Here is a 56,298-nt window from a genome sequence, read left to right as displayed (position 1 = left end):
ATCAGCCGCGCTCGGCGGCAAGGGTGGCGGCGGACGTCCTGACATGGCCCAGGCCGGTGGTCCGGATGGTGAGAAGGCGGCCGAAGCCATCGAGGCCGTGGCCGTTGCACTGGCCGGGTAACCGTCAAAGACAGAAACTAGAAGGGCGCCACTTCGGCGCCCTTTTTTGTTCGATGTCCTCAAATTGTTAGAAAACGTCGGCATCGCTCTGAATTCTCTATTCTTTCGTCGCACCGCGGATGTTGTCGAGCGCAAGTTCGATGGACGCAAACGTTGCGACACGTGGCTCGTGCACGTCGTGGCTCGCCAGCATGCGCCGGACTTGGTGCGAGGCGCCGGTAACGATGAAGCGCACGCCGGTCCGTTCGGCCTTTCGGACGGTGCCTTCGATCACGTTAGCCGCGGTTGAATCCATGAAAGGCACGTCGCTGCAATCAAGAATGAAGTTGCGGCGCTGGTCGGCAATCCGGTCCAGCACCGAGCCAACAGTTGCCGCGGAGCCGAAGAAGAAGACGCCGGAAATGTGATAGATCACCGTATCCGGGTCGTCGGCGGCAACGGGATGTTCCTCGGCGCCATTTTCTTCCGCGCTGGATCCTGGGCGCTTCGCTTTGCCGATGGCGATGCTCTTGGCCATACGGTCGATGAAGAGAACGGCTCCAAGCGCGAAGCCGACGACGATACCTTCGGTCAGATCGCGAAAGACGACGATGGCAAAGGTGGCGAGCAGCACCACGGCATCGCCGCCTGATGATCGCAACAACGCCATGAAGGCCGGCTTCTCGACCATGTTCCAGGCGACGACCGCAAGCATGCCGGCAAGGGCTGCAAGCGGGATATAGCTTGCAAGTGGAGCAGCCACGAGCATGAAAGCGAGAAGGAAAGCCGCGTGCAGCATGCCCGACACCGGACTGGTGCCGCCGGCCCGCACATTCGTCGCCGTGCGTGCGATGGTGCCGGTGACGCAGATGCCGCCGAAGAGTGCCGAGCCGATGTTGGCAATGCCCTGGCCGATCAGTTCGACGCTGGAGCGATGACGCCGGCCGGTCATGCCGTCGGCAACGACGGCGGAAAGCAGGGATTCGATGGCTCCGAGCAGCGCGAACGAAACTGCATCCGGGAAGACCGCAGCGACCCGGTCGAAGGATAACGGCGGCAGCGCCGGCCTCGGCAGGCCGCCGGGGATGCCGCCAAAGCGGGTGCCGATCGTTTCGGTCGGCAGGTGTAACAGGGCGACGGCGACAGACGCGACGGCGATCGCGATCAGCATGCCCGGCCAATGCGGCCTCAGCTTGCGCAGGGCGAAGATAACAGCAATCGTCAGTGCCGCGGTCGCCACGGTCGCCGGGTTGATCGTGTCGATCGCGGCAGCGAGGGCGGTGATCTTGTCGAGGAAGGGGCCGGGCTCATTGCCCTCAAGCGTGATCCCGAGAAAATCGCGCAGCTGGCTTGCGAAGATGATCACCGCGATGCCGGCGGTAAAGCCAACGGTGACGGGATAAGGAATGAACTTGATGTATTTGCCGAGCCGCAAATAGCCGGCAGCAATCAGCATCACCCCGGCCATCATCGTCGCCAGCAGGAGACCGTCGACGCCGTGGCGATTGACCGTGGCAGCGACCAGCACGATGAAGGCGCCAGCCGGACCGCCGATCTGGGAGCGGCTGCCGCCGAGGAAGGAGACAAGAAAGCCGCCGACAATGGCGGTATAGAGGCCGCGATCAGGCGTGACGCCCGATGCGATGGCGATCGCCATCGACAGGGGCAAGGCAACGATTGCGACAGTGAGGCCGGCGATCGCGTCGGCGCGCAGGCGGGCGCCGTCATATCCTTCAGTGAAAACGCTCACGATCTTCGGAACAAGAGTATCGGTCATCGGCTGGGCCTTCGGCCAGAAGAGTTCCGTATCCGGTGGATTCCGGGCGGAGCCTGCAAGACGGCAATAACATAGAGCTAGCTTGAGTCGCGGCGCTTGCAAAATTGTGGCGGTACGCCGGAGAAGTCCGCAGGATTTGTCAAATTGATCTATGGTCTACCGATCCGTGAGCAAAGCGCGAAAGGGTAGACATGGACGATCGGGTAGCGTGGGCGACCTATGAACGGCGCCTGCACAGGGTCAGCGACTACATTTATGGCCATCTCGACGGCGATCTCGACCTCGATCGTCTCTCCGAGATCGCCTGTCTGTCGCCGCACCACTGGCACCGCATCTATCGTGCGGTCCATGGCGAGACGCTGGCCGCAACCGTGAAGCGGCTGCGACTGCAGCGGGCCTCGGCCGATCTCGCCCAGTCCGATCTTCCTGTCGAAGAGATCGCGCAGCGCTCTGGCTACCCCAATCTCCAATCCTTCAACCGCACCTTCAAGGGAGCTTACGGGCTGCCGCCGGCGCGCTACCGGAAGGAGGGCAGCCATGTCGCCTTTGAAACCGCGTCAACGGAAGGAATCCCTGATATGTATGAAGTCACCCTCAAGGAGGTCGAGGCCTTCGACCTCGTCGGCGTCGCCCATAGCGGCTCCTACATGGAGATCGGGCGGGCGTTCGAGACGCTCTACGGAACCTTGTTCTCGCGCCAACTGTTCCGGCCGGACATGGAAATGATCGGCATCTACCTCGACGACCCCGAACTGGTGCCGACCGACAAGCTGCGCTCCTTCGCCTGCGTCAGCGCTCGCGAACAGATGCCGGTGGAGACGCCCCTGACACAGCAGCACCTTGACGGCGGCCGCTACGCCGTGCTGCGCCACAAGGGTCCCTATGCGGATATGCCGAACGCGTACCAATGGCTCTACGGCACCTGGCTGCCACAGTCAGGTCGTGAGATCCGCGACAGCCTGATGTTCGAGAAATATCTCAACAATCCCCGCGAAGTGGCGCCGACGGAGCTGTTGAGCGAAATCTATCTGCCGCTGAAGTGAGGCTTGCAAGACGTCGGTGGTCGGTTGCGATCGGCGAAGTGGAACACCTCTGAACGGCCGACAAGGTTTCAAGCCTTGTCGGCCTTTTCCTGATGGCGCCTGCCGATCCAGGCGCAGACATCCGGCCACACAAACAAGAAGGGCCGGTTGAGCCGACCTCTCCTCGTCCGCCATTTTGCAGTGCCGGTACATCCGTGGCCAGCAATCGCATGCTATCGAGCCGTCGGCTTTCGCCCCTCACGGCCCGCAAGGCTTGATCAACTTGCTCATATTGATGCCGGTAACGCGAAAACCTGCGACATCGTAGACGTGTTTGGCACGTCGATTGTTCTCGGCGACACGCAGCTTTATCTGCTTGAAGCCTTTGGCTGTAAGCTCGGTTTCGAGTGCATTGAGGGCCTGCTTGGCGAAACCTTGCCCCTGCTGGCTGGCAAGGATGTGGAAATCGCTGATGAAGACCGAATGGCCGGCGAGGTCTGGTCTATACCAGAGGTAGCCTATGAGGCTGGAATCGGTCTCATTGATCACACAGAGCAGCACGTTGCCCGGCGTCTTCACGCCCTGCGGCAGATCTTGCGCGATTTCACGTCTTGCCTGCACCAGCGCGTCAGCATCGGAAAAACCGTAGTTGGCCGAAATTTCAATGGCGTAGTCCGGAATGAAATAGTCGAGATAGGCCGGGTATTCGCTATCAAGCATCGGTCTGAATGAGATCATCGGTCGTTCCCGTAAGGGCTTGCCGCCGCGGAGATCAGCTGAGCGACGGTACTGGTAAAGACGGTGCTGGTAAAAAAGAAACCCGGCGCATGGCCGGGTTCCGTGTTTTTCGACGTGTCTGGCGCCGATCAGGCAGCCATGGCCTTCTGCAGGTTCTCGTCGATCTTGTCGAGGAAGCCGGTGGTCGAGAGCCAGGGCTGATCGGGACCGATGAGCAGCGCCAGGTCCTTGGTCATGAAGCCGGATTCGACGGTGTCGACGCAAACCTTCTCGAGCGTGTCGGCGAACTTCGCAAGTTCGGCATTGCCGTCGAGCTTGGCGCGGTGGGCGAGGCCACGGGTCCAGGCGAAGATCGAGGCGATCGAGTTGGTCGAGGTTTCCTCGCCCTTCTGGTGCTGGCGGTAGTGGCGGGTAACCGTGCCGTGGGCAGCTTCGGCTTCGACCGTCTTGCCATCCGGCGTCATCAGAACCGAGGTCATCAGGCCGAGCGAGCCGAAGCCCTGGGCGACGATGTCCGACTGCACGTCGCCGTCGTAGTTCTTGCACGCCCAGACGTAACCGCCGGACCACTTCAGAGCGGAGGCGACCATGTCGTCGATCAGGCGGTGTTCGTACCAGATCTTCAGTTCCTTGAACTTCTCGGCGAATTCTTCCTCGAAGACCTTCTGGAAGATGTCCTTGAAGCGGCCGTCATAGACCTTGAGGATGGTGTTCTTGGTCGAGAGGTAGACCGGAACCTTGCGCTGGATGCCGTAGTTGAACGAAGCACGCGCGAATTCGGTGATCGAATCGTCGAGGTTGTACATGCCCATGGCAACGCCGGCCGACGGCGCGTCGAAGACGTCGTATTCGATTTCCTTGCCGTCTTCACCGACGAACTTCATCGTCAGCTTGCCCTTGCCCGGGAACTTGAAGTCGGTGGCGCGGTACTGGTCGCCGAAGGCATGACGGCCGACGATGATCGGCTTGGTCCAGCCCGGAACCAGGCGCGGAACGTTCTTGCAGATGATCGGCTCGCGGAAGATGACGCCGCCGAGGATGTTGCGGATCGTGCCGTTCGGCGACTTCCACATCTTCTTCAGCTTGAATTCCTCGACGCGGGCTTCATCCGGCGTGATCGTGGCGCACTTGACGCCGACGCCGTGCTTCTTGATCGCGTTGGCGGCATCGACCGTCACCTGGTCTTCGGTCGCATCGCGGTTTTCGACGCTGAGGTCGTAATATTCCAGATCGATGTCGAGGTAGGGATGGATCAGCTTGTCCTTGATGAACTGCCAGATGATGCGGGTCATCTCGTCGCCGTCGAGCTCGACGACCGGATTGGCGACCTTGATCTTTGCCATGAATATGCCTCGTAGCTTATGCGGGACAGCGGGAGCGATGTCCCTTCCTCTCTGAAAATCCTGTGCCCTATAGCACTCAGAACCGGCAAGGCAAAGCATGCTTGGCTGAAACTTTGGACGGAGGTTGAAAGTGGCCTCGCACAAGGCTTCGGCACGCCTTTCCGGCTGGGCTTTCAGCGCGCCGGCCTTGCAAAGATCGCGCCTGCCGCTATGCAGAAAGAACCCCGCGAAGCGACGCGCACGTGAGGCGAACGCAGACAGATAAAGGCATCCGATGGCATTTCGTTCCCGTATGCGCGATTGGCTTCTTGCCAACGATCCGGCCTTCTCCCGCCTGCGGCAGGCCTCCCGCATCACCGCGACGATCGTCGTTTCCATTCTGCTCCTGATGGCGTTTCACTATCTCGTGGCGCCGCTGCCGCCGGCCGCCTTCGGCCTCGCTGCGTCGCTGTCGATCGAAGGCGGTCTCGCCGTTCGCGACACGACGGTGGCAGGCCAGCGCCTGACGCGCATTATCGCCGTCGCCGTCGGTGTTTCGATGGTCGGGCTTGCATCGGTTCTCGAGAATCATCGCTACGTCTCGGACGTCGTTTTCCTGCTGATCATATTTCTCGCCGTCTATGGCCGATCCTTCGGGCCGCGCGGCTTTGCCGTCGGCATGTTCGCGTTCATGTCCTATTTCACCGGCGCCTATCTCCGGCCGACGCTCGACCAGCTGCCGGCGCTGTTCTTCGGGGCGGCGGTCTCCGCCACGGTCGCGCATCTCGTTCGCACACGGCTGCTGCCGGACGATCGCTACCAGGACCTGCTGCGGGCAACGGCCAGCGTGCAGCGCCGCGTCGACCAGATGCTGCTGCAACTGGCGGAGATCGCCCGCAAGCCGGTTCTCTCCGAGGTCGACCGGCGTCGGCTGCACACGGCGGAGGAGCGATTGAAGGAAGCGGTGCTGATGGCCGAAAGCTTCATTCCGACCGAGAACCGGCGGCCGGAACCGGAGCCGGGCCTCGCCTCGGCCGATGTCGTCGTCAATCTTTTCGACCTGCATCTCGCGGCCGAAAGCGTGATTGTGGTGAGCTTCCAGTCGATGCCGCCGCCGGCACTGGTCGAGGCGATGCTAGCGCGGGACGGCGAGCGGATCGACGAGGAGATCGCGCGCCTTGGCGATGCGGCACCACGGCGTGCGGAAACGGTGAAGGCGCTGCTCTGGCTTCGCAATGTCAGGCAGAGGCTTGCCCGCAGCCTTGCAAAGCTGACGCCGGCCGACCTCGAAGAGCCGCAGGCACACATGAGTGGCGGACCAAGCCGCTGGAAGCCATCGCTTACTGACCCGGCGCTGAAGGCAGCGATCCAGATCACGCTTGCTTCCGGCATCGCCATGGTCTTCGGGCTGATGCTGTCACGCGAGCGCTGGTTCTGGGCGGTGCTCGCGGCGTTTCTGGTCTTCACCAACACACGTTCGCGTGGCGATACGGCCGTCAAGGCGCTGCAGCGCTCGGCAGGCACGCTCTTCGGTATCGTGGTGGGCATCGTCGTCGGCACGCTCGTTGGCGGCAACATCTATCTCGTGCTGCCGCTCAGCGCCCTCTGCGTCTTTCTCGCCTTCTATTTCCTCGCCATTTCCTACGCGACGATGACCTTCTTCATCTCCGTCGTGCTGTCGCTGGTCTACAGCCTCATGGGCGTGCTGACGCCGCATCTCCTTCAGCTTCGTCTCGAGGAAACCATGATCGGCTCGATCGCCGGTGCGGCCGTCGCCTTCGTCGTTTTTCCGACGCGCACCCGCACCACGCTCGATGCAGCTGTCGCGACCTGGTGCGACGAACTGATCGGCCTGTTGCAGGCTGCGCGGGACGGCACCTCCGGCATGGTTCTCGTTGCCCGCTCTCAGGCGCTCGACCGTGCCTATCGCGAGCTCGCGGCGGCGGCAAAGCCGCTGGGGCTTCCGTGGCAGCTGGTGACGCGCCCCGGCCATGTGCGTCAGGCGCTGGCGATCTTCATGGCCTGCACCTATTGGGCAAGGGTCTTCGCGCGGCGCGTCGGCACGGATGCGGAGCTGGAGGGGACCGATTTCAAAGAGGACATCGACGCCAATCTCGAACTCGTCCAGTCGGTGCGCGACAAGGCGTCCGCCTATTTCTACGAGGTCGGCCGGATCGGTGCGCCGGTCGATCGGCACCTGCCGATCTCGAAGGACGATGCGGAGCTTGGTCTCGAGATGATTGGGGTCTCTCTCAACCGGCTTCATTTGTAGTGGACTTTAATTTCCGCGGTATTTGTGCAAGGGAAGCGCCGAACGACAGGCGAAGGCACGGGAAAATGGCAGGTACGAACAGCGAGCGCGAACTTCTGGTGGAAGGACCGGCGATCATCCTCGCCTATCCGCAGCTCGGCGAAAACATCGGCATGGTCGCGCGGGCAATGGCGAATTTCGGCCTGGCAGAGCTTCGGCTCGTCAATCCGCGCGACGGCTGGCCGAGCGAAAAGGCGCGCTCTGCCGCAAGCCGTGCCGACCACGTGATCGACGCTGCCAAGCTCTATAGTTCGGTCGAAGAGGCGATCGCCGACCTCAACTTCGTCTATGCGACGACCGCTCGCGACCGCGACGGCTACAAGCCGGTCCGCTCTCCGATTGTCGCAGCGCGCACGCTGCGCCAGCGCTTCCAGGGCGGCGAGAAGACCGGCATCCTGTTCGGGCGCGAGCGCACCGGGCTTACCAACGAGGAAGTGGCGCTTGCCGACGAAATCGTGACCTTTCCGGTCAACCCGGCCTTCGCGTCGCTCAATCTCGCTCAGGCCGTGCTCTTGATGTCCTATGAATGGCTGAAGACCGGCATGGAATCGGAGGACCAGACCTCGTTCCAGGCGATCGAGCAGCGGCCGGCGACCAAGGAACATCTGCAGGGGCTCTTCGAGCATGTCGAGGAAGCGCTCGACGCGCGCAACTATTTCCGCTCCGCCGACAAAAAGCCGAAATTGGTCGAAAACCTACGCGCTGTTCTGACCAGACCATCCTTTACCGAATCCGAAATCCAGGTGCTGCGCGGCGTCATTTCTTCGCTCGACCGGTTCACGCGGGAAAACCCGCGGGGCTCCGGCGCTCCAGGTGATCACAGCAGGGGCGAGCACAACAGGAAAGCGCGAGACAAAGGTGACAGCGAGTGAACTGAAACCCATCCTCGTCTTCGACAGCGGCATCGGCGGCTTGACCGTGCTGCGCGAGGCGAGGGTGCTGATGCCCGAGCGGCATTTCATCTATGTGGCCGACGACGCCGGCTTTCCCTATGGTGGCTGGGAAGAGGCGGCGCTGAAGGCGCGCGTGATCGAGCTTTTCGGCCGGCTGCTTTCCGAGCATGATCCGGAAATCTGCGTGATCGCTTGCAACACCGCCTTTACGCTTGTCGGCGCAGATCTGCGCGCGGCCTATCCTCAGATGACCTTCGTCGGCACAGTTCCGGCGATCAAGCCGGCAGCCGAGCGCACACGTTCCGGTCTTGTGTCTGTTCTGGCGACGCCGGGCACCGTCAAGCGCGCCTATACCCGCGATCTCATCCAGTCCTTCGCCAGCCAGTGCCACGTGCGCCTCGTCGGCTCGGAAAATCTTGCCAAGATGGCGGAGGCCTACATCCGCGGCGAGAAGCTTGATGATGACGAGGTGCTCTCGGAAATCGCGCCGTGTTTCGTCGAGATGGACGGCAGGAAGACCGATATCGTCGTTCTCGCCTGCACACATTACCCCTTCATGGCCAATGTCTTCCGCAGGCTCGCGCCCTGGCCGGTCGATTGGCTGGACCCGGCCGAGGCGATTGCGCGACGTGCGCGCTCGCTCGTGCCGCAACCGAACGGCTTCGAGCCGCTCAACGGACAGGATCCGGCAATTTTCACGTCGGGAAAGCCGGATTTCGCGACGCGGCGGCTGATGCAGGGCTTCGGCCTGACGGTCACGCCAAATGCCACCGTCGATGTCCGGGTAGGGCAGGTCGCAACGACCGGTTAGAAAAGAATCGCCAACAGGATCGCGATCAACGAAACCAAGCCGCATAGAAGCAGGAAGTTCTTGTGGCGGACGGAGGCGGCCTGCGCCTTTGACAGGACGGGCTGGCCGTCCTCATAGGCATCGCGCATGCGCTGATCGAGGTTGTTCATCTGCAGTTGCTGCTCTGACTCGCTGCTACGCATCTTTGCCCCTGATCCTTGTTGCGTTCCAAACATATGGGCTCGCGCGGCAGCTGGCGAAAGGGCGATAACGGCGTCGGCCCAACTTTATGTTGTGGTTGGTGGATGGCGTGCCCGCGAGAGGCAAGCGCGTATTCTCTGTGGGTTTCCTCAGCCGCCGGCGCGATTTCCGGAAAAACCGTGCTAGGTGTCGCCCGATCGGCGGTCTCCGCATGGTCGCGAATCATCTAAAGCATTCCAGAGAAGTGCGCAGCCATTTGCGCCCGGAATTGCATGAAACCAACACATTGAGCGGTGCGACAAGCGGAACGCTCTTGCACGAAGAGGTGGAAATGAAGGTCGGCATCGACATGGGAGCGACGTCCGAAGGGACATCGGCCTCGCTCGATATCGAGGAGCTTCTGGCCACCCGTCTCCTGGTGCAGGGTAATTCCGGTTCGGGCAAGTCGCACCTGTTGCGTCGGCTGCTGGAGCAGTCGGCACCCTGGGTGCAGCAGTGCATCATCGATCCCGAGGGCGATTTCGTCACGCTCGCCGACAAGTTCGGCCATGTGGTCGTCGAGGGCGAGCGGACCGATGCGGAGCTGATTGGCATCGCCAACCGCATTCGCCAGCACCGCGTCTCCTGCGTGCTCTCGCTCGAAGGCCTCGATATCGAGCAGCAGATGCGCAACGCCGGCGTGTTCCTCAACGCCATGTTCGATGCCGACCGCGAGTTCTGGTATCCGGTGCTCGTCGTGGTCGACGAAGCACAGATGTTTGCGCCGTCCGTTGCCGGCGACGTCACCGAAGAGGTGCGCAAGATTTCGCTCGGCGCCATGACCAACCTGATGTGCCGCGGCCGCAAGCGCGGACTTGCCGGCGTGATTGCCACGCAGCGTCTGGCGAAACTTGCCAAGAACGTGGCGGCCGAAGCCTCCAACTTCCTGATGGGTCGTACCTTCCTCGACATCGACATGCTGCGTGCGGCCGATCTGCTCGGCATGGACCGGCGCACGGCGGAAATGTTCCGTGACCTGAAGCGCGGCTCCTTCGTCGCACTCGGCCCGGCGCTGTCGCGCAGACCGCTGAAGGTGACGATCGGCACGGTCGAGACATCGGCCCGTTCGACGAGCCCGAAGCTCATGCCGCTGCCGGAGGCGCCGCAGGACGTCGAGGATTTGATCTTCACGCCGGACCCGGACGAGTTGACCCGGCCGATCATGCGCCGCGCGGTCGCGCCGCCGCGCCCGACAACGGACATCCTCGCCGAACTATCACGCCCGCGGCCGGAAGCAGCAGCGCCAATCGAGGCGAGGCCGGTTCAGCCGGAGATGACCGCTGACGAGAAAGAAAGCCTGCTCGACAGCGTCTTCGCGGAAATCCTCACCAATCCGGAGGCGGCCTTCCGTCCCGATGCAGAACTGTTCCAGGACTTCCTGGTCCGTTGCCGCATTCGCCGCCTGCCGTCAGGTGCAGCACTTTCCCTCAGTGCCTTCCGCCGCAAGATGGCGGTTGCCCGTTCCGGTGTCGACGCCGAGACGGCGGCGACCGAGACCTGGGCGCAGGCCTTGCAGCTTGCCGATCGTGTGACCGAGGATCTTCAGGCCGTGTTCCTGATGATGGCGCAAGCAGCCGTCCGCCGCCTGCCGTGTCCTTCGGACGCGATGATTGCGCGCGCCTATGGCACGCATTCGGCCCGTCGTGCGCGCCGCCTGCTCGGATATTTCGAGGAACACGGGCTGATCGTCATCCATGCGGACTTTTCCGGCAAACGCATCGTGGCCTTTCCGGACCTTGGCAGCGAAACCGCGCCGGGGGATGCGAACGGACCGGATATGGGCAACACGCCGGCCACCGCGGCCGAGTAAGCCACCTCCATTCCCGTGCCTTTGGGGTACTGACACAGCCAAAAGCGCACGAACGCTAGAGCCAGGCCTGAACCACCCGATCCGACGCGTGGATGCAGGTCATTTGCAGCCGGCCGGTGCCAGTGTTGACGAAACGATGCGGCGTCTCAGGATCGACGACGATGATGTCGCCGGCCTTGCCCATGATCTTTTGCTCACCGACAGTGAACTCCGCTTCGCCGGAATGCACGATCCAGGTCTCCGGATAGGGATGGATGTGAAGGGCGGGCCCCTGGCCGGGCTCGGCATCCATCAGGAACAGCGAGATGGGTGCGCCGTATTGCCCGCCTTCAAACAGGATGGTTCGGTTGGGGCTCTGCTTCTGCTCTGCACGCGGAATGACATGAAACATGCTGGCCTCCATCTCCGGTCGGGTTGGCTTCCCGTTGCGGATGAATTATCTTCACGAGAAGATATTATCCGAAACTATCTTCTCGTCAAGATATATTGATGAAATGAGGTGAGCAATGCAGAATGAGAACGAGGCGAGGGATCACGTCGACCGGCTGCAGGCGCAGTGGGCGGCAGAACTGCCCGACCTCAATACCGAGCCGATGACCATCCTTGGGCGCGCCTACCGCCTTTCCAACCTTGTGCGCCCGTCGATCGAGGAGACGTTCGCCTCCTTCGGCCTCGACCGCGGCGAGTTCGATGTGATCTCGACGCTTAGGCGTTCAGGTTCGCCTTATCGCCTGACGCCGACCGACCTTTATACATTGCTGATGATCTCGTCGGGCGGGCTCACGCACCGGCTCGATCGACTGCAAAAGGCTGGGCTAATCGTGCGCGAGCGCTCGGCCTCCGATGGCCGAAGCAGCGTCGTCGGACTGACCGAGAAAGGAATAGCGCTTGCGGAAACGGCGATTCGCGCGGATATGACCAGCGAGGCGCAGTACCTCGAAGGGCTGAGCAAGGAGGATCGCGCCGCATTGGCGGCGCTCCTCAGGAAACTGCTCGTCTCGCTGGAACGGGCCGAAGCCGTTGATCCGGCTTGAACGGATGCCGGTTTGTCACAATTTCGTTGACAATAGGGGCCGGACGCACTAAAGCCGCCCCAACGCCGGGCAGAAATGTCCGGTGTTTCATTTGACATGTCCCGTGGCTTCTCCGTCAGCGTGATCGTGAGAAACCTGTCAGAATCCCGAAAATGGGTTCAGAGGAGGGCGTGTTTCCTTGATCCGGTTTGGAAACAGGCCGGTGTAACTGTTTGAAAGGAAATGCGATGAGCAAGCGCGAATCGTCCAAGTACAAAATTGACCGCCGTATGGGCGAAAACATCTGGGGCCGTCCGAAGTCCCCGGTAAACCGCCGCGAATACGGCCCGGGCCAGCACGGCCAGCGCCGCAAGTCCAAGCTCTCGGACTTCGGTGTACAGCTGCGCGCCAAGCAGAAGCTCAAGGGCTACTACGGCGACATCCGCGAGAAGCAGTTCCGCGCGATCTTCGCTGAAGCTTCCCGCCGCAAGGGCGACACCCCGGAAAACCTGATCGGCCTGCTCGAGTCGCGTCTCGATGCGATCGTCTACCGCGCCAAGTTCGTTCCGACGGTCTTCGCTGCCCGTCAGTTCGTCAACCACGGCCACGTCAAGGTCAACGGCGTCCGCGTCAACATCGGTTCCTACCGTTGCAAGCCGGGCGACGTTATCGAAGTCAAGGAAAAGTCCAAGCAGCTCGTAACCGTTCTGGAATCGGTTTCGCTCGCTGAGCGCGACGTTCCGGACTACATCGAAGCCGACCACAACAAGATGGTTGCGACCTTCGTCCGCGTCCCGGGCCTCTCTGACGTTCCGTACCCGGTCGTCATGGAACCGCACCTGGTCGTCGAATTCTATTCGCGTTAATCCGGGGCTCACGCCTTGTGACGTTTCGAAAACCGCCCGGAAACGGGCGGTTTTTTTGTCGGTAGCGATTACCGTGGCGCTGCCGTCCATGGCGCGATTTCATCCCTTCGACAGGCGATGAGTGAGAGGGAAGCCGATGCCTGAGCAGAACGCTCCGCAAGACTTGCAAGCGATCATCGAGGACATCCATCGGGAACTGAGCCCGCGGTTCGGCCAGGGCAAGGTTGCCGACTACATCCCACAGCTCGCGCGCGTCGACGCCAAGCATTTCGGCATGGCGATCGTGACGACCGACGGCAAGCTCTACCGGGTCGGCGATGCCGAAGTGCCGTTTTCGATCCAGAGCGTCTCCAAGGTGTTCACGCTGACGCTGGCACTCGGCAAACATGGCGAGAACATCTGGCACCGTGTCGGCCGCGAGCCATCCGGTTCGGCCTTCAACTCCATCGTCCAGCTCGAGCAGGAAGGCGGCAAGCCGCGCAATCCCTTCATCAACGCCGGCGCCATCACCATCAGCGACCTGATCCTCGCCGGCCATACGCCGCGGGAACTGATCGGCGAAATCGTGCAGTTCATTCGCTATCTTGCCGACGACGACGAGATCGTCATCGACCACGAGGTGGCACGTTCGGAGACGGCCACCGGCTACAGGAACTTCGCGCTTGCCAATTTCATGCGCTCCTTCGGCAAGCTCGACCATCCGGTGGAGCATGTACTCGGCGTCTATTTCCACCATTGCGCCCTGGCTATGACCTGCAGCCAGCTGGCCAAGGCCGGCCTGTTTCTGGCCGCTGGCGGCAGCAATCCGCTGACGGGCCATAACGTCGTCTCGCGCCAGCGGGCGCGGCGCATCAACGCGCTGATGCTGACCTGCGGCCACTATGACGGCTCGGGCGATTTTGCCTACCGCGTCGGCTTGCCGGGCAAGAGCGGCGTGGGTGGCGGCATTCTGGCGGTGGCGCCGGGCAAGGCGTCCGTTGCCGTCTGGTCTCCTGGTCTCAACGAAAACGGCAACTCGTTGCTCGGCTCGCTGGCGCTTGAGATGCTGGCAGCGCGCACCGGCTGGTCGGTCTTCGGGTCCTAGGACCTTCTGCGTCATCAACCAGCACAATCCGGCCGATTTCCCTTGATCTTGACGGCCGGAGCGGGCAAGTGCAGGCCAAGATTTGCCGGGCGCGGGTTGCGCCCGTGCCTGCCGCACAGGATCCCCGCCATGGACCTTTCGCTTAACGTGTCGCAAGACCAGGCCGAAACCACTTTCGATGAGGGCGAGATCGACGCCGGCACGCATCCGCTGTTCAGCCGCATGCCGTCCTCCGTCTCGTTCAACAAGCTGCGCAAGCGCCTGCTGCGCCAGACGCGGCAGGCGCTCGACGACTTCGGCATGCTGAAGGGCGCGAAGCGCTGGCTGATCGGCCTTTCCGGCGGCAAGGACAGCTACAGCCTGTTGGCGCTGCTGATGGACCTGCAATGGCGCGGATTGCTGCCGGTAGAACTGATCGCCTGCAATCTCGACCAGGGCCAACCGAACTTCCCGAAGCATATCCTGCCGGAATATCTTCAATCGATCGGCGTCAAGCACCGCATCGAGTATCGCGACACCTATTCGATCGTGAAGGAAAAGGTACCGACGGGGGCGACCTACTGTTCGCTCTGTTCGCGGCTGCGCCGCGGCAACCTCTATCGCATTGCGCGCGAAGAGGGGTGCGACGCACTGGTGCTCGGCCACCACCGCGAGGATATTCTCGAAACCTTCTTCATGAACTTCTTCCATGGTGGCCGGCTCGCCTCGATGCCGGCAAAGCTGCTGAACGACGAAGGCGATCTGATGTTGCTTCGCCCGCTCGCCTATGCGGCCGAGGACGATCTTTCCAAGTTTGCCTCCGCGATGGAGTTTCCGATCATCCCTTGCGACCTTTGCGGCTCGCAGGATGGTCTCGAGCGCAATGCGATGAAGGCGATGCTGGCCGATATCGAGCGGCGCATGCCCGGCCGCAAGGACACGATGCTGCGCGCGCTCGGTCACGTGAACCCGTCGCATCTGCTCGATCCCAAGCTGTTCGATTTCCTGTCCCTCACACCGGAGCCCAAAGAATGAGCCATTCCGTTGACATCGCCGGCCTTGCCAACCTCCTGCAGGAAGCGGCGGTCAAAGAGATCCTGCCGCGGTTCCGCAATCTTGATGCAGGCGATGTCCGGATGAAGTCCGAAGCGATCGATCTCGTGACCGAAGGCGACGAGGCGGCCGAACGGCTGATCAAGTCACGTATCGAAGAGGTGGCACCGGGCGCTCTGTTCGTCGGCGAAGAATCGGTAGCGGCCGATCCGACCCTTCTCGACAAGCTCAACGAGACCGATCTCGCCGTCGTCGTCGACCCGATCGACGGCACCTTCAACTTCGCCGCTGGCCTGCCGCTCTTCGGCGTGATGGCGAGCGTGGTCTCCAAGGGTGAGACGGTCGCTGGCATCATCTACGATCCGCTCGGCAACGACTGGGTGATCGCGGAGAAGGGCTCGGGCGCCTGGATGTGCCGCCCTGACGGCTCGCAGGAGCGTATGTCGGTGACGGCGGGCGTGCCGCTGGAAACCATGGTCGGCGGTGCCTCGACTGGCTTTTACCAGCAGGAAGCACGGCGCGAAGTCATGGCCAATATGGCCAAGGTGCGTATGGCCACCAGCTACCGCTGTGCGGCGCACGAGTATCGCATCTTCGCGGCTGGGCATCTGCACTTCCTGATGTACCAGAAGTTGATGCCCTGGGATCACTTGGCGGGAACGCTGATTTCGCAGGAAGCCGGTGCCTATGCGGCCCGCTTCGACGGTTCGCCCTATCTGCCTGCCCATCTCAACGGCGGCCTGCTGCTCGCGACCGACAAGGAGAGCTGGGAGACGCTTCGCCGCGAGGTCTTCACGGTCTAAGCCGTTTGAAGCCGACTGCAAATGAAAAGCCCGCCCGGATCGCTCCGGGCGGGTTTTGTTTTTGCCATGCGGCTGCCAATCACATATGGCCGCCACCGTGATCCATGGTGACGTCCTTGTCGCCAGGATGGGTGAAGAGCTTCCCCTTCTCGGCCCAGAGCGTCGCCAGAACCGTCAGAATGCCGAAGAGGGCAAAGCCGCCAAAGAGCGGCTGCAGCGTACCGTTGAAGAGCTGGCCGACGGTGCCGCCGATCAAGGCGCCACCGGTGGTCGAGACAAAGCCGGTGATCGCCGTCGCCGTGCCGGCAAGGTGCCCCATCGGCTCAAGGCTGATCGCGGTGAAGTTCGTCGCGATCACCGCAAAGAACATCAGGAGCACCGAGAACATCAGGTAGCTGACGACGAAGGCCGGCGTGCCGGAGAGCGACATCACGAAGCCGACGACCGAAAGCAGCGTGAACAGGATCATCGAGACGTGCGAGATCCGGCGCATGCCGAAGCTGCGGACGAAGAAGCCGTTGGCGAAGTTCGCGACCGCGATGCCGCCGGCCGTGCCGGCAAAGGCGATCGGCAGCCAGTCACCGAGGCCATAGACCTCGCCGAAGATCTGCTGAACCGTGACGATGTAGGCGCAGATGACCGCGGTGAAGAGCGTCATGCCGATCATGTAGCCGCAGGTGATGCGGTTGGTGAGAACGGTCTTGAAGCCCGAGGCAACCGCCCCGACGGAGAGCGGCATGCGCTCCTCGCGCGGCAGGGACTCCTTCATGCGGGAAAAGGCCCAGACGAACAGGATCGCGCCGATGACGCCGATCAGGATGAAGATCCAGTGCCAGTTGGCATAAAGGATCACGAGCTGGCCGATCGAGGGTGCAACGATCGGAACGATCATGAAGACGATCATGACATAGGACATGACGCGCGCCATCTCGCGGCCGCCGAAGCAATCGCGCACGATCGCCATGGTGGTGATGCGGATCGCGGCCGCGCCGATGCCCTGAATGAAACGCAGGATGAGCAGCGTCTCGAAGCTCTGGGTGAGAGCGGCGGCGAACATCGACACGGTAAAGAAGGCGAGGCCGCCGAGCAGCACGCGGCGTCGGCCGAAGGCATCGGAGAGGCTGCCGAAGAAGATCTGCGAAATGCCGAAGCCGAGGAAGAAGACGCCGATCACCAACTGGCTATCATTGGTGTTGGCGACGTTCAGAGACTGGCCGATCGCCGGCAACGCCGGCAACATGCTGTCGATGGCGATGGCGACACTCGCCGTCATGACGGCGATGGTGATGATGAACTCGACGATGCCCATGTTGAGGCGCTGAGCCCCGGAAACCCCGTCGATATGTTCGGATTGATTGGTGATGGTGGTCATTGGGTGAGCCCGTAAATTCTTCAAAAATGAGGACTGGCCGGTTCTGGGATCAACCGGCCGGCTGATGGTGCGGTTTGAAGAGCTTGCCGCGTTCGGCAATCAGAACGAAAACGAGACCGATTGCGGCGACAGTGAAGTAGCCAGTGGCGAGCGGCGTGGCTGTGCCGTCGAAGGACTGGCCGATGAAGGCTCCGATCACGCTGCCGCCGATCGTCTGCATGAAGCCGAGTACGGACGACGCTGTACCGGCAACGTGGCCGAGCGGCTCCATGGCCATGGCGTTGAAGTTCGGCGCGATCAGCCCGAACTGGAACATCGTGGCGCAGTAGAGGACCACGAAGACCGGGAAGGGCAGCGGCGCATAGAGCGAGGCCGACATCCAGACGAAGCTCGCCAGCGTGAAGCCGATGAGTGCCGCATGGGATAGCGGCCGCATGCCGAAGCGGCGGACGAGGCGGGAATTGGTGAAGGAAGCGACCGCCATCATACTGGCAAAGGCGGCGAAGACAAGCGGAAACCACACGCCGAGGTCGTAGACGCCGACGAGCACCTGCTGCGCCGAGTTGATGAAGCCGAACAGTGCACCAAGGATCACCGAGGTCGCGAGCGTGTAAAGCAGCGACACCCGGTTCGTCAGCACGATGCGGAAACCGCTGAGGATGACCGCCGGCGTGAAGGCGCGGCGATGGGCCGGATCGAGCGTCTCTCCGAGTTTCGACACGACGATTGCAATGTTCATCACGGCATAGAGTGCGACGACGACAAAGATCATGTGCCAATCGGCAAGGCTGATGATGAGCTGGCCGATCGAAGGCGCCACAACTGGCACGATCATGAACACCATCATGACCAGAGACATGACCTCAGCCATCTGTCGGCCGCCATAGACGTCGCGGACGATCGAAATGGTGATGACGCGCGTCGCCGCAGCACCGGCGCCCTGCACGAAGCGCAGCGCCAGCATGAGGCCGAAGCTCGGTACGATCGCGATCGCCAGCGCGCAGAGCGCATAGAGGGCAAGGCCGGCAATCAGCGGTGGCTTACGCCCGAAGCGATCCGAAAGCGGGCCGAAGAACAGCTGTGCCACCCCCATGCCGAGCAGATAGGCGGTGATGATGTACTGCCGCTCATTTTCAGAGGCGACGCCGAGGCTGGCTCCGATCTGCTGCAGACCTGGCAACATGATGTCAATCGAGATGGCGTTGGTTGCCATCAGCATGGCCATCAGCGCGATGAACTGGAATTTCGTGACCCCGGGCCGGGCGTCTTCGTTGGTCGTGCTGGTCATTTGCAAAAAGTCCTAGCGGCGCACCGGGCGCAAGCGAAACAGGTTGGTCCGGAGCAAATCCGGAAAAGAAGGGTGTCGGCTGACGCCATGCCAGCAGACATATCGAAATTGAGCGGGGGCAGCCGGGGCGATTGGAAACCAACCGCATGGACCGGGCCGGCATGAAGCGTAGGAAGCGTCGAGCGGCAGGGACCGGACTTTCCGGGCGCCAAGGGGCGAGGCGAGACCCTCTACAGGCAGCTTATGCCGAACGATCGCAACCGATTCATGACAGGCCGGACATCCGGCCCTTCGCTCCCCGAAGGAAGCACGCTCTGAACGTATCTTGGCGGCACCTGCGCGAATCGCACGCGCAAGTCCTTCTGAAGGACAACGAAAATTAGGCGATGCGGAATTACGGCCAGAATCAAAAAAGGCGGTTGCCCGCCTTCTCCGAAAGATCGGGACGAGGCGTCCTTAGATCAGGCGGCGGCGCCCTTGACGGCAACGCCCTGCGCCTCAAGGTGAGACTGCAGTTCTCCGGCCTGGAACATTTCACGCACGATGTCGCAACCGCCGACGAATTCGCCCTTGACGTAGAGCTGCGGGATCGTCGGCCAGTTGGAGTAATCCTTGATGCCCTGGCGCAGGTCAGCATCGGCGAGCACGTTGACGCCCTTGTAGTCGACACCGATGTAGTCGAGAATCTGGACAACCTGACCGGAGAAGCCGCACTGCGGGAACTGCGGCGTACCCTTCATGAAGAGCACCACATCGTTTGTCTTGACTTCGTTGTCGATGAATTCGTGAATTCCGCTCATCTCGTCTTCCTTCCTGCGCCGGCTTCAAGGGCCGGATATCGATTGGGTTCTAGATAGCATGCATATTGGTGATTTTCACCACCCAATCGCAACAAATATTGATGGGCCTCAAGATGTGGTTTTATTACCACTACAGCGCCGCGCGTCTTCTCAGGCGCGCAAAGGTCGCTGTAGCACTTTGATTTTCTGCATGTTTTCGTCCATAAATCCGCGACGAGTTAAGGAAACATGCAGTCAAGCGGTGCGGCGCCGGGTCTTGCTGCGCGCCGCAGCCGTTTTGCGACGGCTGACCTGCTTCTTGGCCGGCTTGCGAATGGCCGCTTCGAGGATATCCGCGAGGATGCCGCCGCCGGACGAAGTCGTCCGCGTCCGGCGCTTTGTCCGCTTGGTCGAGGTTCGCTTGACGCCGGTCTTCTTGAGGATTTCCTTCAATGCACTGTCAACGACGCCGCTGACGAGTTCCTTGATCAGGTCAGCCATTCCGGCTTACTCCGGCGCGCTCGTCTGCAGGGCGAGGGCGTGTAGAACACCGCCCATGTTGCCCTTGAGTGCGTTGTAGACCATCTGGTGCTGCTGCACGCGGGTCTTGCCACGAAACGCCTCGGCCACGACTTCGGCGGCATAGTGGTCGCCGTCACCGGCCAGATCGCGGATCGTGACCTTGGCACCGGGAATCCCTGCCTTGATCATGTCTTCGATGTCGCCTGGTGTCATGGGCATGATACGCCAACTCCCTTTTTATTCTGCAACGTCAGCAGCCTGCCGACGCCATCCATGAAATTAGGGAACCACGATTCAGGGGCGGAACGCAATTGCTGAATTGGGTGAGGGCGGCCAGTTGCTGGCGCCGGTACGATCAGATGATCACGCTTGATCGCGTCCCCAGATGACACCTTTCGAGGCATGCGAAGAGCCAGACGGGAGCCGCCGATCAGCGGCTCCCGTCGTCGTTTCTCAGTTCTCGGGAGCGAGATCGCCCTGCATGAATTCCGGGAACCAGCCTTCGTGGGTCGAGCGCAGCTCAGCGACCGAAACCGCCCTGGCATCGCCGAGCTTGACGGCATCGCCAGCGGTCTTGCCGATGACGGGCAGGGCAACGCCTGCGGCCTTAGCGCGGGCGGTAACCGCGTCGAGTGCGCCAGCGGCAACAGTTACGACGTAGCGGCCCTGATCTTCGCCATAGAAGGTCGCGATCGGGTCGTGACCGGCGACGGCATCAACCGTGGCGCCAATGCCCGAGGCCATCGCCATTTCGGCGACCGCAAGCGCCAGGCCACCCGACGAGCAATCGTGAACGGCCGTCACGAGGCCATCGATGATGAGGCTGCGGACGAAATCGCCGACCTTGCGTTCATGCGCCAGATCGACATGCGGCGCCGGACCGTCGGTACGGCCGTGAACGTCTCGCATGTAGACCGACTGGGCGATGTGGGCGCCCAGGCCAACAGGTGCACCGGCAAGCAGGATAGTTTCGCCTTCCGCAGCAAAGCGGATGCGCGCCATCTTCGACCAGTCCTTGATCAGGCCCACGCCGCCGATGGTCGGGGTCGGCAGGATCGCCTGGCCATTGGTCTCGTTGTAGAGCGAGACGTTGCCGGAAACGATCGGAAAGTCGAGCGCGGTGCATGCTTCGCCGATGCCCTTGATGGCATGGACCAGCTGGCTCATGATTTCCGGGCGTTCCGGGTTGCCGAAGTTGAGGTTGTCGGTGGCTGCCAGCGGCAGCGCGCCGGTTGCCGTCAGGTTGCGCCAGCATTCGGCGACCGCCTGCTTGCCGCCTTCGAACGGATCGGCTTCGACGTAACGCGGCGTTACGTCGGAGGAGAAGGCCAGCGCCTTGGAGACGTGACCCTCGACGCGCACGACGCCAGCGTCACCGCCCGGAAGCTGCAGCGAGTTGCCCTGGATCAGGGTGTCGTACTGTTCGTAGACCCAGCGGCGCGAGGAGTTGTTGGCCGAACCGACGAGCTTCACGAGTGCGTCGGCGACGTCAGCAGCCGGGATGTCGTTGGTTGCCAGCGGAGTCGAGGTCTTGGCAGGGGTCCAGGGACGATCATATTCCGGCGCTTCGTCGCCCAATTCCTTGATCGGCAGGTTCGCCACTTCTTCGCCCTGGTGCAGGATGCGGAAGCGCAGATCGTCTGTGGTCTTGCCGACGATCGCGAAATCGAGGCCCCACTTGACGAAGATCGCCTTGGCGACTTCTTCCTTGGCGGGCTCGAGCACCATGAGCATGCGCTCCTGGCTTTCCGACAGCATCATCTCGTAAGCGGTCATGCGTTCTTCGCGAACGGGAACGCTATCAAGGTTGAGCTCGATGCCGAGGTCGCCCTTGGCGCCCATTTCGACGGCCGAGCAGGTGAGGCCTGCCGCACCCATGTCCTGGATGGCGATGACCGCACCCGTCTGCATCAGCTCGAGGCAGGCTTCCAGCAGGCATTTTTCGGTGAAGGGATCGCCGACCTGCACGGTCGGGCGCTTCTCTTCGATCGACTCGTCGAACTCGGCCGAGGCCATGGTCGCGCCGCCGACGCCATCGCGGCCGGTCTTGGCGCCGAGATAGACGACGGGGAGACCTACGCCTTCGGCCTTGGAGTAGAAGATCGCATCGCTCTTGGCGAGACCGGCAGCAAAGGCGTTGACGAGGATGTTGCCGTTGTAGCGGGCATCGAACTCGACTTCGCCGCCGACGGTCGGAACACCGAAGGAATTGCCGTAGCCGCCGACGCCGGCAACGACGCCGGAGACGAGGTGGCGGGTCTTCGGATGGTCCGGCGCGCCGAAGCGCAGCGCATTCATCGCCGCAACCGGACGGGCGCCCATGGTGAAGACGTCACGCAGGATGCCGCCGACACCGGTCGCCGCGCCCTGGTAGGGTTCGATATAGGACGGGTGGTTATGGCTCTCCATCTTGAAGACGACGCAATCGCCATCATCGATATCCACCACACCGGCATTTTCACCCGGACCCTGGATGACGCGCGGGCCTTTGGTCGGCAGCGTGCGCAGCCACTTCTTCGAAGACTTGTAGGAGCAGTGCTCGTTCCACATCGCCGAAAAGATGCCGAGCTCCGTGAAGGTTGGCTCGCGCCCGATCAGGCTCAGGATGCGCTCGTATTCGTCGGGCTTCAGCCCGTGCGATGCGATGAGGTCCGGGGTGATGGGGCGGGTGTTCGAAATCGTCATCGTCGACCGTCAAATCCTTCGGGCGGCGCGCAATCCACTTAAGAGGAATATGGCGCGTGCGAACCGCAACAGACACAGGGAGCGCTTTGCGGCTTCTTTAGCCTATGCTGCGGCGCGGCGCGACAGAAAAATACCGGCGATCAACAGCGGTTGACGCCCGTATAAAGCTTTGCAGAAGGCAGTGCGGCGACCAGCGTCAGAACTTGTAGCCGAGCGCAAGGCCGGCGCGTGTCAGGCCGTTGTTCGGACCGTCGCACAGATTGGCATGCGAAGCATGTTCCACGGTCGCCGAGACGTTCCAGTGCTCGTCAAGGCGGACGCCGGCAGCAGCGTATTCGCGGAAGAGGACGCGGCAGCCGAGTTGGGGACCGGAACCATTGGGTTCATCGAGGTCGCCGTCATGAATCGTGCCGCCGGCGCCGAATTCGACAAACAGGCGCTGAGTCATGTCGAAGGTCCAGCTCAAACCGCCATAGGCCTGATTGACCCCGTTAGACGACGTCGCAACCGCTGCGCCGGCATAGACCCGGGGCGCAGCAGTTTTTCGCCGAGGTCGGTCGCCCCATCGGCGTCGAACGGGTCGAAATACACGGTGAATGACGGAAAGACCCCGTCTTCCTGCTTATCGCCGGCGGCGATCGACGTCGTCACGCCGAAGCGCATTTCGTCGAAAACACCGTCCGCGGCAAGAGCCGGTGCGGCGGCGGTCAACGTGGTGGTGGCGAGAAGAAGATATGCGATGCGATGCGACAAGGCGGGGCTGAACGGTAGCGGCATGCGGAATCCTTAGAGGCGAATCATGTGCGCAAACTGCTAAAGTAGTATGTTGCTCAACCTTGCCCGAAAGTCACCCCGTGGATTTCTATAGTCACTCAAAACTGTCGTAGCCCGCCCGCCCGCTGTCGAGCAGCCGCTTCAGCGCCTGAAAACCTGCTCTTACCTGGGCTCGGTCCGGCGGCGAGGAAAAACCGATGCGAATGCGATGGAAAACGCGGTCGGTTCGTCCGGCCTTGAACTCGTCCTCGTCGTCGACAAGCACACCCTCCTGCAAAGCCGCCTGCTTGAAGGTACCTGAAAGCCAGGGGTCGGGCAGCTTCATCCAAAGGAACGGAATACAGGGGTGCGAGGTGAACTCGATGCCTTCGAAAATTTCGCGGGCCATCGCCTCGCGGGCGCGCACCTCTTCAATGCCCTTGCTGCGCAGGATTGCAGCCGAACCGGAAAGCACGAGGCGCGCGCAGAGCTCAGCGAGAATGAACGGCAAGCCGCCGCTCACCATTTTGTGGGCAATGCGAATACGCTGGCTGAAATGCGGAGGGCAGGCGACCCAGCCGCCACGGACACCGGCAGCGACCGACTTCGAAAGACCGCCAACCAGGAAGGTGCGTTCCGGCGCAAGCTCGGCCAAGAGCGGCGTCTGATCACCGGTCATGGCGCCATAGAGATCGTCCTCTACAAGCCAGACACCGTATTTGCGGGCGATGTCGGCGATCGCCTGGCGGCGCGCAAGCGGCATGACGGCAACCGTCGGGTTTTGTGCGCTGGGCATCAGGAACGCGAGCTTCGGATGCTGCTGCGCGCAGACGCGCTCGAAATCCTCGGGGATCATGCCAAACTCGTCGCTTTCGACCAGCGTCGTCCGGCGACCGACCAGGCCGGCGCTGCGGCTCACCTGCGAATAGGTGAGCGTCTCGAAGGCGATACGGTCGCCAGGCGCGGTAACCGCAGTGATGACGGCAACCACACCCGCATGGGCACCGAGCGTCGGCACGATGTTTTCCGGCTTCGGGCGGAAGCCGCCGCGCGCCAGCCATAGGCAACCCGCCTCGAACCAATGGTCCGGGAAGTTGCGGGCGTAGCTTGCGATGTCCGCATGGTGGTCGTGACTGATCTCGCCAAGCACCTCGCTCAAGACCGTGCCCTGGCCGATATCGGGCGCCGCTGTGCTGTCGAACCTCAACTTGCCGGCAGGCGCCACAAGCGGCCGGGTGCCGGCGAGCGAAGTCGTCAGCGGATCCGCCTGCTCCGGCGGACGGCTTTCGGGATGATCTAGTACATAGGTGCCGCGACCGACTTCACCGCTCACAAGTCCGCGTTCGCGGACGATGTTATAGGCGCGTCCAATCGTGCCGATTGTCACGCCGATGTCGTAGGCGAGGTTGCGCTGCGGTGGCAATTTGGCGCCGACGGGCAGGGCGCCGTTGCCAATTGCCTGTTCGATCTGGTCAGCAATTCGCGCATAGAGCGGACCGTGACCCTGCTGAATGTCTGGGAGCCAATTTGTCATAGTGACAATTCTTTAGATTACAGCGCGAAATATGTCAATTATCACCAAGACAACGATAGCAATCGCTGCATTGGGGTTATCAATGAGTACAATAGATACAATTTGTTTGTCCCGCCCGGAAGCGAAATCCGTTGAGCGCACCAGCACATTGTTTGGTGGCGACTATTCGGAGGAACGCGAAAGCGTGCTGAGGCGCCTATGGGGGCTCTATTGCGAACTGGCGGCGAAGCGACGCGGTCGCATGGCGCTCGGGGAAATGAGCGATTGGCAGCTTAGGGACATCGGTGTTTCCGAGAGGGACGCGCGCCAGGAATCGACTGTCCCGTTCTGGCGCTAGCCTTTCGGGCAAGAACCACTCAAGAACAATACAAAAGGGCCGGCGCATCGCTGAGGTGCACCGGCCCTTGGATCAATTCGCCAATTCGACTGAGGTCTACTTGCAGCCCTGTCCGCCGGCAGCCCAGCGCTTGATATCGGCGGCCATGCGCGTGCCGACGGGTTCGCTCATTAACGGTCCGAAGGCCTGCAGGCGTGCCGGGTTGCCCTCAGCCTGAACGACGGCGAGCGGGCGTGCTTCCGGCGATTTGCGCGGCACGATCAGTATGCGCGGGCGGCCGGAGAAGGAATTAAGCTCCGGCGCCAGGCGATAGGACTTGAACTCGGAATCGCCCGATTTGAACCAGCAGCCGTTGGCGCCAAGCGCCACGCGCTCCATGGTCGGCAGTGCCGCCGTGTTCGGGCTCGGCGCCGGCGGCTTCGGCGATTGGCACGAAGCGAGAAGGGCCAGGCCAAACGTTGCGCAGGCAAGGCCGGCCAGGCGTGCAGGGACAAATGAAGGCATCGACGGTCTCGCTCGCATTTGGGGGATGGGTCGGATGCCTTCTATCAGCCGGATGGTTAAGCGGCGATTACTTCGAGCGCAGACGCAAAGAGGCCGCGGCCGTCGGAGCCGCCATGCGCCGCTTCGATCAGGTTTTCCGGATGCGGCATCATACCGAGCACGTTACCCTCGGCATTCATCACGCCGGCGATATCGTTCATCGAACCGTTCGGGTTGGTGCCTTCGGCATAGCGGAACACCACCTGGCCATTGCCTTCGATCGTCTTCAGCGTCTCGGCATCGGCGAAGTAGTTGCCGTCGTGGTGGGCGACCGGCGAGCGGATGATCTGGCCCTTCGAGTAGGCGCGGGTGAAGTCGGTGTCGGCATTGACCACTTCGAGCTTGATCTCGCGGCAGACGAACTTCAGCGAGGCATTGCGCATCAGCGCGCCCGGCAGGAGGCCGGCCTCGACGAGGATCTGGAAGCCGTTGCAGACGCCGAGAACCTTGACGCCCTTTTCCGCCTTGGCCTTGATCGCCTGCATGACCGGCATGCGCGCTGCGATCGCGCCACAGCGCAGATAGTCGCCATAGGAGAAGCCGCCCGGGATGACGATCAGATCGACATCGGGGATATCCGTTTCCGTCTGCCAGACGGTGACCGGAGCCTTGCCGGAAATCTTGGTGAGGGCCGCGATCATGTCGCGGTCGCGGTTGAGGCCCGGAAGCTGAACGACGGCTGACTTCATATCTCTGTCTCCGTTAGCGGCGAGATCAAATCTTGATGCCCCACCCCGACGAGCCAGGCATCTCCCGATCGCAGCACCGCTCCGTTGGGCGTTCGTGCTGCTTCGGCGTTTCTTAACGTCTGGATCCGCGCCCGAAGGCACGGACCGATCTTCATGCCTGATCGATCAGGCGAACGAGATGCTGTAGTTCTCGATCACCGTGTTGGCGAGCAGCTTTTCGCACATCGCCTTGAGGTCTTCTTCGGCCTTGGCCTTGTCTGTGGATTCGATCTGCAGATCGAAAACCTTGCCCTGACGGACCTGGCCGATGCCGTCGAAGCCGAGTGCGCCGAGCGCACCTTCGATTGCCTTGCCCTGCGGGTCGAGAACGCCGTTCTTCAGCGTCACGGTTACACGTGCCTTGATCACTTTGATTTTCCCCGAAAGTTATTTCACCAGAACCGGACCGGTGCCGCGCACGGGTTCGTTCTCGTTCATGATGCCAAGACGGCGGGCGACTTCCTGGTAGGCCTCGACGAGGCCGCCAAGGTCGCGGCGGAAGCGGTCCTTGTCGAGCTTCTCGCGGGTCTCGATGTCCCAGAGACGGCAGCTATCCGGCGAGATCTCGTCGGCGAGCACGATGCGCATCATGTCGCCCTCGAACAGACGGCCGCACTCGATCTTGAAGTCGACGAGCTGGATGCCGACGCCCAGGAACAGGCCCGAAAGGAAGTCGTTGATGCGGATGGCGAGCGCCATGATGTCGTCGAGTTCCTGGGGGCTTGCCCAGCCGAAGGCGGTGATGTGCTCTTCGGAGACCATCGGGTCTTCCAGTGCATCGGCCTTGTAGTAGAACTCGATGATCGAACGGGGGAGAACGGTGCCTTCCTCGATGCCGAGGCGCTTGGACAGCGAGCCGGCGGCAACGTTGCGCACGACGATCTCGAGGGGGATGATCTCGACTTCCTTGATCAACTGCTCGCGCATGTTAAGCCGGCGGATGAAGTGCGTGGGGATGCCGATCTTGTTGAGATGCGTGAAGATGTACTCGGAAATACGGTTGTTCAGCACGCCTTTGCCGTCGATGACGTCATGCTTTTTCTTGTTGAAGGCGGTCGCGTCGTCCTTGAAGAACTGGATGAGCGTGCCCGGCTCCGGACCCTCATAGAGGATCTTGGCCTTGCCCTCGTAGATACGGCGGCGACGATTCATGGATTCTGTCTCTGTGGTTGTTGGCGCTCTTGGGTCGCGCGCGTGGAATATCTCTCGGGGTCCATAACTGAAAAGAACGGATTTCACAATCGGCGTATCTTCCCGTCCCCTGATTTGCATAGGGCGCCCGCGCGTCTCTACCTGGACGCGTCAAGGTCGCCGTGTCACTTTGGGTGCTGCGACGTTTGTAGTCCTTGAATCGAAGGCGATTTCAGGAACCATACGGAGGGTAACATGAAAGTCATCAAACCGGAAAACTACGCATTGCAGTTTGACCTCCGTTTTGGTTTATGGCGATAACTGTTTCCGGCATGGAATTTTCAGGGAGATCGATTGATGACGACGATGCAGGATCGCGAAAAGGCCTTCGAGGCGAAGTTTGCGCTGGACGAAGAGCTGAAGTTCAAGGCTGAAGCGCGCCGCAACAAGCTTGTCGGTCTCTGGGCTGCCGGTCTGCTCGGCAAGGCCGACGCCGACGCCTACGCCAACGAAGTGGTGGTTGCCGACTTCGAAGAGGCCGGCCACGAAGACGTCGTCCGTAAGATCAAGGCCGACTTTGACGCTGCAGGCGTTGCCCAGACGGAAGATCAGATCCGCTTGCGGATGCTCGAGCTTCTCGGCGAAGCCGTCCAGCAGATCCAGAACAAGTAAGCCTTCAGGCACCAATGCCGACCGTTCACGCCCGGCCATGAAGCCGGGCGTTTTTATTTGTCCTCCGTGCCGAAGACCGGCTTCCATCCGCGCCGCAGGCGCCGTTCAAGCTCCAGACGATCCATCGGGCGGGCCAGCGCGTAGCCCTGCAGCACATCGCAGCCGAGATCGCGCAGCATCGCCGCATGCTCCCAGGTCTCGACGCCTTCGCCGACGACCTCGATGTTGAGCGAATGGCCGATGTCGATGATCGCGCGGACCAGCTTAGCCTGTTTCGGGCTCTCCGTGATCGGTCCGACCAGCGCCCGGTCGATCTTCAGCCGCGCCGGATTGAGATTGAGCAGGCCGATGATCGAGGCGTGCCCGGTGCCGAAGTCGTCGATCTCCACCTCGATCCCAAGCGCGCCGAGGGCCGAGATGGTTTCGGCGATTTCATCTTCCGGATCGTCGAGGAAGATGGATTCGAGCAATTCGAACGAGAGGACGCCAGGGGCGATCTGCAGATCACGCAGGTCGGTGATCAGGCCGGGATCACGCAGGCGCGGCGACGACATGTTGACCGAGATCTTGGGAATGGCGAGGCCGGACTGCCGCCAGGACTGAAAGTCGGCATAGGCGAGCTCCACGACCTTTCGGTCGATGGCCGGCAGGACATTGATCTCCTCCGCGACCTTCAGGAAATGGAAGGGGGCGAGCACCCCGCGCTCAGGATGGTTCCAGCGGACCAGAGCCTCGACACCGGTTATCTCGAGCGAACGCGCATCGAACTGCGGCTGATAGTAAACCGTGAACTGCCCTTCCTCGATCGCCTGGCGAATATCGTCGCCGATCCGTTTGGCCGTCAGAATTTGTGTCTGGATCTGTTCAGAAAAGGCTTCGACCCGGTCCCGGCCGAGGCTCTTTGCCCGGTAGAGCGCGATGTCGGCATTCATCAACAACTGCTTCGCATCGAAATCGTCATGCCCTTTCCAGGCAATGCCGATGCTCGCGCCCAGGCGGCAGAGCTGGCCCTCGTAGGGAATGGGGCGACGGAAGGCGTGCACGATGCGCTCGGCAAGCTCGGAGAGCTGCGGCAGGTTGCGACCGCGGCGGCAGAGAATGACGAATTCGTCGCCGCCGATACGGGCAATGAAATCGTCATGTCGAGCGTGCGCGCGAAGGATGGCAGCGGCATGGGTCAGCATGGCATCACCAGCCTGGTGCCCAAGCGTGTCGTTGATCTGTTTGAAACGATCGAGGTCGATATGCAGGATGGCGTTGACCGCGACGTTTTCCGCCAGCATCTGGTCAAGGTAGCGCCGGTTGGGCAGATCCGTCAGGTAGTCGTGCAGGGCGTTGTATTCGATCCTTATCCGCGCCAGCTCGAGCTCGCGGTTGCGCGCTTCGGCGGAAGCCTGGGCCTGGCGCAAGTCCTCCTGCAATGCGATGTCTTCGGTGACGTCCCAGTTCGCCCCGATGAGCTTTCGCGTCCCGAGATGATCGATATAGGTCGCCGCATTGGAGCGGATATGCCGGATCGTGCCGTCCGGGCGCACGATCCGAAAGGCATTGCTATAGGGCTTGCCGGAAGCGATGCCTTCGTTGGTCCGAGCGATGACCTTGTCGCGGTCGTCGGGATGCAGGGTGTTTTCCCAGGATTCGGAGCTCGGCGGCCCATCACTTGGGTCGAGGCCGTAGATCTCGAACATGCGCTCGTCCCAGTCGTCCCTCTGGGCGTCGAGGTTGAAGTCGAACACGCCGATCTTCGAAACGCCGAGAGCGAGCCTCAGGCGGCGAGAGACCTCTTCGAGACGGGCCTCCGCCTCCTTGCGCGCCGTGATGTCCGTGTCCGTCCCGATGATGCGGGAGGGTCTGCCATCCGGCCAATAGGCAACTGACGCGCCACGGCTCTCGATCCAGACCCAATGCCCGTCCGCATGGCGCTCGCGGTACTCGAAGGTGTTGAACACAGCCTCGCCAGAATCCTGGCGCTCGATTGCGGCACGCACATGCGCGTGGTCGTCGGGGTGGACGTTCTGGATCCAGGTCTCAAGACTACCGTCGACTTCGGCATCGTCGGGCAGGCCACGAAGCCGCTTCCAGGTGGTGGAGTAAAACAGGTTCCCGGTTTCGAAGTCGTGATCCCACACGCCTTCAAGTGCGCTGTCGAGCGCATATTTCCAGCGGGTTTCGTCGTTGCGAAGACCGGCGATTTCGTCGACGAGCTCATGGGCGGGGAGCATCAGCAGGAGAAAGGCGTCCTGGTCGGCAAAAAGCACAGGTGACCAGGAGACAAGCATCGGCAGCGGACCGGAGAGGCTTTCGAAACGGAGCGTCGTGGACGCGGTCGTCGTGGGCGGCAAGATGTTCCGCGCCGGCAACAGCGGCCGGTCCTCATCCAGCACGAGATCTGCGAGAAGGGCTTTGCGGAGCGAAGCGGGTGTCCTTAGCAGCAGTTCGCCGGCGCGCGCGTTGGTCGTTAGGATCCGTCCCAGATCATTGGCAATGATTGCTCCGGCCGGCAAGCGCTCCAGAGCGGCCTGCGTGAGAACATCCGAATTCGCCGGCGCGCCACGCGCACCTTTGGTGAGACCTTCGTTGACGGCCACTTATCCCATGTCCAGCGTTTGCGGCCGCATTTCCAAGGCACGGGAGCCGGAAATCAGGCTGCAAATCAAGATTCGACAGCGCTCAACGCCCTTTGACGACGAGTCACGTTGCCATGCCGACCGATGATGACCGCGGACAATGAACGTCGGATTAATGGGAAGTCGCAGCAGCCGTCAACCGGGGCGGCGAAGCATCAGGGCTTCAGGCGGCTCAGGAACTGAGCGAACACCATCGTTCCCTCCGGCCAGGGGCCATGCCCGGACTCGGTGTTGATATGGCCCGATTCGCCGGCGTCGACGAGCAGCGAACCCCAGGCCTTGGCGATATCGTCTGCGTGTTCGTAGGAACCGAAAGGATCGTTGCGGCTTGCAACCATCAGCGACGGGAACGGCAGGGGATCACGCGGATAGGGGCCGAATGTCATCAGATGCTTCGGGCGGATCGTCGGATTGGCCACATCCGGAGGTGCTACCAGGAAGGCGCCAGCGATCGGCTTGTTGAAGTGGGGCAGGGCGTGCACCGCAGTCGCGACGCCAAGCGAATGGGCGACGATGACGACCGGCTTTTCCGCCGCATTGACCTCTTCGATCATGCGCGCCACCCAATCTTCACGCACGGGCTTTGCCCACTCCGCCTGCTCGACGCGGCGCGCGGTGGACATCTTGCGCTCCCAGCGGGTCTGCCAGTGCTCCGGTCCGGAGTTGGTGTAGCCAGGGACAATGAGGATATGGGCGTCGGATACTTTCATAGTGGCCGCGATGTGGCGCTGAAAGCGGCCGAAGTCAAGACCTGCAACGCCGTGCGCTATTTGAGAGGCGCCATGGTCGCCGCAACACTTCGAAGGACTGTTGTTTTCATCCCTGGATCGGTGACGACCTGGAGAAACAGGCAGCAGGCGACAGCGCCTTCATTTTCTGTATAATCGGCATGACGGTCGCGGTTGGTGCGACTTTGTTTCGTCGCATCTCTGTTCCGCGGCCGCTCTAGTTCGTTGAGGAGTGAGCCATGACAACATTCCATGTTCTGTCGGGGGCGGATGCGAGTGTCGCCCACCCCGGGATAAAGAAGATTGGTGTCTCGGATGTGTTCGACGCCTTGCGTCTCGGATTTGAAGATTTTCGCGAAAAGCCGTCGCACTACGTCTTTCTATGCCTGATCTACCCGATTGCCGGCGCCGTGCTGATTACCTGGAGCGCAGGCGCAAACATGCTGCCGCTGCTTTATCCGCTGGTCTCGGGCTTTGCCCTGATCGGCCCTGTCGCGGCGATCGGTCTTTACGAAATCAGTCGACGGCGTGAACTCGGCATGGACTATTCATGGCCGCATGCGCTTCGCCTGCATCGCTCTCCAGCCTTGCCATCGATCATGGCCGTTGCCGCCATGCTTTTCGTGGTCTTCATTGTTTGGCTGCTGGTGGCCCAGGCGCTCTACGTACAAATCTTCGGGGCCGAACCGCCGGCTTCGATCGCTGCCTTCTGGAACGGCATCATCGGTACCGAACAGGGCTGGAACCTGATCCTCGTCGGCAACGCCGTCGGCTTCGTCTTCGCGGTCATCGTGCTCGCGACAACGGTCGTATCCTTCCCCTTGCTGATCGATCGCGATGTCGGCGCCGTCGCGGCGGTGGAAACGTCGATCCGCGCGACCCTCGTCAATCCGGTACCCGTCGCGCTCTGGGGCTTCATCATCGCGGCTGGCTTGGTGATCGGCTCGATCCCGGTCTTCGTCGGTCTTGCCGTCATCATGCCGATCTTCGGCCACGCCACATGGCATATCTATCGCAAGATGGTGGAGCCAGGTCCGCGCGCCGGTTCACGATAGGCGAGTCACGGCGCAACCTATCAACGCGAAAAGCGCCGCAGGTCAATCGACTTGCGGCGCTTTCAAGCGTGAGCGAAGACCGGTCTTACGGCTTAGCGAAAGTACTTGTAGTAGGAGGAAATCTGCGCCGCCGTGTTGGACGACAGATTGAGCTTGATGCCGATCTTGTCGCCGCGGTACCAGCGTACCATGCCGGTCAGGAAGCCCAGTTCCTCGCTCCTGATCGTCACTTCCTGCCCCGTCTTGGCGCCGATGTCGAAATAGAGCTGGAAACAGATGCCTTCGTCCGAAAGGTCCTTGACGACGCCGTTGCTGGACCCGGTCTTGCAGGTGACCATGCCAGTGATCTTCGTCTGTGTGCGTGCTCCCGCACGCTCCGTACTGTCCTTGTAGGCCATGTGATCCTCGAACCTGAATTGACAGGCCCGGATCGTCACACACGATCACTGAATATCGCGCTAAAAGAAATGCCCGCATTTGAGCGATGTGCGCCAAATGCGGGCATATTCATGAGGCGCAACGCGGGCGTGTGACCCGCGCACTGTCAGGCTCAGCCGAAGACGCGCTTGAAAATCGTGTCGACGTGCTTGGTGTGGTAGCCAAGATCGAACTTCTCGCGGATGTCTTCCTCGGAAAGCGCCGCACGGACTTCCGTATCGGCCAGCAGTTCCTCAAGGAAGTCCTTGCCCTGTTCCCAGACCTTCATGGCGTTGCGCTGCACGAGGCGGTAGGCATCCTCACGCGATACCCCTGCCTGGGTCAGCGCCAGCAGCACGCGCTGCGAATGAACCAGACCGCGGAACTTGTTCATGTTCTTGATCATGTTCTCGGGGTAGACGAGCAACTTGTCGATCACGCCGGTCAGGCGGGCAAGCGCGAAGTCGAGCGTCACCGTCGCATCCGGTCCGATCATGCGCTCGACGGAGGAGTGCGAGATGTCGCGCTCGTGCCAGAGGGCAACGTTTTCCATTGCGGGTACCGAGAAGGCGCGGACCATGCGGGCGAGACCCGTCAGGTTCTCGGTCAGAACAGGGTTGCGCTTGTGCGGCATTGCCGACGAGCCCTTCTGGCCCGGCGAGAAATACTCTTCGGCTTCGAGCACTTCGGTGCGCTGCAGGTGACGGATTTCCGTCGCCAGGCGCTCGATCGACGAGGCGATGACGCCGAGGGTGGCGAAGTACATGGCATGACGGTCGCGCGGGATGACCTGTGTCGAAACCGGTTCCGGCTTCAGGCCAAGCGCCTTGGCGACATGTTCTTCCACGCGCGGATCGATGTTGGCGAAGGTGCCGACGGCGCCGGAGATCGCGCAGGTGGCGACTTCCTCACGTGCGGCCAGCAGGCGTTGCTTGCAGCGGTCGAACTCGGCATAGGCAAGCGCCAGCTTGACGCCGAACGTCGTCGGTTCGGCGTGGATACCGTGCGAACGGCCGATCGTCACCGTGTCCTTGTGTTCAAAAGCGCGGCGCTTCAGAGCTTCGAGCAGATGCTCGAGATCCGCGAGCAGCAGATCGGTCGCGCGGACGAGCTGGACGTTGAAGCAGGTGTCGAGCACGTCGGACGAGGTCATGCCCTGGTGGATGAAGCGGCTGTCCGGGCCGACGAATTCGGCAAGATGCGTCAGGAAGGCGATGACGTCATGCTTGGTGACGGCTTCGATCTCATCGATGCGCGCGACGTCGAAGGTGGCAGCGCCGCCCTTCTCCCAGATCGTGCGGGCCGCATCCTTCGGGATCACACCGATTTCGGCAAGCGCATCGCAGGCATGAGCCTCGATCTCGAACCAGATGCGGAACTTGGTTTCCGGCGACCAGATGGCCACCATTTCCGGACGGGAGTAGCGCGGGATCATGGGCTTTAGCTTTCGTCGTCAGTGGAGGATGGCCGTGCCTCTAGCAAAGATAGCCGTGAAGCTCAACGCGTTTGGCTCGTGCGCTCGCTCGCCAGCCACAGGCTGACGCCGACGAGTATAGCACCACCGAGGGGCAGATAGAGGCGAAGCCCCATCACCAGAAACTGGTAGAACGCGATGAGCGAGGTGAAGGCGAGCTGGAAAAACCAGGTCCTGGTGCCGGCAGGCGCGTGCCATTGGGCGTAAAACTGCCGGTAGTCGAGAGCATAGAGCATCGCCGTCATCGCGACGGTGCCTAGCGAAAGGAAGAAGAAGTAAGCCGCAAAACGCGTTTCCGGCCGACGCCCCAAGGCTGCAAGTCGAGCCAGGAACAGCGATGGCGCCCAGGCCAGAAGCGCCCCGAAGCCGAAGATCAGAAGCAGCTCGGACAGATGAAAGGTGAGAGCACGCTCGCGAAGCCAGAGGCCGCACCAGGCCGAAAGCACCATCGCGCCGCCCCAGAGCGGCGCACCGATGACAAGCTCCCGCATCGTCGGAAGGGATTGGGCGAGCCGGCGTCGACGCAGGACGCCTACCGGCGCCAGATCTGCTTTTGCCTCGACGCCGGCCGCCGCATCGCTCATTTCGCGATCCGGGTCGGGATCGCGATCCAGCGTCCATCGGTTGTGCCTTCGAAGCCGAGCGACTTGACGAGAACCATGATGACATGGGTATCGGAGCCGTCGTCATTCCGATGGGTGACAGCGCCACCGACCTGATAGCCGGTGGGGCAGCGGCGGCTCTCGGGCAAGCGGCTATCGTCCTGCAGGACGTCGGTCGCCGGCTTGCCGGCCTTCATCGTCATCGACAGACGAAAGCCTTTGACCTCCTTCAGGAAGTCCTTGCAGATGCCTTCCGGCTCGAAGGTTTTCTCTTCGAGCGTTACCGAATAGGTCTCGCGGAACCCTTCGTCGGCCGCAAAGGAATCGTAGGTCAGCGCCAGCGGCTTGGCGTTCGCCTCGGTGATCGGATTGAAGGCGGCAAGCAGCCCGGGTGCATCAGCCAGGCGATAGGCGTCGATCAAGGGTGCCGCACGGCGGCGTGCCTCGTGACGCGCCTTGGAGAGCGGGCTGCCATCTTCGCGGCTGACGGCGCGCACCGGCGCACCGGGCAAGAAGCTGTCATTGCGCGTATCGATCACATAGATGGTCGAATAGGGAAAGCCGGAGCCATCCTGAACGCCGTATTCCTCGAAGGCGAAGACATTGCCGTCGGCCGAAAAGCCGATCGGCTGGAGCGCGGCATAGTCGCCCGCCAAGGCCGGCGCTGCGGCTGCCGCAGCGCCCAGCAAAAGCACGCCGGGCAGTGCCGCGCGCGGCGTCATCGATAGGCCTTCTCTGCCGGCGTGCGGATCGCCTCGATCGCCGTGCGATAGGCTTCGACGGAGCCGCCCTTGAAGATCGCCGAACCGGCGACGAGAACGTTGGCGCCGGCGCCGGTTGCGAAAGCCGCCGTGTCGGGCGTAATGCCGCCGTCGACTTCGATCTCGATCGGACGATCGCCGATCATCGCCTTGATGCGGCGAATCTTTTCCGCCGTAGCTTCGATGAACTTCTGTCCGCCAAAGCCCGGGTTCACGGTCATGACCAGGATGAGATCAACCTGATCGAGCACGTATTCGATGGCGCTTTCCGGCGTTGCCGGGTTGAGCGAGACACCGGCCTTCTTGCCGAGCGACCGGACGGTCTGCAGCGAACGGTGAAGGTGCGGACCGGCTTCGGCATGCACGGTGAGGATATCGCAGCCGGCTTTCGCAAAGGCTTCGAGGAACGGATCGGCGGGCGAAATCATCAGGTGGCAATCGAACGTCGCATCGGTGTAGCGGCGCAACGACTTGATCACGTCGGGGCCGAAGGTGATGTTCGGCACGAAGTGCCCGTCCATGACATCGAGATGGATCCAGTCGGCGCCGGCATCGACGACGTCGCGGACTTCCTGTCCGAGCTTGGAGAAATCGGCCGCCAGGATCGACGGAGCAATGCGGATAGGATGGGTCATGGCGCACTCCAGCGTGTTTTCCGCGCAATAGCACCGGCTGGCCGCGCAAACAACATGCCTGCGATCAAAGCTGCGTCAGCTGAGCTGCGACCAACACGGCATGAGGTCGTTTTCGGCCGGGGCCGCGTCATGAACGCCACGGGCGATGGCGCGTGCCATCGTCGATGCCGCCACCGCGCCGAGGTCGATGAAATCCTCAAGTGTGGGGGTCTTGCCGCTGGCGCCGGTGGCAAGCGCAAAGATGAGATCGCCGTCGAGCGGCGTGTGCGCCGGCCAGAGCGCTCGGGAAAAACCGTCATGGGCGGCGATTGCCAGGCGCTTCGCTTCGGCCTTTGTGAGCACTGCATCCGTCGCGATGACGGCGATCGTCGTGTTGGCGGCTGCGGACTGCCGGTCGCGGAACTTGATGCGGATATCGGCGGCGTCAGCGGGCAGGGGATGCGGCAGGCCGAGCGCACCGAACTCGCCATCAAGCTCGAAGGGTGCGGACCAGAAATGCCTGCTATCTCCAACGGTCGCCGAGCCGAGCGCGTTGACCGCGACGAGCGCGCCGATGGTGATGCCGCTTGGCAGAACGGTCGATGCCGAGCCGAGGCCGCCCTTGAAGGCGGCGGTCAGAGCGCCGGTACCGGCGCCGGCGGTTCCGGTCGCGAACGACGGGCCGGCGCGACGAACCGCCTCGAAGCCGAGTTCGCGATAGGGCGGGTAACGTCCCCAGTCCTTGTCGCCGCCGTTGATCAGGTCGAACAGGATGGCGGTGGGCACGATCGGTATCCGGTGCGGACCGACGGCAAAGCCGCGGCCCATTTCTCTTAGCGCGGCCTGGGCTCCGGACGCAGCATCGAGGCCAAAGGCCGAACCGCCGGAAAGCACCAGGGCGTCGACTGTCTGCACCGTATTGTGCGGGTCGAGCAGATCGGTTTCCCGCGTTCCCGGCGCGCCGCCCAGCACCTGAACCGCAGCGGTTGCCGGGGGATCGCAGAGGATGGCGGTGACGCCGGATTTCAGCCGGTGATCCTCGGCATTGCCGACCGTCAGGCCCTCAACGTCGGTAATCAGGTTCAGCGGTCCGGTGCGCATCATTGGGCGGTTCCTTCGGCAGGCGCGGGCACGAAGCGGCTGCCTTGCCACTGCATCAGGCGATAGGGATTTTCGGCGCGCTCGTGCTGCGCGTTGAAGGCAATGGGGCCGAGCACGGTCGGATAGGGTCCTTTGGCGAATGCGTCGAGAAGGGGCTTGTCGTCCTTTTCCGCCTGGTCCTTGGCTTGCTCGAGCAGGGAGACCGCCGCAAAGGCGGACAATACGTAGCCATCCGGTTCGGTTCCGGCGGCGCGCAAGGCATCCGCGACCGGTTTGCCCTCGGGCGATTGCGATGCGTCCGGCAAGGTGACCGCGAAAACGCCATCGGCGAGCGGCACGGTGAGATCGGCGGCATTCAGCGCATCGCCGCCGAGCAAGGCGAGGCTCGCGCCTTCGCCTTGCGCATCGCGCGCGATCACCGCCGTGTCCTGCCTGTCGCCGCCGGTAAAGACATGGGTCGCGCCGCTCTTCACCAGTCGCCGCACCAGGTTGACCTGCTGCTCCTGGGCGGGCCGATAGGTGTCGGTGAAGACCGGTGTCAGCCCAATTTCGCCGAGGGCGGAGCGTACGCTTTCAACCAGTTCCCGGCTGTGGATGGTTCCATCGTCGATCAACGCGATCGGCTTGTCCTTCCAGCGCTGGACGATGGTGTCGACGATGCTGGCAGCCTCGGCGTTACCGCTCGGCGCAAGACGGAAGAGCGGCCACTTCTTCTTCAGCGCATCTTCCATCAGGACATCGGAACGCACACTGAGGGTGATGGCGGGAAGGCCCGCTTCGGCAAGTGCCGGAAGTGTGGCGTCCAGGCTTTCGGTGCAGAGAAACCCGATCGCTGCCTCGGCGCCGGCCGCAAGCAGCGCCTTGGTCAGCGCTTCATTACCGGCCGTATCGCAACTCTCTGGAATGACGACGATCTCACTGCCGCGATCGCCGGCCTGGAACGCGGCGCCATCGATGATCTGCTTGCCGAGAGGTGCAAACGGGCCTTCGACCGGCGCGACGACGGCCACCTTGATGCCGGCTGCCGCGGCGGGTGCGGCCTGTACCAGTCCGGCCACGACAAGGCTGGCGACGATCGATCGAAGCATTCATTTTCTCCGCTGCCGCATTTTCCCCGGATCAGGAGGGATCCTGACCCTGCGGCGAGCCCAAACATTGCCTTATCCGTGCCGGTCGCGACGGGCGCGCGGCACGGTAGTGGCCGCATGTTTTAAGGATGTGCCCTGCCGCGTCAAAGGAAAAGATGTGACTTCGGCCGCGGATGGTTCTATCCGCGTCGCTGCCGTGTCGCAGATCTGCAAGATTCTCCTTGCAGCGGGTTTCATATTTCCCGGTACTGTCTATGTATGTGGCTGACTTCGCTCGGAGAAAGAATTGTTGGACAAGAGCCGGCTGGACCCCATCAGTTACCGCGACGCCATGAGTCGCCTGGCCGGTCACGTGCAGATCATCACCGTGGCCGATGGTGTCGAGCGGCGCGGTGTCACGGTCACCGCATCCTGCTCCGTGTCCGACAGTCCGCCGACGGTTCTGGCCTGCCTCAACGGCGCCAATCCGCGCAATGAGATCTTCACGCGCAGCGACAGTTTCGCGCTCAATCTGCTTGGCGATGAACATCGCGCCATGGCACACGCTTTTTCCGGCCGCGATCAACTCGACATGAATCTGCGCTTTGCCCTTGGCAAGTGGACCAAGCTGACGACAGGCTCTCCGATCCTCACCAACGCGATCGCTTCGTTCGATTGCCGGCTCATCGAGGTGCAGACGATCGCCACGCATCTGGTGCTGTTCGGCGAGGTCGTCGATGTCGCCATCGGGCCGGCGCGGCCGCCACTCATTTATGTGGACCGCGGATACCACTCGCTATAAGTTTTACGTGGCGAGATTTCGTGCCCATCGAGACATGAGAAGATCGCCGTAAGCCTTTGAGTTGGAAGAGTGAATTCATTCGCTTTTCAACATCAAGTTATCGATTCGAGCCGTGGCGGAGGAGACATGGCGACACAGGCGACCACAGCCCTGCCGCAGTCCATCGAGGAGACGATGGCGCTGCTGGAGGCGCATGACTATCTCGCGGGAACGGCGCTGGCGACGGTGCTGTTTCTGGCGCTCAGGATGAAGCGCCCGCTCTTTCTCGAGGGCGAAGCAGGCGTCGGCAAGACCGAGATCGCCAAGGTTCTGGCAAAGGCGCTCGATCGGCCTCTGATCCGGCTGCAATGTTATGAGGGCCTCGACGTCGCCTCGGCCGTCTACGAATGGAACTATCCGGCACAGATGCTGGAAATCCGCCTATCGGAAGCAGCCGGCAAGGTCGATCGAAAACGGATCGAAAGCGATATCTTTTCCGAACGCTTCCTGATCCGCCGCCCGGTCCTGCAGGCAATTTCTTCCAGCGCGGGCCGCGCGCCTGTCTTCCTGATCGACGAGCTTGACCGGACAGATGAGGCCTTCGAGGCGTTCCTGCTCGAAGTTTTGTCCGATTTTCAGGTCACGATACCGGAACTTGGAACAATCCGGGCGGACGAACCGCCAATCGTCATCATCACCACCAACCGCACCCGTGAGATCCATGACGCGCTCAAGCGACGCTGCCTCTATCACTGGGTCGATTATCCCAAGGCGGCGCAGGAGCTGGAAATTATCCGCCGCAAGGTGCCCGGCTGCAACGCGACGCTGTCGCGCGAGGTCATCGCCTATGTGCAGCGGCTGCGGACGGTCGACCTCTTCAAGAACCCGGGCGTTGCCGAAACGATCGACTGGGCGACGGCGCTGACGGAACTCGACCGACTGGCGCTCGATCCGGAAACGATCGCCGATACGCTCGGAACATTGCTCAAGTACCAAGACGACATCGCCAGGATAGAGGGTGCCGAGGGGCGCAAGCTGCTCGCCGAAGTCAAGGCGGAACTGCTGGCAGCGGGCTGACGATGGAGGAGCGGGAGCAGCACAGGGATGGTGCCATTGTCCCGCCGCCAGGGGAAAGCGACGGCCGGCTTGCCGACAACATCGTCTTCTTCGCACGCGCCCTGCGTCGCGCCGGCATCAAGATCGGGCCCGGGGCGATTGCCGATGCCATCGATGCGGTGGCGCTGATCGGGATCGGCGGCCGGGATGCGTTTTACGCCGCACTGCAATGCGTCTTCGTGAAGCGCCATGAGGACCAGCCGGTGTTCGACGAAGCTTTTCGGCTGTTCTGGCGCTCGCGCGGCCTCGTCGAGAAGATGATCGCGATGATGTCGCCGCTGGCGCCGGAGCGCGAAAGCGAGCGGCAACAGCGGCGGGCCGGCGAGACACGCGTCAGCGATGCGTTGCTTTCCGGGCACGAAGCGGATCGACCGCCACGTGAGGAACCCGAGATCGATATCGATGCGCGCTTCACGGTTTCGGGCCGCGAGCTCCTGCGTCGGGCCGATTTCGCGCAGATGAGTGCTGCCGAACTTGCCGAGGCGAAACGCGCCCTTGCCGCGCTGACGCTGCCGATGGACCGTGTCGTAACCCGTCGCTTCCGCCCATCGAAGAGGCAGATCCGCATCGACCCGCGCGCCACCATGCGTGACGCGATGCGTTTCGGCGGGGAACTGATCCTGCCGCGGTTCCGGGAGCGGCGCGTGGTGCATCCGCCGCTCGTCGTGCTTGCCGACATCTCGGGCTCGATGAGCCAGTACACCCGCATCTTTCTGCATTTCCTGCATGCGTTGACCGAGGAGCGGCGGCGCGTGCACACCTTCCTGTTCGGCACACGGCTGACCAATGTCTCCCGCCAGTTGCGCAATCGCGATCCGGATGCCGCGATCGACGACTGCGTGGCTGCGGTGAAGGACTGGTCCGGCGGTACGCGCATTGGCGAAACGCTGCATGAATTCAACAGACGCTGGTCGCGGCGCGTGCTCGGACAAGGCGCCATCGTGCTGATGATCACCGATGGCCTGGAGCGTGACGATGTGGGCGATCTTGAAATCGAAATCGATCGACTGCACCGGTCCTGCCGCCGGCTGATCTGGCTCAACCCGCTGCTGCGCTTCGACGGCTTCGAGGCGCGTGCGCGCGGCGTCAGAGCGATGCTGCCGCATGTTGACGAATTCCGAGCGGTGCACAATCTTGAATCGATTGGGGAACTGGTGAAGGCGCTTTCCGGGCAGGGTTCCCGGCAGGCTGACCCGCGGCGGTTCCTCAGATCTTGATCGGTCCGGCGGGAGGGTGACAATATGCTGGAAGCTGCAAATGTTCTGGACCCGCTCGACATCGCCCAAGCCTGGATGAAGGAAGGGCGCAAGGTGGCGATTGCCACCGTGATCGAAACCTGGGGCTCGGCGCCGCGCCCCGTCGGCAGCCATCTGGTGATCGACGGCGACGGCAATTTTCAGGGCTCGGTTTCCGGCGGCTGCGTCGAAGGCGCCGTCATCACCGAAGCGGCAGATGTGATCGCTTCGGGCGCGCCAAGGATCCTCGATTTCGGCGTTGCGGACGAAACCGCCTGGCGCGTCGGGCTTTCCTGCGGCGGCAGGATTCGGGTCTTTGTTGAACGGGTCGAAGGCTAGCGATGGAACGGAGCATTCTTGAAGCACTCAATGCGGCGCGTTCGGCGCGTCGGGCGGTTGTCACTGTCAGCGCTCTAGCCGGCAGCAGCAGCCAGGTCTATCTCGAGGGCGATGATTGTCCGGATGTCTGGCGCGGCCCGGTCGCGCGCGCCCTGCAATCCGGCAAGGCCGGGATCATGGAGACGGAGCAGGGCTCTTTCTTCCTCAATGTCTACTTGCCGCCGCCACGCATTCTCGTCATCGGCGCCGTGCATATTTCACAGGCCTTGGCCCAGCTGGCGCCCGTTGCCGGTTTCGACATGACGATCATCGATCCGCGTACTTCCTTCGCAACGCCGGAACGTTTCGCAGGCGTCGAGCTCATCGCCGAATGGCCCGAGGATGCCCTGAAACAGAGGCCGCTCGACCGCTTCACCGCCGTGCTGGCCGTCACCCATGATCCGAAAATCGACGACGAACCAATCCGGGTCGCCCTTGCAGCCGGCTGTTTCTACGTCGGCGCGCTCGGCAGCCGGAAAACCCATGCGACACGGGTCGAACGGTTGCGACAGGCCGGTGTTTCCGATGTTGACATAGCCCGCATCCGCGCACCGATCGGCCTCGATATCGGTGCGGCGAGCCCGGCCGAGATCGCCGTCGCCATCCTGGCCGAAATCATCGAGGCGCTACGGCGCCGCGATACCAGCCATGTCAAAGGAGTGATTGCGTGAGGTTCGGGCCGGTCAAGACCAGCGAAGCGGAGGGCGCCATGCTGGCGCATGCGGTCAAGACGGATGAGATCCGGCTGCCGAAGGGTCACCGGCTTTCGCCCGCCGATATCGCCGCCTTGATCGCCTGCGGCACGCTGGAGGTGGTTGTTGCGCGCCTTGACCCCGGCGATCTCATGGAAGACGAGGCCGCAACGCGCATTGCGGCGGCAATTGCACCCGACCACCTGCGCTTCTCTCAGGCGGCAACCGGGCGTGTGAACGTCTACTCTCGGGTTGCCGGCCTCTTCGTCGCGAAGCGCGACACCGTCAACCGATTGAACCGCATCGATCCCGCCATCACGCTCGCCTGCCTTGCCGACCATGTGCCTGTGCAGGCCGGCGACATGGTCGCGACGATCAAGATCATTCCACTCGCCGTGGCCGGCCAACTCGTCGAGGAAGCACAGAAGCTGCTCCGGAGCCATGCCGCCTTCGAAGTAAAACCCTTTTCCGCGCGACGCGCAGCGCTAATAGCAACTCAGTTGCCGACACTGAAACCCCAGGTCATGGACAAGACGAAAACCATCCTGGCGGCTCGCCTGCGGCAATCGGGAAGCGAGCTTGTGACCGAGCGACGCGTCGCACACACGGAAGGCGCGGTCGCCGCGGCAATCGACGAACTCCAGGCCGACCATGACCTGCTGGTGGTCTTCGGTGCTTCCGCTGTCGCCGATCCGGATGATGTGATTCCCGCGGCGGTTCGTCGGGCAGGCGGCGTCGTCGATCATGTCGGCATGCCCGTCGATCCCGGCAATCTTCTCGTTCTTGGCCGTGTCGGCGAGATCCCCGTGATCGGGGCTCCCGGATGCGCCCGCAGCCCGCGCGAGAACGGATTCGACTGGATCCTCGACCGTATCCTCGCCGGCGAGTGGCCGAGCTTCGACGACATAACCGGCCTTGGCGTCGGTGGTTTGCTCGGCGAAATCCCGACCCGGCCGCAGCCGCGTGAAAAAGCAACGGCGTTGCCGTTGGGACCGGTCGAGATCGTCGTTCTGGCCGCCGGCCGCGCCAGCCGGATGGGACCGGACAGCGGGCACAAGCTGCTGGCGACCTTTGACGGCGTGCCGCTGGTTCGCCGCAGCGTCGAGGCAGCGATTGCTGCGGCCCCCGGCGGGGTTGTCGTGGTCACCGGCCACCGCGAGACCGATATCCGCGCTGCGTTGGAGGGTCTGCCCGCGAAGCTCGTCTCGAATCCAGACTACATGTCCGGAATGGCCTCATCTCTGACGATTGGACTTTCGGCCATCAACGAGCGATCCGCGGGCATGTTGGTCATGCTCGCCGACATGCCGGGCGTCAGCAGCGGCGATCTGCGCAGGTTGCTCGATCGTTTTGCGGCCGAAGGCGGCCGCGCCGTCATTCGGGCAACCGCCGATGGGCAACGCGGCAATCCGGTCATCCTGCCGCGGCAAACCTTTTCCGCTGTCCGTCTTTTGGTTGGAGACGTTGGCGCAAGGCACATCATCGAGAAGTGCGGACTGCCGGTCATCGATGTCGAGCTTGGTTCGGCGGCGCGGCTTGATCTCGACACGCCGGAGCAGATTGTGGCTGCCGGCGGTATCCTGGAGGAATGAACGCGTGGACAATGCTGCCATCGAGGAGATGTTCGAGACGCTGGGGCCGGTGACCATCAAGCGGATGTTCGGCGGCAAGGGGATCTATTGCCAGGGCATCATCTTCGCACTCGAGGTGGACGGAGAAATCCTCCTGAAGGGGGACGAGCAGACGGCGCCGACCTTCGAGGCGGCCGGCTCCCGGCAATGGGCCTATGATGGCAAGGGCAAGCCGGTGAAGATGCCCTATTGGAGCATACCGGACGACGCCTTTGACGACCCCGACGAGATGGCGCGCTGGGTGCGGCTTGCCTATGAAGCAGCGTTACGATCGAGAAAATAGAGGATAAACCCGCCGGCGGAGGCAATCCGCGACGACTGCGCCGCTAGAGGATCCCGCTCTCAAGTGGAATCACTGGAGGCGGAAAGATGCTCTATAATCAAAGTGCTAGAGCGTCCTTTGTGCCTTCGCTTGAACGCACGGCGCTCTTGTGCTCCAGCCTGCGCAACGCATCGACTGCGTCGGCCGTAAAACGTGACAGCGGCTGGGGCAGGGCATCGAGATCGAACCAGCCGAGAGCGGAAAGCTTGTCCGGCTCGGTGAGTTCAGGCTCACCGATAAAGTCCCGGGTCACATAGATCATCGAGATCCAGTGCTGGCGGTCAGCCTCGATCACCTGTTCGCTGAGGCAGAGGAACTCGCTCGAACGGATCTGGAGGCCGCTTTCCTCTTCGGCCTCGCGCCGCGCTGCGGCTTCCGAGCGTTCCATATGATCGACCTTGCCGCCGACGATGTTCCAGTGCTCGGCTTCAGGCGCGTTAACGCGCTTGTAGAGCAGGATCTTGCCGTCGCGCACGATTGCAAGTCCGCAGCCGAGACCCGGAAAATCGATGCCCGGCAGGCCCATAGGTTTAATCAGGCCTTGCCGGCAATCAGCATGAAAGCGGGGATTTCGTCGCCGAAGCCAACGGGCGTCGGGCCGTCATCATAGTCGCGGCGGTGACGGTTGCGGCGATCGCGATTGTCATCGTTGGCCGGGTTCGATGCGCGCACCGGACGATCGGCGCGGTTGTTCTGTCCCTGCTTGTTTTCTGCGCTGCGTGCCGGTTTCACCGATTCCGCCCTTTCCACGACTGTTGCAACTTCGGCCTCACTATCGACACGCACGGTATCGGATTTATGATCGGCGCGAGCCCTCGAGCCGCGATCCCCATCTTTTTTCCGGTCCTTGCGGCCATCGCGATCGCGACCGCGATCGCGGCGACCGCTGTCGTGGCTTTCCATCGGCTCGGGCAAATTGGAAAGGTCGCCGTTCAGCCATTCGACCTTCTGGCCGATCAGCTTCTCGATCGCATCGGAGAACTTCGTGTCGCGCTTGGTCACAAGCGTGAAGGAGGCGCCAGAGCGACCGGCACGGCCGGTGCGGCCGATCCGGTGAACATAGTCTTCCGCATGGATCGGAACGTCGAAGTTGAAGACATGGCTGACATCGGGGATGTCGAGGCCGCGGGCAGCAACATCGGATGCAACGAGCAGCGTGATATTGTTGTCCTTGAAGCCGGCAAGCATGGCCATGCGCGAGCGCTGGTCCATGTCACCATGCAGGGCGCCGACCGAGAAGCCATGACGCTCGAGCGACCGAAAGAGGTCGGCGACATCCTTCTTGCGGTTGCAGAAGATGATGGCGTTCTTCAGATCGTCCTGGGCGCGAATCAGATCGCGCAGCACCGCGCGCTTTTCGTAATCCTTGGCGTGCGCCGCGACGAAGCGCTGTGTCACCGTCTGTGCCGTGGAGGCCGGGCGGGCGACTTCGACGCGCTCCGGGTTCTGCAGGAAGCGATCGGCGAGCTTCTGGATTTCCGGCGGCATGGTCGCCGAGAAGAACAGAGTCTGACGCGTGAACGGGATCATCTTGGCGATGCGTTCGATGTCGGGAATGAAGCCCATGTCGAGCATGCGGTCGGCTTCGTCGATGACCAGGATCTCGACGCCGGTCATCAGCAGCTTGCCGCGCTCGAAGTGATCAAGCAGGCGGCCGGGCGTGCAGATCAGAACGTCTGCGCCGCGCTCGAGCTTGCGATCCTGCTCATCGAACGAAACGCCGCCGATCAGAAGCGCGATGTTGAGCTTGTGGTTCTTGCCGTACTTGTCGAAGTTCTCCGCGACCTGGGCGGCGAGTTCGCGCGTCGGCTCCAGGATGAGCGTGCGCGGCATGCGGGCGCGCGCGCGGCCCTTTTCCAGCAGCGTCAACATCGGCAGCACGAACGAAGCGGTCTTACCCGTTCCCGTCTGGGCGATGCCCAGAATGTCACGACGCTGCAGGGCCGGCGGAATGGCGCCAGCCTGGATCGGGGTCGGGATTGTGTAGCCCGCATCGGTGACAGCGGAGAGAACTTTTTGGCTCAGGCCAAGGTCAGCAAAATTGGTCAAAGGGAAATCTGTTTCCGTTCCGGTTCAATAGAACACTGATCGATCGATGGAAAACGCACGAGACGTGGCCGCGCTCATAAGCTGAACGTCGCTGAAAGTCAAGAAATCCAGCACGTTGAAGCAGCAAAAGGTAAATAGTGGCGAATCTGTCGCATTTCTTGTCAAGCCGCGCAAGACCTGGAGACAGCCAAACGACCCGTCAGTTCATGTAGGAGGCGAGCTTCCGGCTGGCATCGAGAAAGCGCATGGGATCCACCGCCTCGCCATTCAGGCGGATTTCATAATGAAGGTGCGGACCGGTGGAACGACCCGTATTGCCGGACTTGGCAATGACTTCACCTTCCGTCACCTGGTCGCCAACCTTCACCAGAACGGCGGAAAGGTGGGCGTATCGGCTCGACACGCCGTTTCCGTGGTCGATTTCGACCATGTTCCCGTAGCCGCCGGTCAGGCCGGCATTCGTCACGGTGCCGGGCGCGGCCGCGCGAATGCGCGTGCCGACCGTCGCGCGGAAGTCGATGCCGGCATGGAGCGCCAGGCGACCGAGGAACGGATCAAGACGGTTGCCGAAGTCGCTGGTGATGTCGCTCGCCGGAGACGGGTTGCCGAACGGCAGCGCGCGGACCTGCGCCCGCGTCCGTTCCAGTTCCAGAAGAGCCGTATCGAGAGCCGCCAGCGACTGGCCGAACTCGTCATCATTCGCCGGTTCGACGAACGGGCCGCCAATGGCGCTATCGACAGAGTCAGACGTCGCGACGGGGACCATTGCTGCGACATCGCCGACCGGCAGGTCGACGCCGGTCCGACCGACGATCGAGCGAATCGCACCCGACGTCTTTGCAGCACCATCCGTCAGTTGCTTCAGTCGCGCCATTTGTTCGAGTTCGACGTCCTTCAGCGACAGCGTCACTTTGGAGAATATCCGGTCGGCACGGTCCGAGGTCGATTCGGCCGCATCGGGTGCGGCATAGGCGAGGGGAGCGGGACGAATTGCACCGGTGACCGACGCGCCGCTCAGGCCCATCAATTTCTCGATCGCCTTTACGCCGCCGCTGCTGGCGTCGGCCCGTTTCTCAAAGGCGAGGGGTTCAATCTCCGGGGTCCCGTTGCTTTCCGTCGTCAGGCCGGAACTTTCGGCCCTTTCGACCAGGGCGCCGAGCTTTCCGTTGCGCGAGGTCAGCGCCATCTGCTGGCGCAGCAGCTTCTCGACCTTTTCTTCGACCACCTGCTGGTCGAGCAGTTGCCGGCTGGTGACGCGATCGACCTGCGCTCTCAATGCCGTGATTCGATCCTCGTATTCGTGCTGCATTCGCGCCTGGCGGGCGATCGTGCCGCCGATGAGATCGTCGCGCAGGACCAGATAGGATGTGGCCGCGAGATAGCCGATGCTGCAGACGCCGGCGAAGGATACGGCGATTGCCGCCATCCAGGGACGAACCGTCATGTGGCGAACCTTGTCGCCACTTGCCAGTATCAGAACGTGATTTTCCTTACGTTTTCCGAAGGCACGATTTGCCGAACGTCCAGACACCCGTTCTCTCCCGCCATGTGCGCGTTGCCTCGCATCACCTGCGGATCATTACACTTCGTTAGGGTTAACAATTGGTAAGGATGATTGCGGTTGCGTGATGCGGCTATCGGTTGGTCGAGGCGGTCATCGAGCGATAAAAGGACGGCGTCAGGCCTGCCTCGGCGCGGGCAATGTCGTTGAACGGTGCCTTCAATGGTCCGCGAAAATTGGCGCGCACCAGCGCCTGGAAGGTCACCGCGGGATCCTTCTTCTCGCGGGCGCAGAGGAAACGGAACCATTTGGCACCGACGGCAACATGGCCTTTCTCGTCTTCGTAGATCACATCCAGAACGGCGGCGCTCTCGACGTCGCCGGTTTCGCGCATCTTGGCCTGAAGGGCCGGCGTCACATCGAGACCGCGCGCTTCGAGAATGAGCGGCACCACGGCAAGGCGGGCCGTCAGGTCGTTGCGGGTATCGTGCGCCGCTTGCCAGAGCCCGTCATGGGCAGGCATGTCGCCATAGTCTGCACCGAGATCGTTCAGCCGCTGCCGGACCAGCCGGAAGTGCTTGGCCTCCTCGAAGGCGACGCGCATCCAGCCGTCAAAGAAGGAATTGGGCACCGGCTCGGTCGCAAAGCGGGCGACGATATCGAGGGCCAGGTCGACGGCGTTCAACTCGATATGGGCGATCGAGTGCAGCAAGGCGATGCGGCCCTTGAGGGAACCGAGCGACCGCCGCTTCACCTGCGTCGGCGGTGTCAGTACGGGCTTGTCCGGCCGCCCGGGGCGAACTGGAACGGGTCGGTCGAGCGGCGAGCGCAGCGACAGCGTGCGGCGCTGCCAGCGCCGTGCCGTTTCTTGCGCAAGCGCCGTCTTGACCTCGAGGTCGGCGGCGCGAATCGCTTCGACTGCGCCGCCCCGCAGGCTGTGAAACACGGGCAATTCGGTCATGGGTTTCCTCAGAGGGCCTTTGCGGCGGCCAGGACCTCCTGGGCGTGACCGTCGACCTTCACCTTTTCCCATACCCTGACGACGACGCCGTCGGCGCCGATCAGGAAGGTGCTGCGTTCGACGCCCATGTACTTGCGGCCGTACATCATTTTCTCAACCCAGACGCCGTAGGCAGTCACCACCGCCTTTTCCTCGTCGGCAGCGAGCGTCACTGTGAGGTTGTGCTTCTTGGCGAAGCGATCGTGCTTTTTCACCGAATCGGGGGAGAGGCCGATCAGCGTTATGCCGGCTGCGGCAAACTCTTCGGCAAGTTCGGAGAACGAGATCGCCTCCAGCGTGCAGGCCTGCGTATCGTCCTTCGGATAGAAAAACAGCACGACGGGGCGGCCGCGAAAGGCGGAAAGCGAGATCGTGCCGCCGCCATCGCGCGGCAGCGTGAAGTCGGGAGCGACATCTCCGGGAGCGGGTCTTGCCATGATTAAACCTTCCTTCTGCCAAGTTTTGCAGACAATCGGACGCTACTGCATGTGGCCCTTGATCGTTGCCGATCAATGCGAAATCTGCGGCAACTCAAAGTTCTACAGCGACTTCTGCGCGCCTCTTAAGGCACGCCGCGCTGTAGGGCATATCGAAATTCGTCGACTGCCGTCCAGCGCATTTGTGCTAGATTCGACAGGTTTCGGACGGCGTCAGCCGCTACGAAACGTTGCAGTCGCTCGCCCGCGCGATTCCCGTTGAGGGTGGTGGCTTTCCACAGCATGGTCCCGCGTCTCATGGTGACTCTGCACGACGACATGTGGTCTACAGGAAACGAGAACCAGCCGTCCGCAACGATTGAAAAAAAGGCGCGGCGAAAAAGCTCGTATCGAACGGAGGACGTCCACGCTGATGAGTGAGATCCGCGGCGAAAAAGTCGGCTTTCGCAAGAAAGACATCGTCGCGCTGCATGCGTTGCCTTCGGCGCAGGCTCACGATCCCATGATCGTGCACGCACCACGCAAGCGCGCCCTGCTGCGTCTCTGTGCCAAGATTGCCCTGTCCATATCCCTGCTCGCCCTCATCATAGGGGCGATCCTCGTGACCGTGATCGAAAGCGGCATGATGGACAGCACGCTGAACGCGCGTGCCCGGACGGCCCTCAATGCTGCGCTCGGAGACGCCTACCGCGCCGACGTCGGCAGCACGGTCGTGCGCGTGACGGCAAGCGGCGCGATTGCGCTCAAGGCCCGCGAGGTGGCGCTCAGCGAAGCGGCATCCGGCCAACCCGTCGCGAAGCTTCGCTCGATCTCGATCGCACTCGACCCATTGGCGCTGATGACCGGCCGCATCGCCGTCTCCAGCCTTGAAGCGGAAGGCGGCGATTTCGATACCGGGCTCCTTCCTCGGGGCGAGCCGCTCGATCTCACCAAGATCCGTATCGCCGATGTCGGCGATGCGCTCGAGGCCCTGTTCTCCCATGTCGACCGCATGTCGCAGATGGCGGCCGGGCGGGGCAGCCAGACCGTAACACTCTCCGACTTCAGTTTTTCCGTCGTCGGCGCCCGCAACCGCGTCGTTCCGGTCGTCGCCTCCGCACTCGAATTCAACCGGGATGCCAGCGGTTCGATGAGCGTCAAGGGCAGCGCCACCGTCGATGGTGTCGAGGTCGATATCACCGCCGACGCGCTTGGCCAGAGAGGGCACGTGACCGGCTTTGATGCGGCGATCACCAATCTGCCTCTCGCGCCGTTCTTCTACCACGGCAAGTCGGGTGCGGAGCAGGCCTTTGGCATCGACGCGACGGCAGGGCTGACGTTGAACGCGACGCGGGCAGTCGGGGAGGCGAAGCCGGATCTGCGCGTGGCAGTGCGCACCTCCAAGGGCACCTTCCATGCCGGCGGCCTCGTCTCGACGCTCAATCCGTCGCAAATGGACATCGCCTATGATTTCGGGCGCTCCGCGGTCGAGATCCTGCCATCGGTCGTCAAGATCGGCCGCTCGACCTTTCCGTTCACCGGCGCGGTCATCGACCTCGACAAACTTGCCGGCGCCACGGACAATGGCTTCGTGATCGATCTCCTCCTGAAGAACGCAAGCTCGGCCCCGGAAGACGTCACCGATCAGCCGCTGACCTTCGATGCCAAGGCAAGCGGCCGGTTCACCGCAGACACCCACCGGTTGATCTTCGATCAGCTCGCCGTGTCGAGCCCGCTTGGCTCGATGTATGGCTCGCTTTCGGTCGCCTTCGGCAAGACCTCGCCGCAGATCAGCTTTGCCGCCGTCAGCGACCGCATGGAGGCGACGGCCGTCAAGCAGTTGTGGCCGTGGTGGATCGCCAAGGGCGCTCGCCGTTGGGCGATCGGCAACCTCTTCGGCGGCATAGTCACCAATGCGCGCATCGAAGTGTCAGTTGCCGAAGGCCGGATTGCCAACAACGAAGGGGAGTTGAAGCTCAACGAACAGGAGCTCAACATCAACTTCGACATCGACGACACCCGCATCAACATAACCGGCGAGATACCGCCGCTGCGCGACACCTCCGGCAAGTTCAAGCTGAGCGGCCAGCGCATGACGGTTGAGATCGGGCAGGGCACCGCCTATTTCCCGTCGGGACGGTCCGTGGCGCTCAACGGCGGCGACTTCATCCTCCCCGATGTCTACACCAAGCCGCTGATGGCGGAGATGAAGATCGAGGTTGGAGGTGCTGCGGATGCGATTGCCGAACTCGTCACCTACAAACCGATCCAGGCACTGCAAAAGACGTCGCTGCTGCCGGAGGACTTCAGCGGTCCTCTCACCGCGCTTGTCGGTGCGCGCTTCGGCCTGATCTCGGACCAGCGCCCGCCCAAGCCGCTGTGGCAGGTGGAGATGCAACTGGACAAGGTCAGCGTCAACAGGGCGTTCTATGGCCGGCCGGTATCCGACCTCGTCGGAACGTTCCGGGTCGACAATCAGCAGGCCGTGCTCGATGCCGACGCGCAACTGGAGGGCGCCAAGGTCAGCATTGCGTTGACGGAACCGGTCGATAGCGATTCGAAGGTCAAGCGCTCGCGTGAGATTTCAGGCACCTTGGACCAGGGTGTCTGGCAGAAGCTGGCGCCGGGCCTGTCGAAGATCGTCTCCGGACCGATCAGTGCCGACGTGACGATTGGCGATCAGGATCGGGTAGAGGCGAAGATCGGGCTCGCAAAGGCCGCTCTGTCCTTGCCGTGGATCGGCTGGAGCAAAGGAGCCGGCATTCCGGCGGAGGCGCGTTTCACGGCGAGCAAGTCTAATGACACCGTCGTCATCACCGATTTTGCCGTCGCCGGAGACGGTTTCGGTGCACGGGGTGATCTGCAGGTGGACGGCGGCGGACTGGTCTCCGCCCGCCTCGACAACGTCCGACTGGCCCAGGGCGACGACTTCAAGGTTTCGGTCGACCGCGGCAAGGGGGGCTATACGGCCACGCTCAGCGGCGCAGCTGCAGACATCAGGCCGATCCTCGCGCAGATGAAGGCGGGAAGCGACCAGAGCCAGGGCGGCGGCGACGACATCACCATCAAGGCCCAGCTCGATCGCGTCACCGGCTTCAACGGCGAATCCCTGTCGAATGTGAACCTGGTCTATGCCGAACGCGGCAGCCAGATCGAGGACGTCAATCTTTCGGCTGTCACCGGCAGCGGTCAGGCGCTTGTCGCCCGGATCGCCAAGGCCGGCGCCGATAATACGCTTGAGCTGACCGCAGGCGACGCCGGCGCGCTGGCACGCTTTGCCGATATCTACCAGAACATGCGCGGCGGCCTGCTCAATCTCAAACTGCGCGATCGTGGCGGGCGTTCCTGGCGCGGTAGCGTCGACATCCGCAAGTTCCAGCTCGTCGGTGAACAACGCCTGCAATCGATGGTGTCGACGCCAACAGGCTCCGACGGGCGAAGCCTCAATCAAGCGGTCCGCCGCGACATCGACGTGAGTTCGGCCCGCTTCGAGCGCGGTTTCGCCCAATTGGCGCTCGACCGCGGCGCGATCCGCGTTGACGGCGGCGTGTTGCGCGGAACCGATGTCGGCGCGACCTTCCAGGGGACGGTGCGCGACAACAACGGCATCATGGATATGACCGGCACCTTCATGCCGGCCTATGGCCTGAACCGTATCTTTGGCGAATTGCCGCTGATCGGTGTTCTGCTTGGCAACGGCCGCGATCGTGGCCTGCTCGGCATCACCTTCAAGCTCAACGGCCCCTTCAATCAGCCGAAGCTGACGGTCAATCCCCTGTCGATCATCGCGCCGGGCGTCTTCCGCAGCATCTTCGAGTTCCAATGAAAAAGGCCGGCGCGAAGGCCGGCCTCAGTCGTCTATTCGTTGTGGCTCGGCTTAGGCCGGGCGCACGAGGATGTGCTTCTTCTTGCCGAGCGACAGCTTGACGACATTATCGGCGGTGACGTCACCGATGCCGATCAGGCGGCGCTCGTCGCTGACCGCCTCGTCGTTGATCCTGACGGCACCGCCCTGGACATGGCGACGGGCTTCGCCGTTAGAAGCGGCGAGGCCGGCGCGCACGATCAGCGTCAAAAGCCCGAGGCCGGCTTCGAGCTCGGCGGTCGGGATTTCGACCGAAGGCAGGTTGTCGGCGAGCGCGCCTTCCTCGAAGGTCTTGCGCGCGGTTTCCGCCGCCTGCTCGGCGGCCGGGCGGCCGTGCAGCATGGCGGTGATCTCCGTCGCCAGGATCTTCTTGACCTCGTTGATCTCGGAGCCACCAAGCTTCGACAACCGCACGATCTCGGCCATCGGCAGCGTCGTATAGAGCTTCAGGAAGCGGGTGACGTCCGCGTCCTCGGTGTTGCGCCAGTACTGCCAGAAGTCATAGGCCGACAGCATATCCGGGTTGAGCCAGATCGCGCCGTTGACCGACTTGCCCATCTTGGCGCCCGACGACGTCGTCAACAGTGGCGAGGTCAGCGCGTAGAGTTGCGGCGTGCCCATACGGTGGCCGAGGTCGATGCCGTTGATGATGTTGCCCCACTGGTCCGATCCGCCCATCTGCAGGCGGCAGCCGGTGCGCTTGTGCAGTTCCACGAAGTCGTAGGCCTGCAGGATCATGTAGTTGAACTCGAGGAACGACAGCGATTGCTCGCGATCGAGCCGCGTCTTGACGCTGTCGAAGGACAGCATGCGGTTGACCGAGAAGTGACGGCCGACGTCGCGCAGGAACTCGAGGTAGTTGATGCCGAGCAGCCAGTCGGCGTTGTTGATCATCAACGCGTCCTTGGGGCCGTCGCCATAGGTGAGATAGTTGGAGAAGACCGTCTTGATGCTGGCGATATTGGCTTCGATCGTCGCCGGCGTCATCAGTTGGCGCGCCTCGTCCTTGAAGGACGGATCGCCCACCATGCCGGTGCCGCCGCCCATCAGCGAGATCGGCTGATGGCCGGTCGCCTGCATCCAGTGCAGCATCATGATCTGAATGAGACCGCCGGCATGCAGGCTCGGTGCGGTCGGGTCGAAGCCGATATAGGCCGTCACGATTTCCTTCCGGAACAGTTCATCCAGGCCAGACTCGTCGGAGATCTGGTGGATGAAACCACGCTCGCTGAGGGTGTGAAGGAAATCGGACTTGAAACCGGACATGATCTGTCTCTCTTGCGGGGAAGTTTTTGAACGAACGGGCGTTTAGCACTGTTTCCGCGCATAATCACTTCAAAAGTGATTCTGGAAATGTTGACGGCATGACACGGACAAGAACGGCAATCGGCCTGATGAGCGGCACGAGCATGGACGGCATCGACGTCGCCATGCTGAGGACCGACGGCGAAGACATCGTCGAGCGCGGCCCCTCCGCCGGCTTTGCCTATGACGCCCGCTTTCGCGACCGGCTGAAGCAGGGACTGGTCGACGCAAAGACGATCACGCAACGGGATCAAAGGCCCGGCGCGCTGTCGCAGCTTGAGCGCGACCTGACGCTGCGGCATGCCGAAGCAGTCAAAGCCTTCCTGCAGCAAAACGACCTGTCGCCGACGGCTATCGACGTGATCGGCTTCCACGGGCAGACCGTGCTGCACCGTCCCGACGAAGCCCTGACGGTACAGATCGGCGACGGCCCGCTGCTTGCCGGCGAAACGGCTATTGACGTCGTCTACGACATGCGCGCCAACGACATGGTGCATGGCGGGCAGGGCGCGCCGCTGATCCCCGCCTATCACGCCGCTCTGGCGCGGGGTGCAGCCGGTCTCGCGGCGCCGGTCGTCTTCGTCAATATCGGCGGCATTTCCAACCTGACCTTCATCGGCGCGGGCGAAACGCTCGTTGCCTATGACAGCGGCCCGGGCAACGCGCTGATCGATCAATGGGTCGAGGCACATGCCGGCATTCCCTTTGACCAGGGCGGCATGATCGCCAGCGAGGGCGCCGTTCTTCCCGATCTCGCGGAGCGCTACCTCGCCAATCCCTTTTTCACCGCGAAGCAGCGCCGGTCGCTCGACCGAAACGATTTTGCGCCGCCGACGGGAAGCGACGCCGGTCTTGCCGACGGCGCCCGCACGCTTGCCCATGTGACCGCAGCGGCGATCCTCAAGTCGGCCGTACACCTGCCGCAGCGGCCATCGACCTACATCATCTGCGGCGGCGGCCGCCTCAATCCGGTGATCATGCGCGACCTCGCGGCGCTCGCCAAGGAAGAGGGTGCAGCGGTGCTGCCGGCGGAGGACGCCGGCTTTAACGGCGATTCCATGGAGGCCGAGGCCTGGGCCTATCTCGCCGTAAGATCGCTGCAGGGCTTGCCGCTGACCTATCCGGGAACGACCGGGGTCCGGCGGCCTGTCACGGGCGGAAAACAAGCCGCCAGACCTGCTCGCTGATAGGCCCGAAACGGTATATGCTATCCACCGAATGGATTAATCAATTCTTCGCATCGGCCAATTAGGATCGGCCTCCGCGACCACCGGAGGTGGCGAAAGGCGGCTAGCCGCAGGACGAAGGTTTCGGGTTCTTCGATGGGTGGTGCGATCTCTCTGCTGGCTGTGAACTTTATCATTGCGCAGATTTTCACGGTCGCATTCCTCACCATTGCCGTAAAGAGCCGACAGCG

55 protein-coding genes and 1 pseudogene (1 of these 56 running past the window's edge) are annotated in these 56,298 nt (G+C 62.5%); 24 read left to right on the top strand and 32 right to left on the bottom strand.

The genetic code is table 11. The features are described from left to right. Positions 1-121, top strand: partial view of an alanine--tRNA ligase gene (gene alaS, locus ACTJKE_RS15995; protein ID WP_057248922.1) — the final stretch only. 2,543 nt of this gene lie to the left of the window's left edge; 121 of the gene's 2,664 nt are visible here — the last part of the coding sequence; the start codon falls outside the window, past its left edge; its stop codon occupies positions 119-121. Positions 122-217: 96 nt separating this feature from the next. On the opposite strand, the gene ACTJKE_RS15990 is transcribed toward alaS, so the two are convergent. Beyond that, complete coding sequence (locus ACTJKE_RS15990) at positions 218-1,876, bottom strand: SulP family inorganic anion transporter (RefSeq protein WP_440691988.1); 1,659 nt, start codon at positions 1,874-1,876, stop codon at positions 218-220. A 191-nt stretch (positions 1,877-2,067) separates the two neighbouring features. Between ACTJKE_RS15990 and ACTJKE_RS15985 the strand changes: the two genes are divergently transcribed. Next, entirely contained in the window at positions 2,068-2,919 is an 852-nt protein-coding gene (locus tag ACTJKE_RS15985) for an AraC family transcriptional regulator (RefSeq protein WP_057248924.1), read from the top strand. Between the two features lie 237 nt (positions 2,920-3,156). On the opposite strand, the gene ACTJKE_RS15980 is transcribed toward ACTJKE_RS15985, so the two are convergent. Both ACTJKE_RS15980 and ACTJKE_RS15975 read right to left on the bottom strand, forming a co-directional pair. Further along, a complete protein-coding gene (locus ACTJKE_RS15980; protein ID WP_440691986.1) occupies positions 3,157-3,636 on the bottom strand; it encodes a GNAT family N-acetyltransferase in 480 nt (159 codons plus the stop codon). A 128-nt stretch (positions 3,637-3,764) separates the two neighbouring features. After that, positions 3,765-4,979 carry an NADP-dependent isocitrate dehydrogenase gene (locus ACTJKE_RS15975; RefSeq protein WP_058324115.1) on the bottom strand — a complete coding sequence of 405 codons (1,215 nt, stop codon included), beginning with the start codon at positions 4,977-4,979 and terminating at the stop codon, positions 3,765-3,767. A gap of 274 nt (positions 4,980-5,253) precedes the next feature. On the opposite strand from ACTJKE_RS15975, the gene ACTJKE_RS15970 reads away from it, so the two are divergent. From ACTJKE_RS15970 to murI, 3 genes are all read left to right on the top strand, one after another. Further along, a complete protein-coding gene (locus tag ACTJKE_RS15970) occupies positions 5,254-7,230 on the top strand; it encodes an FUSC family protein (RefSeq protein WP_440636065.1) in 1,977 nt (658 codons plus the stop codon). 65 nt (positions 7,231-7,295) lie between these two features. Next, complete coding sequence (locus ACTJKE_RS15965; protein WP_093233031.1) at positions 7,296-8,141, top strand: RNA methyltransferase; 846 nt, start codon at positions 7,296-7,298, stop codon at positions 8,139-8,141. After that, complete coding sequence (murI, locus tag ACTJKE_RS15960) at positions 8,128-8,973, top strand: glutamate racemase (protein ID WP_093233032.1); 846 nt, start codon at positions 8,128-8,130, stop codon at positions 8,971-8,973. The genes ACTJKE_RS15965 and murI overlap by 14 nt, the downstream gene beginning before the upstream one ends. Here the strand turns inward: murI and ACTJKE_RS15955 are convergent. After that, positions 8,970-9,155: a hypothetical protein gene (locus ACTJKE_RS15955; protein WP_440636063.1), complete on the bottom strand. Its 186-nt coding sequence runs from the start codon at positions 9,153-9,155 to the stop codon at positions 8,970-8,972. The genes murI and ACTJKE_RS15955 overlap by 4 nt on opposite strands. A 329-nt stretch (positions 9,156-9,484) precedes the next feature. Between ACTJKE_RS15955 and ACTJKE_RS15950 the strand changes: the two genes are divergently transcribed. Beyond that, positions 9,485-11,002 (top strand): ATP-binding protein, encoded by a 1,518-nt coding sequence (locus tag ACTJKE_RS15950; protein WP_058328261.1) that lies wholly within the window; start codon positions 9,485-9,487, stop codon positions 11,000-11,002. Between the two features lie 55 nt (positions 11,003-11,057). On the opposite strand, the gene ACTJKE_RS15945 is transcribed toward ACTJKE_RS15950, so the two are convergent. Beyond that, the gene (locus tag ACTJKE_RS15945; protein WP_162730482.1) at positions 11,058-11,393 is read right to left on the bottom strand and encodes a cupin domain-containing protein; all 336 of its coding nucleotides are present in this window, start codon (positions 11,391-11,393) and stop codon (positions 11,058-11,060) included. A 115-nt stretch (positions 11,394-11,508) separates the two neighbouring features. Between ACTJKE_RS15945 and ACTJKE_RS15940 the strand changes: the two genes are divergently transcribed. From ACTJKE_RS15940 to ACTJKE_RS15920, 5 genes are all read left to right on the top strand, one after another. Next, entirely contained in the window at positions 11,509-12,036 is a 528-nt protein-coding gene (locus tag ACTJKE_RS15940) for a MarR family winged helix-turn-helix transcriptional regulator (protein WP_057248931.1), read from the top strand. A 227-nt stretch (positions 12,037-12,263) separates the two neighbouring features. Beyond that, positions 12,264-12,881 (top strand): 30S ribosomal protein S4, encoded by a 618-nt coding sequence (gene rpsD / locus ACTJKE_RS15935; RefSeq protein WP_057248932.1) that lies wholly within the window; start codon positions 12,264-12,266, stop codon positions 12,879-12,881. Between the two features lie 136 nt (positions 12,882-13,017). Continuing rightward, positions 13,018-13,965 (top strand): glutaminase, encoded by a 948-nt coding sequence (locus ACTJKE_RS15930; protein WP_093233035.1) that lies wholly within the window; start codon positions 13,018-13,020, stop codon positions 13,963-13,965. A gap of 129 nt (positions 13,966-14,094) precedes the next feature. Continuing rightward, positions 14,095-14,979, top strand: a complete 885-nt coding sequence (gene ttcA, locus ACTJKE_RS15925) for a tRNA 2-thiocytidine(32) synthetase TtcA (RefSeq protein WP_058324121.1) — start codon at positions 14,095-14,097, stop codon at positions 14,977-14,979. Beyond that, the gene (locus tag ACTJKE_RS15920; RefSeq protein WP_057248935.1) at positions 14,976-15,800 is read left to right on the top strand and encodes an inositol monophosphatase family protein; all 825 of its coding nucleotides are present in this window, start codon (positions 14,976-14,978) and stop codon (positions 15,798-15,800) included. The genes ttcA and ACTJKE_RS15920 overlap by 4 nt, the downstream gene beginning before the upstream one ends. A 79-nt stretch (positions 15,801-15,879) precedes the next feature. Here ACTJKE_RS15920 and ACTJKE_RS15915 read toward each other — a convergent pair whose 3' ends face one another. From ACTJKE_RS15915 to purL, 6 genes are all read right to left on the bottom strand, one after another. Further along, positions 15,880-17,172 (bottom strand): multidrug effflux MFS transporter, encoded by a 1,293-nt coding sequence (locus ACTJKE_RS15915; protein WP_057248936.1) that lies wholly within the window; start codon positions 17,170-17,172, stop codon positions 15,880-15,882. Positions 17,173-17,221: 49 nt separating this feature from the next. Continuing rightward, a complete protein-coding gene (locus ACTJKE_RS15910; protein ID WP_057248937.1) occupies positions 17,222-18,460 on the bottom strand; it encodes a multidrug effflux MFS transporter in 1,239 nt (412 codons plus the stop codon). A 461-nt stretch (positions 18,461-18,921) separates the two neighbouring features. After that, entirely contained in the window at positions 18,922-19,260 is a 339-nt protein-coding gene (grxD, locus tag ACTJKE_RS15905) for a Grx4 family monothiol glutaredoxin (RefSeq protein ID WP_057248938.1), read from the bottom strand. Between the two features lie 234 nt (positions 19,261-19,494). Then, on the bottom strand, positions 19,495-19,740 hold the full coding sequence (locus tag ACTJKE_RS15900; protein ID WP_057248939.1) for a hypothetical protein: 246 nt from the start codon (positions 19,738-19,740) through the stop codon (positions 19,495-19,497). Between the two features lie 6 nt (positions 19,741-19,746). Continuing rightward, complete coding sequence (locus ACTJKE_RS15895; RefSeq protein WP_057248940.1) at positions 19,747-19,980, bottom strand: BolA family protein; 234 nt, start codon at positions 19,978-19,980, stop codon at positions 19,747-19,749. A 234-nt stretch (positions 19,981-20,214) separates the two neighbouring features. After that, entirely contained in the window at positions 20,215-22,446 is a 2,232-nt protein-coding gene (purL, locus tag ACTJKE_RS15890; protein WP_113514068.1) for a phosphoribosylformylglycinamidine synthase subunit PurL, read from the bottom strand. Between purL and ACTJKE_RS15885 the strand changes: the two genes are divergently transcribed. Next, positions 22,430-22,600 carry a hypothetical protein gene (locus tag ACTJKE_RS15885; protein ID WP_440691982.1) on the top strand — a complete coding sequence of 57 codons (171 nt, stop codon included), beginning with the start codon at positions 22,430-22,432 and terminating at the stop codon, positions 22,598-22,600. The two genes, purL and ACTJKE_RS15885, sit on opposite strands and share 17 nt — an antisense overlap. 42 nt (positions 22,601-22,642) lie before the next feature. Here the strand turns inward: ACTJKE_RS15885 and ACTJKE_RS15880 are convergent. Next, positions 22,643-23,223, bottom strand: a pseudogene (locus ACTJKE_RS15880) (acyloxyacyl hydrolase). A gap of 91 nt (positions 23,224-23,314) precedes the next feature. After that, entirely contained in the window at positions 23,315-24,733 is a 1,419-nt protein-coding gene (locus ACTJKE_RS15875) for an aminotransferase-like domain-containing protein (protein ID WP_058324124.1), read from the bottom strand. 82 nt (positions 24,734-24,815) lie between these two features. Here ACTJKE_RS15875 and ACTJKE_RS15870 point away from each other — a divergent pair, with 82 nt between their 5' ends. Next, complete coding sequence (locus ACTJKE_RS15870) at positions 24,816-25,070, top strand: DUF1127 domain-containing protein (RefSeq protein ID WP_286161495.1); 255 nt, start codon at positions 24,816-24,818, stop codon at positions 25,068-25,070. 96 nt (positions 25,071-25,166) lie between these two features. On the opposite strand, the gene ACTJKE_RS15865 is transcribed toward ACTJKE_RS15870, so the two are convergent. The 4 genes from ACTJKE_RS15865 to purC all read right to left on the bottom strand — a co-directional run bounded on the left by ACTJKE_RS15865 (position 25,167) and on the right by purC (position 27,493). After that, positions 25,167-25,574: a hypothetical protein gene (locus ACTJKE_RS15865; RefSeq protein WP_057248958.1), complete on the bottom strand. Its 408-nt coding sequence runs from the start codon at positions 25,572-25,574 to the stop codon at positions 25,167-25,169. A 56-nt stretch (positions 25,575-25,630) separates the two neighbouring features. Continuing rightward, positions 25,631-26,302 carry a phosphoribosylformylglycinamidine synthase subunit PurQ gene (gene purQ, locus ACTJKE_RS15860; RefSeq protein ID WP_043614510.1) on the bottom strand — a complete coding sequence of 224 codons (672 nt, stop codon included), beginning with the start codon at positions 26,300-26,302 and terminating at the stop codon, positions 25,631-25,633. Positions 26,303-26,467: 165 nt separating this feature from the next. After that, the gene (gene purS, locus ACTJKE_RS15855; RefSeq protein WP_057248959.1) at positions 26,468-26,710 is read right to left on the bottom strand and encodes a phosphoribosylformylglycinamidine synthase subunit PurS; all 243 of its coding nucleotides are present in this window, start codon (positions 26,708-26,710) and stop codon (positions 26,468-26,470) included. 18 nt (positions 26,711-26,728) lie between these two features. Continuing rightward, on the bottom strand, positions 26,729-27,493 hold the full coding sequence (gene purC, locus ACTJKE_RS15850) for a phosphoribosylaminoimidazolesuccinocarboxamide synthase (RefSeq protein WP_057248960.1): 765 nt from the start codon (positions 27,491-27,493) through the stop codon (positions 26,729-26,731). Between the two features lie 336 nt (positions 27,494-27,829). Between purC and ACTJKE_RS15845 the strand changes: the two genes are divergently transcribed. Beyond that, a complete protein-coding gene (locus ACTJKE_RS15845; RefSeq protein ID WP_057248961.1) occupies positions 27,830-28,144 on the top strand; it encodes a DUF1476 domain-containing protein in 315 nt (104 codons plus the stop codon). Between the two features lie 53 nt (positions 28,145-28,197). Here the strand turns inward: ACTJKE_RS15845 and ACTJKE_RS15840 are convergent, their stop codons facing one another. Both ACTJKE_RS15840 and ACTJKE_RS15835 read right to left on the bottom strand, forming a co-directional pair. Continuing rightward, a complete protein-coding gene (locus ACTJKE_RS15840; RefSeq protein ID WP_440691980.1) occupies positions 28,198-30,732 on the bottom strand; it encodes an EAL domain-containing protein in 2,535 nt (844 codons plus the stop codon). A gap of 194 nt (positions 30,733-30,926) precedes the next feature. Continuing rightward, positions 30,927-31,481: an RBBP9/YdeN family alpha/beta hydrolase gene (locus ACTJKE_RS15835; protein ID WP_057248963.1), complete on the bottom strand. Its 555-nt coding sequence runs from the start codon at positions 31,479-31,481 to the stop codon at positions 30,927-30,929. Positions 31,482-31,738: 257 nt separating this feature from the next. Between ACTJKE_RS15835 and ACTJKE_RS15830 the strand changes: the two genes are divergently transcribed. Continuing rightward, entirely contained in the window at positions 31,739-32,554 is an 816-nt protein-coding gene (locus ACTJKE_RS15830) for a DUF2189 domain-containing protein (RefSeq protein ID WP_057248964.1), read from the top strand. Positions 32,555-32,646: 92 nt separating this feature from the next. On the opposite strand, the gene ACTJKE_RS15825 is transcribed toward ACTJKE_RS15830, so the two are convergent. The 7 genes from ACTJKE_RS15825 to ACTJKE_RS15795 form a co-directional block, all read right to left on the bottom strand. Then, positions 32,647-32,952, bottom strand: coding sequence for a PilZ domain-containing protein (locus ACTJKE_RS15825; protein ID WP_110878658.1), 306 nt, complete (start codon positions 32,950-32,952; stop codon positions 32,647-32,649). Positions 32,953-33,104: 152 nt separating this feature from the next. Next, positions 33,105-34,406, bottom strand: a complete 1,302-nt coding sequence (gene purB, locus ACTJKE_RS15820; RefSeq protein WP_058328249.1) for an adenylosuccinate lyase — start codon at positions 34,404-34,406, stop codon at positions 33,105-33,107. A 62-nt stretch (positions 34,407-34,468) separates the two neighbouring features. Continuing rightward, positions 34,469-35,029, bottom strand: a complete 561-nt coding sequence (locus tag ACTJKE_RS15815) for a hypothetical protein (RefSeq protein WP_440691978.1) — start codon at positions 35,027-35,029, stop codon at positions 34,469-34,471. Continuing rightward, positions 35,026-35,769 (bottom strand): DUF2259 domain-containing protein, encoded by a 744-nt coding sequence (locus ACTJKE_RS15810; RefSeq protein ID WP_440691976.1) that lies wholly within the window; start codon positions 35,767-35,769, stop codon positions 35,026-35,028. Before ACTJKE_RS15810 ends, ACTJKE_RS15815 begins: the two co-directional genes overlap by 4 nt. Next, complete coding sequence (rpe, locus tag ACTJKE_RS15805) at positions 35,766-36,443, bottom strand: ribulose-phosphate 3-epimerase (protein WP_057250174.1); 678 nt, start codon at positions 36,441-36,443, stop codon at positions 35,766-35,768. The genes ACTJKE_RS15810 and rpe overlap by 4 nt, the downstream gene beginning before the upstream one ends. Positions 36,444-36,518: 75 nt before the next feature. After that, complete coding sequence (locus ACTJKE_RS15800; protein ID WP_057250176.1) at positions 36,519-37,526, bottom strand: P1 family peptidase; 1,008 nt, start codon at positions 37,524-37,526, stop codon at positions 36,519-36,521. After that, a complete protein-coding gene (locus ACTJKE_RS15795; RefSeq protein WP_057250178.1) occupies positions 37,523-38,611 on the bottom strand; it encodes a branched-chain amino acid ABC transporter substrate-binding protein in 1,089 nt (362 codons plus the stop codon). Before ACTJKE_RS15795 ends, ACTJKE_RS15800 begins: the two co-directional genes overlap by 4 nt. Before the next feature lie 331 nt (positions 38,612-38,942). On the opposite strand from ACTJKE_RS15795, the gene ACTJKE_RS15790 reads away from it, so the two are divergent. The 7 genes from ACTJKE_RS15790 (at position 38,943) to ACTJKE_RS15760 (ending at position 44,706) form a co-directional block, all read left to right on the top strand. Then, positions 38,943-39,392, top strand: a complete 450-nt coding sequence (locus ACTJKE_RS15790) for a flavin reductase family protein (RefSeq protein WP_440692030.1) — start codon at positions 38,943-38,945, stop codon at positions 39,390-39,392. A gap of 126 nt (positions 39,393-39,518) precedes the next feature. After that, on the top strand, positions 39,519-40,448 hold the full coding sequence (locus tag ACTJKE_RS15785; RefSeq protein WP_057250181.1) for an AAA family ATPase: 930 nt from the start codon (positions 39,519-39,521) through the stop codon (positions 40,446-40,448). Positions 40,449-40,450: 2 nt separating this feature from the next. After that, entirely contained in the window at positions 40,451-41,704 is a 1,254-nt protein-coding gene (locus ACTJKE_RS15780; RefSeq protein ID WP_440691973.1) for a vWA domain-containing protein, read from the top strand. Between the two features lie 24 nt (positions 41,705-41,728). Next, entirely contained in the window at positions 41,729-42,061 is a 333-nt protein-coding gene (locus tag ACTJKE_RS15775; RefSeq protein ID WP_057250185.1) for an XdhC family protein, read from the top strand. A 2-nt stretch (positions 42,062-42,063) separates the two neighbouring features. After that, positions 42,064-42,771 carry an XdhC family protein gene (locus tag ACTJKE_RS15770; RefSeq protein WP_440691971.1) on the top strand — a complete coding sequence of 236 codons (708 nt, stop codon included), beginning with the start codon at positions 42,064-42,066 and terminating at the stop codon, positions 42,769-42,771. Next, positions 42,768-44,384, top strand: coding sequence for an NTP transferase domain-containing protein (locus ACTJKE_RS15765; protein ID WP_440691969.1), 1,617 nt, complete (start codon positions 42,768-42,770; stop codon positions 44,382-44,384). Before ACTJKE_RS15770 ends, ACTJKE_RS15765 begins: the two co-directional genes overlap by 4 nt. A 4-nt stretch (positions 44,385-44,388) precedes the next feature. Continuing rightward, the gene (locus ACTJKE_RS15760; RefSeq protein ID WP_058324140.1) at positions 44,389-44,706 is read left to right on the top strand and encodes a TfoX/Sxy family protein; all 318 of its coding nucleotides are present in this window, start codon (positions 44,389-44,391) and stop codon (positions 44,704-44,706) included. 97 nt (positions 44,707-44,803) lie between these two features. Here the strand turns inward: ACTJKE_RS15760 and ACTJKE_RS15755 are convergent, their stop codons facing one another. The 5 genes from ACTJKE_RS15755 to ACTJKE_RS15735 all read right to left on the bottom strand — a co-directional run bounded on the left by ACTJKE_RS15755 (position 44,804) and on the right by ACTJKE_RS15735 (position 49,732). After that, positions 44,804-45,271, bottom strand: a complete 468-nt coding sequence (locus ACTJKE_RS15755) for an NUDIX domain-containing protein (RefSeq protein ID WP_058324141.1) — start codon at positions 45,269-45,271, stop codon at positions 44,804-44,806. An 8-nt stretch (positions 45,272-45,279) separates the two neighbouring features. Beyond that, a complete protein-coding gene (locus tag ACTJKE_RS15750; protein WP_440691967.1) occupies positions 45,280-46,794 on the bottom strand; it encodes a DEAD/DEAH box helicase in 1,515 nt (504 codons plus the stop codon). 199 nt (positions 46,795-46,993) lie between these two features. Then, complete coding sequence (locus tag ACTJKE_RS15745) at positions 46,994-48,325, bottom strand: M23 family metallopeptidase (RefSeq protein WP_058324143.1); 1,332 nt, start codon at positions 48,323-48,325, stop codon at positions 46,994-46,996. A 103-nt stretch (positions 48,326-48,428) separates the two neighbouring features. After that, complete coding sequence (locus ACTJKE_RS15740; protein ID WP_058324144.1) at positions 48,429-49,256, bottom strand: ferritin-like domain-containing protein; 828 nt, start codon at positions 49,254-49,256, stop codon at positions 48,429-48,431. Between the two features lie 8 nt (positions 49,257-49,264). Continuing rightward, entirely contained in the window at positions 49,265-49,732 is a 468-nt protein-coding gene (locus tag ACTJKE_RS15735) for a peroxiredoxin (RefSeq protein ID WP_058328241.1), read from the bottom strand. A 412-nt stretch (positions 49,733-50,144) separates the two neighbouring features. Between ACTJKE_RS15735 and ACTJKE_RS15730 the strand changes: the two genes are divergently transcribed. Then, positions 50,145-53,537 carry a YhdP family protein gene (locus tag ACTJKE_RS15730; RefSeq protein WP_440691965.1) on the top strand — a complete coding sequence of 1,131 codons (3,393 nt, stop codon included), beginning with the start codon at positions 50,145-50,147 and terminating at the stop codon, positions 53,535-53,537. Positions 53,538-53,588: 51 nt separating this feature from the next. Here the strand turns inward: ACTJKE_RS15730 and tyrS are convergent, their stop codons facing one another. Next, the gene (gene tyrS / locus ACTJKE_RS15725; RefSeq protein WP_440691963.1) at positions 53,589-54,842 is read right to left on the bottom strand and encodes a tyrosine--tRNA ligase; all 1,254 of its coding nucleotides are present in this window, start codon (positions 54,840-54,842) and stop codon (positions 53,589-53,591) included. A gap of 98 nt (positions 54,843-54,940) precedes the next feature. Here tyrS and ACTJKE_RS15720 point away from each other — a divergent pair, with 98 nt between their 5' ends. Further along, positions 54,941-56,068 (top strand): anhydro-N-acetylmuramic acid kinase, encoded by a 1,128-nt coding sequence (locus ACTJKE_RS15720; RefSeq protein ID WP_058328238.1) that lies wholly within the window; start codon positions 54,941-54,943, stop codon positions 56,066-56,068. Positions 56,069-56,298 lie beyond the last annotated feature (230 nt).

This window comes from Ensifer sp. 22521, from assembly GCF_052044795.1.
In the GTDB taxonomy this organism is placed as follows: Bacteria; Pseudomonadota; Alphaproteobacteria; order Rhizobiales; family Rhizobiaceae; genus Ensifer.
This window is presented reverse-complemented; position numbering and strand designations above follow the sequence as displayed.

Coding starts and splice junctions, on each gene's coding strand:
- ttcA (WP_058324121.1), top strand. CDS start 14,095: ATGGACCTTTCGCTTAACGTGTCGCAAGACCAGGCCGAAACCACTTTC.
- ACTJKE_RS15900 (WP_057248939.1), bottom strand. CDS start 19,740: ATGGCTGACCTGATCAAGGAACTCGTCAGCGGCGTCGTTGACAGTGCA.
- ACTJKE_RS15895 (WP_057248940.1), bottom strand. CDS start 19,980: ATGCCCATGACACCAGGCGACATCGAAGACATGATCAAGGCAGGGATT.
- ACTJKE_RS15985 (WP_057248924.1), top strand. CDS start 2,068: ATGGACGATCGGGTAGCGTGGGCGACCTATGAACGGCGCCTGCACAGG.
- ACTJKE_RS15825 (WP_110878658.1), bottom strand. CDS start 32,952: ATGGCCTACAAGGACAGTACGGAGCGTGCGGGAGCACGCACACAGACG.
- purC (WP_057248960.1), bottom strand. CDS start 27,493: ATGAATCGTCGCCGCCGTATCTACGAGGGCAAGGCCAAGATCCTCTAT.
- ACTJKE_RS15910 (WP_057248937.1), bottom strand. CDS start 18,460: ATGACCAGCACGACCAACGAAGACGCCCGGCCCGGGGTCACGAAATTC.
- ACTJKE_RS15870 (WP_286161495.1), top strand. CDS start 24,816: ATGAGTACAATAGATACAATTTGTTTGTCCCGCCCGGAAGCGAAATCC.
- rpsD (WP_057248932.1), top strand. CDS start 12,264: ATGAGCAAGCGCGAATCGTCCAAGTACAAAATTGACCGCCGTATGGGC.
- ACTJKE_RS15875 (WP_058324124.1), bottom strand. CDS start 24,733: ATGACAAATTGGCTCCCAGACATTCAGCAGGGTCACGGTCCGCTCTAT.
- ACTJKE_RS15975 (WP_058324115.1), bottom strand. CDS start 4,979: ATGGCAAAGATCAAGGTCGCCAATCCGGTCGTCGAGCTCGACGGCGAC.
- ACTJKE_RS15775 (WP_057250185.1), top strand. CDS start 41,729: ATGCTGGAAGCTGCAAATGTTCTGGACCCGCTCGACATCGCCCAAGCC.
- ACTJKE_RS15865 (WP_057248958.1), bottom strand. CDS start 25,574: ATGCCTTCATTTGTCCCTGCACGCCTGGCCGGCCTTGCCTGCGCAACG.
- ACTJKE_RS15930 (WP_093233035.1), top strand. CDS start 13,018: ATGCCTGAGCAGAACGCTCCGCAAGACTTGCAAGCGATCATCGAGGAC.
- ACTJKE_RS15970 (WP_440636065.1), top strand. CDS start 5,254: ATGGCATTTCGTTCCCGTATGCGCGATTGGCTTCTTGCCAACGATCCG.
- ACTJKE_RS15955 (WP_440636063.1), bottom strand. CDS start 9,155: ATGCGTAGCAGCGAGTCAGAGCAGCAACTGCAGATGAACAACCTCGAT.
- ACTJKE_RS15965 (WP_093233031.1), top strand. CDS start 7,296: ATGGCAGGTACGAACAGCGAGCGCGAACTTCTGGTGGAAGGACCGGCG.
- ACTJKE_RS15730 (WP_440691965.1), top strand. CDS start 50,145: ATGAGTGAGATCCGCGGCGAAAAAGTCGGCTTTCGCAAGAAAGACATC.
- ACTJKE_RS15845 (WP_057248961.1), top strand. CDS start 27,830: ATGACGACGATGCAGGATCGCGAAAAGGCCTTCGAGGCGAAGTTTGCG.
- rpe (WP_057250174.1), bottom strand. CDS start 36,443: ATGACCCATCCTATCCGCATTGCTCCGTCGATCCTGGCGGCCGATTTC.
- ACTJKE_RS15980 (WP_440691986.1), bottom strand. CDS start 3,636: ATGATCTCATTCAGACCGATGCTTGATAGCGAATACCCGGCCTATCTC.
- ACTJKE_RS15735 (WP_058328241.1), bottom strand. CDS start 49,732: ATGGCAAGACCCGCTCCCGGAGATGTCGCTCCCGACTTCACGCTGCCG.
- tyrS (WP_440691963.1), bottom strand. CDS start 54,842: ATGTCCGGTTTCAAGTCCGATTTCCTTCACACCCTCAGCGAGCGTGGT.
- ACTJKE_RS15940 (WP_057248931.1), top strand. CDS start 11,509: ATGCAGAATGAGAACGAGGCGAGGGATCACGTCGACCGGCTGCAGGCG.
- ACTJKE_RS15800 (WP_057250176.1), bottom strand. CDS start 37,526: ATGATGCGCACCGGACCGCTGAACCTGATTACCGACGTTGAGGGCCTG.
- ACTJKE_RS15990 (WP_440691988.1), bottom strand. CDS start 1,876: ATGACCGATACTCTTGTTCCGAAGATCGTGAGCGTTTTCACTGAAGGA.
- purB (WP_058328249.1), bottom strand. CDS start 34,406: ATGATCCCGCGCTACTCCCGTCCGGAAATGGTGGCCATCTGGTCGCCG.
- ACTJKE_RS15835 (WP_057248963.1), bottom strand. CDS start 31,481: ATGAAAGTATCCGACGCCCATATCCTCATTGTCCCTGGCTACACCAAC.
- ACTJKE_RS15720 (WP_058328238.1), top strand. CDS start 54,941: ATGACACGGACAAGAACGGCAATCGGCCTGATGAGCGGCACGAGCATG.
- purL (WP_113514068.1), bottom strand. CDS start 22,446: ATGACGATTTCGAACACCCGCCCCATCACCCCGGACCTCATCGCATCG.
- ACTJKE_RS15815 (WP_440691978.1), bottom strand. CDS start 35,029: ATGAGCGATGCGGCGGCCGGCGTCGAGGCAAAAGCAGATCTGGCGCCG.
- purQ (WP_043614510.1), bottom strand. CDS start 26,302: ATGAAGTCAGCCGTCGTTCAGCTTCCGGGCCTCAACCGCGACCGCGAC.
- ACTJKE_RS15780 (WP_440691973.1), top strand. CDS start 40,451: ATGGAGGAGCGGGAGCAGCACAGGGATGGTGCCATTGTCCCGCCGCCA.
- ACTJKE_RS15740 (WP_058324144.1), bottom strand. CDS start 49,256: ATGACCGAATTGCCCGTGTTTCACAGCCTGCGGGGCGGCGCAGTCGAA.
- ACTJKE_RS15755 (WP_058324141.1), bottom strand. CDS start 45,271: ATGGGCCTGCCGGGCATCGATTTTCCGGGTCTCGGCTGCGGACTTGCA.
- ACTJKE_RS15795 (WP_057250178.1), bottom strand. CDS start 38,611: ATGCTTCGATCGATCGTCGCCAGCCTTGTCGTGGCCGGACTGGTACAG.
- ACTJKE_RS15770 (WP_440691971.1), top strand. CDS start 42,064: ATGGAACGGAGCATTCTTGAAGCACTCAATGCGGCGCGTTCGGCGCGT.
- ACTJKE_RS15950 (WP_058328261.1), top strand. CDS start 9,485: ATGAAGGTCGGCATCGACATGGGAGCGACGTCCGAAGGGACATCGGCC.
- ACTJKE_RS15920 (WP_057248935.1), top strand. CDS start 14,976: ATGAGCCATTCCGTTGACATCGCCGGCCTTGCCAACCTCCTGCAGGAA.
- ACTJKE_RS15830 (WP_057248964.1), top strand. CDS start 31,739: ATGACAACATTCCATGTTCTGTCGGGGGCGGATGCGAGTGTCGCCCAC.
- ACTJKE_RS15785 (WP_057250181.1), top strand. CDS start 39,519: ATGGCGACACAGGCGACCACAGCCCTGCCGCAGTCCATCGAGGAGACG.
- ACTJKE_RS15945 (WP_162730482.1), bottom strand. CDS start 11,393: ATGTTTCATGTCATTCCGCGTGCAGAGCAGAAGCAGAGCCCCAACCGA.
- grxD (WP_057248938.1), bottom strand. CDS start 19,260: ATGAGCGGAATTCACGAATTCATCGACAACGAAGTCAAGACAAACGAT.
- ACTJKE_RS15790 (WP_440692030.1), top strand. CDS start 38,943: ATGAGTCGCCTGGCCGGTCACGTGCAGATCATCACCGTGGCCGATGGT.
- ACTJKE_RS15915 (WP_057248936.1), bottom strand. CDS start 17,172: ATGACCACCATCACCAATCAATCCGAACATATCGACGGGGTTTCCGGG.
- ACTJKE_RS15810 (WP_440691976.1), bottom strand. CDS start 35,769: ATGACGCCGCGCGCGGCACTGCCCGGCGTGCTTTTGCTGGGCGCTGCG.